At 69.8% G+C, this 54126-nt stretch carries 62 protein-coding genes, 1 tRNA gene and 1 riboswitch (2 of these 64 cut by a window edge); of the genes, 29 read left to right on the top strand and 34 right to left on the bottom strand.

What is annotated here, in order from left to right; genetic code table 11:
* Positions 1-2168: the 3' portion of a LuxR C-terminal-related transcriptional regulator gene (locus HNR40_RS06810; RefSeq protein ID WP_184959050.1), read on the top strand. The gene continues 397 nt to the left of window position 1, outside the view; the window shows 2168 of its 2565 coding nt (coding positions 398-2565); the start codon falls outside the window, past its left edge; the stop codon is at positions 2166-2168.
* On the opposite strand, the gene HNR40_RS06805 is transcribed toward HNR40_RS06810, so the two are convergent.
* Genes HNR40_RS06805 through HNR40_RS06795 form a run of 3 tightly spaced genes read right to left on the bottom strand, consistent with a single transcriptional unit; the run spans position 2122 to position 3741 of the window.
* On the bottom strand, positions 2122-2439 hold the full coding sequence (locus HNR40_RS06805) for a hypothetical protein (protein WP_184959049.1): 318 nt from the start codon (positions 2437-2439) through the stop codon (positions 2122-2124). The two genes, HNR40_RS06810 and HNR40_RS06805, sit on opposite strands and share 47 nt — an antisense overlap.
* Positions 2436-3122 (bottom strand): hypothetical protein, encoded by a 687-nt coding sequence (locus HNR40_RS06800; RefSeq protein WP_184959048.1) that lies wholly within the window; start codon positions 3120-3122, stop codon positions 2436-2438. The genes HNR40_RS06805 and HNR40_RS06800 overlap by 4 nt, the downstream gene beginning before the upstream one ends.
* Positions 3115-3741, bottom strand: a complete 627-nt coding sequence (locus tag HNR40_RS06795) for a TetR/AcrR family transcriptional regulator (protein WP_184959047.1) — start codon at positions 3739-3741, stop codon at positions 3115-3117. The genes HNR40_RS06800 and HNR40_RS06795 overlap by 8 nt, the downstream gene beginning before the upstream one ends.
* Positions 3742-3819: 78 nt before the next feature.
* Between HNR40_RS06795 and HNR40_RS06790 the strand changes: the two genes are divergently transcribed.
* Positions 3820-4971, top strand: coding sequence for a sensor histidine kinase (locus tag HNR40_RS06790; RefSeq protein WP_312896218.1), 1152 nt, complete (start codon positions 3820-3822; stop codon positions 4969-4971).
* Complete coding sequence (locus tag HNR40_RS06785) at positions 4962-5591, top strand: response regulator (RefSeq protein ID WP_184959046.1); 630 nt, start codon at positions 4962-4964, stop codon at positions 5589-5591. The genes HNR40_RS06790 and HNR40_RS06785 overlap by 10 nt, the downstream gene beginning before the upstream one ends.
* Here the strand turns inward: HNR40_RS06785 and HNR40_RS06780 are convergent.
* Positions 5581-6003: a VOC family protein gene (locus HNR40_RS06780; protein WP_184959045.1), complete on the bottom strand. Its 423-nt coding sequence runs from the start codon at positions 6001-6003 to the stop codon at positions 5581-5583. The two genes, HNR40_RS06785 and HNR40_RS06780, sit on opposite strands and share 11 nt — an antisense overlap.
* A 22-nt stretch (positions 6004-6025) precedes the next feature.
* Here HNR40_RS06780 and HNR40_RS06775 point away from each other — a divergent pair, with 22 nt between their 5' ends.
* From HNR40_RS06775 to HNR40_RS06755, 5 genes are all read left to right on the top strand, one after another.
* On the top strand, positions 6026-6457 hold the full coding sequence (locus HNR40_RS06775; protein ID WP_184959044.1) for a GNAT family N-acetyltransferase: 432 nt from the start codon (positions 6026-6028) through the stop codon (positions 6455-6457).
* A complete protein-coding gene (locus HNR40_RS06770) occupies positions 6454-7248 on the top strand; it encodes an MBL fold metallo-hydrolase (RefSeq protein ID WP_184959043.1) in 795 nt (264 codons plus the stop codon). Before HNR40_RS06775 ends, HNR40_RS06770 begins: the two co-directional genes overlap by 4 nt.
* Positions 7249-7310: 62 nt before the next feature.
* Positions 7311-7907, top strand: a complete 597-nt coding sequence (locus tag HNR40_RS06765; RefSeq protein ID WP_184959042.1) for a PadR family transcriptional regulator — start codon at positions 7311-7313, stop codon at positions 7905-7907.
* A gap of 9 nt (positions 7908-7916) precedes the next feature.
* Complete coding sequence (locus HNR40_RS06760; protein WP_184959041.1) at positions 7917-8309, top strand: hypothetical protein; 393 nt, start codon at positions 7917-7919, stop codon at positions 8307-8309.
* Between the two features lie 11 nt (positions 8310-8320).
* Positions 8321-9286: a GNAT family N-acetyltransferase gene (locus HNR40_RS06755; RefSeq protein ID WP_184959040.1), complete on the top strand. Its 966-nt coding sequence runs from the start codon at positions 8321-8323 to the stop codon at positions 9284-9286.
* Here HNR40_RS06755 and HNR40_RS06750 read toward each other — a convergent pair.
* From HNR40_RS06750 to HNR40_RS06740, 3 genes are all read right to left on the bottom strand, one after another.
* The gene (locus HNR40_RS06750; RefSeq protein ID WP_184959039.1) at positions 9273-9779 is read right to left on the bottom strand and encodes a Rieske (2Fe-2S) protein; all 507 of its coding nucleotides are present in this window, start codon (positions 9777-9779) and stop codon (positions 9273-9275) included. The two genes, HNR40_RS06755 and HNR40_RS06750, sit on opposite strands and share 14 nt — an antisense overlap.
* A gap of 11 nt (positions 9780-9790) precedes the next feature.
* Positions 9791-11221 (bottom strand): sensor histidine kinase, encoded by a 1431-nt coding sequence (locus tag HNR40_RS06745; RefSeq protein WP_312896217.1) that lies wholly within the window; start codon positions 11219-11221, stop codon positions 9791-9793.
* A 617-nt stretch (positions 11222-11838) separates the two neighbouring features.
* Positions 11839-12510 (bottom strand): response regulator transcription factor, encoded by a 672-nt coding sequence (locus tag HNR40_RS06740; RefSeq protein WP_184959038.1) that lies wholly within the window; start codon positions 12508-12510, stop codon positions 11839-11841.
* Between the two features lie 122 nt (positions 12511-12632).
* Between HNR40_RS06740 and HNR40_RS06735 the strand changes: the two genes are divergently transcribed.
* Complete coding sequence (locus HNR40_RS06735; RefSeq protein WP_184959037.1) at positions 12633-13085, top strand: hypothetical protein; 453 nt, start codon at positions 12633-12635, stop codon at positions 13083-13085.
* Positions 13086-13677: 592 nt separating this feature from the next.
* Here HNR40_RS06735 and HNR40_RS06730 read toward each other — a convergent pair.
* Together HNR40_RS06730 and HNR40_RS06725 are read right to left on the bottom strand one after the other, a co-directional pair.
* Positions 13678-14751 carry an Rv3169 family protein gene (locus HNR40_RS06730; RefSeq protein WP_184959036.1) on the bottom strand — a complete coding sequence of 358 codons (1074 nt, stop codon included), beginning with the start codon at positions 14749-14751 and terminating at the stop codon, positions 13678-13680.
* 465 nt (positions 14752-15216) lie between these two features.
* Entirely contained in the window at positions 15217-15732 is a 516-nt protein-coding gene (locus tag HNR40_RS06725) for a YtxH domain-containing protein (RefSeq protein WP_184959035.1), read from the bottom strand.
* 159 nt (positions 15733-15891) lie between these two features.
* Here HNR40_RS06725 and HNR40_RS06720 point away from each other — a divergent pair, with 159 nt between their 5' ends.
* Together HNR40_RS06720 and HNR40_RS06715 are read left to right on the top strand one after the other, a co-directional pair.
* Positions 15892-16428: a peptidylprolyl isomerase gene (locus HNR40_RS06720; protein WP_312896216.1), complete on the top strand. Its 537-nt coding sequence runs from the start codon at positions 15892-15894 to the stop codon at positions 16426-16428.
* Between the two features lie 44 nt (positions 16429-16472).
* On the top strand, positions 16473-17327 hold the full coding sequence (locus tag HNR40_RS06715) for a rhomboid family intramembrane serine protease (protein WP_184959034.1): 855 nt from the start codon (positions 16473-16475) through the stop codon (positions 17325-17327).
* 34 nt (positions 17328-17361) lie between these two features.
* Here the strand turns inward: HNR40_RS06715 and HNR40_RS06710 are convergent, their stop codons facing one another.
* The gene (locus HNR40_RS06710) at positions 17362-17637 is read right to left on the bottom strand and encodes a cell division protein CrgA (protein WP_184959033.1); all 276 of its coding nucleotides are present in this window, start codon (positions 17635-17637) and stop codon (positions 17362-17364) included.
* Between the two features lie 116 nt (positions 17638-17753).
* On the opposite strand from HNR40_RS06710, the gene HNR40_RS06705 reads away from it, so the two are divergent.
* The 3 genes from HNR40_RS06705 to HNR40_RS06695 are packed head-to-tail and all read left to right on the top strand — an operon-like array spanning position 17754 to position 19129.
* Positions 17754-18389 (top strand): class E sortase, encoded by a 636-nt coding sequence (locus HNR40_RS06705; protein WP_312896215.1) that lies wholly within the window; start codon positions 17754-17756, stop codon positions 18387-18389.
* 1 nt (position 18390) lies between these two features.
* The gene (locus HNR40_RS06700; protein WP_184959031.1) at positions 18391-18549 is read left to right on the top strand and encodes a hypothetical protein; all 159 of its coding nucleotides are present in this window, start codon (positions 18391-18393) and stop codon (positions 18547-18549) included.
* Between the two features lie 7 nt (positions 18550-18556).
* Positions 18557-19129, top strand: a complete 573-nt coding sequence (locus HNR40_RS06695) for an anthranilate synthase component II (protein ID WP_312896214.1) — start codon at positions 18557-18559, stop codon at positions 19127-19129.
* A 129-nt stretch (positions 19130-19258) separates the two neighbouring features.
* On the opposite strand, the gene pknB is transcribed toward HNR40_RS06695, so the two are convergent.
* The 7 genes from pknB to HNR40_RS06660 form a co-directional block, all read right to left on the bottom strand.
* Positions 19259-21097, bottom strand: coding sequence for a Stk1 family PASTA domain-containing Ser/Thr kinase (pknB, locus tag HNR40_RS06690; protein ID WP_184959030.1), 1839 nt, complete (start codon positions 21095-21097; stop codon positions 19259-19261).
* A 94-nt stretch (positions 21098-21191) separates the two neighbouring features.
* On the bottom strand, positions 21192-22643 hold the full coding sequence (locus HNR40_RS06685; protein WP_312896213.1) for a serine/threonine-protein kinase: 1452 nt from the start codon (positions 22641-22643) through the stop codon (positions 21192-21194).
* Positions 22640-24106 (bottom strand): peptidoglycan D,D-transpeptidase FtsI family protein, encoded by a 1467-nt coding sequence (locus HNR40_RS06680; RefSeq protein ID WP_184959029.1) that lies wholly within the window; start codon positions 24104-24106, stop codon positions 22640-22642. The genes HNR40_RS06685 and HNR40_RS06680 overlap by 4 nt, the downstream gene beginning before the upstream one ends.
* Positions 24103-25467, bottom strand: a complete 1365-nt coding sequence (locus HNR40_RS06675) for an FtsW/RodA/SpoVE family cell cycle protein (protein ID WP_184959477.1) — start codon at positions 25465-25467, stop codon at positions 24103-24105. The genes HNR40_RS06680 and HNR40_RS06675 overlap by 4 nt, the downstream gene beginning before the upstream one ends.
* A 44-nt stretch (positions 25468-25511) precedes the next feature.
* Positions 25512-26786, bottom strand: a complete 1275-nt coding sequence (locus tag HNR40_RS06670) for a Stp1/IreP family PP2C-type Ser/Thr phosphatase (protein WP_184959028.1) — start codon at positions 26784-26786, stop codon at positions 25512-25514.
* Complete coding sequence (locus tag HNR40_RS06665) at positions 26783-27253, bottom strand: FHA domain-containing protein FhaB/FipA (protein ID WP_184959027.1); 471 nt, start codon at positions 27251-27253, stop codon at positions 26783-26785. Before HNR40_RS06665 ends, HNR40_RS06670 begins: the two co-directional genes overlap by 4 nt.
* A 17-nt stretch (positions 27254-27270) precedes the next feature.
* Positions 27271-28011, bottom strand: a complete 741-nt coding sequence (locus tag HNR40_RS06660) for an FHA domain-containing protein (protein ID WP_184959026.1) — start codon at positions 28009-28011, stop codon at positions 27271-27273.
* Between the two features lie 200 nt (positions 28012-28211).
* Between HNR40_RS06660 and HNR40_RS06655 the strand changes: the two genes are divergently transcribed.
* A tRNA-Leu gene (locus HNR40_RS06655) sits at positions 28212-28294 on the top strand.
* A gap of 479 nt (positions 28295-28773) precedes the next feature.
* Here the strand turns inward: HNR40_RS06655 and HNR40_RS06650 are convergent.
* Both HNR40_RS06650 and HNR40_RS06645 read right to left on the bottom strand, forming a co-directional pair.
* Positions 28774-29790: a hemolysin family protein gene (locus HNR40_RS06650; protein ID WP_184959025.1), complete on the bottom strand. Its 1017-nt coding sequence runs from the start codon at positions 29788-29790 to the stop codon at positions 28774-28776.
* Entirely contained in the window at positions 29787-31136 is a 1350-nt protein-coding gene (locus HNR40_RS06645) for a hemolysin family protein (protein ID WP_184959024.1), read from the bottom strand. The genes HNR40_RS06650 and HNR40_RS06645 overlap by 4 nt, the downstream gene beginning before the upstream one ends.
* 247 nt (positions 31137-31383) lie before the next feature.
* Between HNR40_RS06645 and HNR40_RS06640 the strand changes: the two genes are divergently transcribed.
* Complete coding sequence (locus HNR40_RS06640) at positions 31384-32652, top strand: LCP family protein (protein ID WP_312896212.1); 1269 nt, start codon at positions 31384-31386, stop codon at positions 32650-32652.
* 325 nt (positions 32653-32977) lie between these two features.
* Here HNR40_RS06640 and HNR40_RS06635 read toward each other — a convergent pair whose 3' ends face one another.
* Positions 32978-33631 carry a GOLPH3/VPS74 family protein gene (locus tag HNR40_RS06635; protein WP_184959023.1) on the bottom strand — a complete coding sequence of 218 codons (654 nt, stop codon included), beginning with the start codon at positions 33629-33631 and terminating at the stop codon, positions 32978-32980.
* A gap of 53 nt (positions 33632-33684) precedes the next feature.
* Between HNR40_RS06635 and HNR40_RS06630 the strand changes: the two genes are divergently transcribed.
* Positions 33685-34563 (top strand): Fpg/Nei family DNA glycosylase, encoded by an 879-nt coding sequence (locus tag HNR40_RS06630; protein ID WP_184959022.1) that lies wholly within the window; start codon positions 33685-33687, stop codon positions 34561-34563.
* Here the strand turns inward: HNR40_RS06630 and HNR40_RS06625 are convergent.
* Together HNR40_RS06625 and HNR40_RS06620 are read right to left on the bottom strand one after the other, a co-directional pair.
* Positions 34556-35035: a DUF1203 domain-containing protein gene (locus tag HNR40_RS06625; RefSeq protein WP_184959021.1), complete on the bottom strand. Its 480-nt coding sequence runs from the start codon at positions 35033-35035 to the stop codon at positions 34556-34558. The genes HNR40_RS06630 and HNR40_RS06625 overlap by 8 nt on opposite strands.
* Before the next feature lie 59 nt (positions 35036-35094).
* Complete coding sequence (locus HNR40_RS06620) at positions 35095-35418, bottom strand: rhodanese-like domain-containing protein (protein WP_184959020.1); 324 nt, start codon at positions 35416-35418, stop codon at positions 35095-35097.
* A gap of 237 nt (positions 35419-35655) precedes the next feature.
* Positions 35656-35770, top strand: a riboswitch (TPP riboswitch).
* A gap of 80 nt (positions 35771-35850) precedes the next feature.
* Here HNR40_RS06620 and HNR40_RS06615 point away from each other — a divergent pair.
* The gene (locus HNR40_RS06615) at positions 35851-37155 is read left to right on the top strand and encodes a purine-cytosine permease family protein (protein ID WP_312896211.1); all 1305 of its coding nucleotides are present in this window, start codon (positions 35851-35853) and stop codon (positions 37153-37155) included.
* A gap of 1 nt (position 37156) precedes the next feature.
* Here HNR40_RS06615 and HNR40_RS06610 read toward each other — a convergent pair whose 3' ends face one another.
* On the bottom strand, positions 37157-37681 hold the full coding sequence (locus tag HNR40_RS06610; protein ID WP_312896210.1) for a methylated-DNA--[protein]-cysteine S-methyltransferase: 525 nt from the start codon (positions 37679-37681) through the stop codon (positions 37157-37159).
* 135 nt (positions 37682-37816) lie between these two features.
* On the opposite strand from HNR40_RS06610, the gene HNR40_RS06605 reads away from it, so the two are divergent.
* Together HNR40_RS06605 and HNR40_RS06600 are read left to right on the top strand one after the other, a co-directional pair.
* Complete coding sequence (locus HNR40_RS06605) at positions 37817-39676, top strand: PAS domain-containing sensor histidine kinase (RefSeq protein ID WP_184959017.1); 1860 nt, start codon at positions 37817-37819, stop codon at positions 39674-39676.
* Between the two features lie 141 nt (positions 39677-39817).
* The gene (locus HNR40_RS06600) at positions 39818-40249 is read left to right on the top strand and encodes an ATP-binding protein (RefSeq protein WP_312896209.1); all 432 of its coding nucleotides are present in this window, start codon (positions 39818-39820) and stop codon (positions 40247-40249) included.
* Here HNR40_RS06600 and HNR40_RS06595 read toward each other — a convergent pair.
* The 3 genes from HNR40_RS06595 to HNR40_RS06585 are packed head-to-tail and all read right to left on the bottom strand — an operon-like array spanning position 40233 to position 41296.
* Positions 40233-40850 carry a YidC/Oxa1 family membrane protein insertase gene (locus HNR40_RS06595; protein WP_184959015.1) on the bottom strand — a complete coding sequence of 206 codons (618 nt, stop codon included), beginning with the start codon at positions 40848-40850 and terminating at the stop codon, positions 40233-40235. The genes HNR40_RS06600 and HNR40_RS06595 overlap by 17 nt on opposite strands.
* A 33-nt stretch (positions 40851-40883) precedes the next feature.
* Positions 40884-41129, bottom strand: a complete 246-nt coding sequence (locus HNR40_RS06590; RefSeq protein WP_184959014.1) for a DUF6412 domain-containing protein — start codon at positions 41127-41129, stop codon at positions 40884-40886.
* Complete coding sequence (locus tag HNR40_RS06585; RefSeq protein WP_184959013.1) at positions 41126-41296, bottom strand: hypothetical protein; 171 nt, start codon at positions 41294-41296, stop codon at positions 41126-41128. Before HNR40_RS06585 ends, HNR40_RS06590 begins: the two co-directional genes overlap by 4 nt.
* Before the next feature lie 83 nt (positions 41297-41379).
* On the opposite strand from HNR40_RS06585, the gene HNR40_RS06580 reads away from it, so the two are divergent.
* On the top strand, positions 41380-42069 hold the full coding sequence (locus HNR40_RS06580; protein ID WP_184959012.1) for a response regulator transcription factor: 690 nt from the start codon (positions 41380-41382) through the stop codon (positions 42067-42069).
* Positions 42066-43136 carry a sensor histidine kinase gene (locus HNR40_RS06575; protein ID WP_184959011.1) on the top strand — a complete coding sequence of 357 codons (1071 nt, stop codon included), beginning with the start codon at positions 42066-42068 and terminating at the stop codon, positions 43134-43136. The genes HNR40_RS06580 and HNR40_RS06575 overlap by 4 nt, the downstream gene beginning before the upstream one ends.
* A 397-nt stretch (positions 43137-43533) precedes the next feature.
* On the opposite strand, the gene HNR40_RS06570 is transcribed toward HNR40_RS06575, so the two are convergent.
* Together HNR40_RS06570 and HNR40_RS06565 are read right to left on the bottom strand one after the other, a co-directional pair.
* Positions 43534-44175: a DUF6461 domain-containing protein gene (locus HNR40_RS06570; RefSeq protein ID WP_184959010.1), complete on the bottom strand. Its 642-nt coding sequence runs from the start codon at positions 44173-44175 to the stop codon at positions 43534-43536.
* A complete protein-coding gene (locus HNR40_RS06565) occupies positions 44172-45260 on the bottom strand; it encodes an RNA-guided endonuclease InsQ/TnpB family protein (RefSeq protein ID WP_312896208.1) in 1089 nt (362 codons plus the stop codon). The genes HNR40_RS06570 and HNR40_RS06565 overlap by 4 nt, the downstream gene beginning before the upstream one ends.
* A 283-nt stretch (positions 45261-45543) precedes the next feature.
* Between HNR40_RS06565 and HNR40_RS06560 the strand changes: the two genes are divergently transcribed.
* Complete coding sequence (locus HNR40_RS06560) at positions 45544-46200, top strand: maleylpyruvate isomerase N-terminal domain-containing protein (protein WP_184959009.1); 657 nt, start codon at positions 45544-45546, stop codon at positions 46198-46200.
* Between the two features lie 3 nt (positions 46201-46203).
* Here HNR40_RS06560 and HNR40_RS06555 read toward each other — a convergent pair whose 3' ends face one another.
* The 3 genes from HNR40_RS06555 to HNR40_RS06545 are packed head-to-tail and all read right to left on the bottom strand — an operon-like array spanning position 46204 to position 47453.
* Positions 46204-46638, bottom strand: a complete 435-nt coding sequence (locus HNR40_RS06555; protein WP_184959008.1) for an SRPBCC family protein — start codon at positions 46636-46638, stop codon at positions 46204-46206.
* A 12-nt stretch (positions 46639-46650) separates the two neighbouring features.
* Positions 46651-46992, bottom strand: a complete 342-nt coding sequence (locus HNR40_RS06550; RefSeq protein ID WP_184959007.1) for an ArsR/SmtB family transcription factor — start codon at positions 46990-46992, stop codon at positions 46651-46653.
* Complete coding sequence (locus HNR40_RS06545; RefSeq protein ID WP_312896207.1) at positions 46989-47453, bottom strand: SRPBCC domain-containing protein; 465 nt, start codon at positions 47451-47453, stop codon at positions 46989-46991. Before HNR40_RS06545 ends, HNR40_RS06550 begins: the two co-directional genes overlap by 4 nt.
* 425 nt (positions 47454-47878) lie before the next feature.
* On the opposite strand from HNR40_RS06545, the gene HNR40_RS54250 reads away from it, so the two are divergent.
* A complete protein-coding gene (locus tag HNR40_RS54250) occupies positions 47879-48376 on the top strand; it encodes a DNA-processing protein DprA (RefSeq protein WP_512699309.1) in 498 nt (165 codons plus the stop codon).
* Positions 48339-48527 (top strand): hypothetical protein, encoded by a 189-nt coding sequence (locus tag HNR40_RS54245; protein ID WP_246508359.1) that lies wholly within the window; start codon positions 48339-48341, stop codon positions 48525-48527. Before HNR40_RS54250 ends, HNR40_RS54245 begins: the two co-directional genes overlap by 38 nt.
* Positions 48528-48831: 304 nt before the next feature.
* On the opposite strand, the gene HNR40_RS06535 is transcribed toward HNR40_RS54245, so the two are convergent.
* Positions 48832-49224 carry a hypothetical protein gene (locus HNR40_RS06535; RefSeq protein ID WP_184959006.1) on the bottom strand — a complete coding sequence of 131 codons (393 nt, stop codon included), beginning with the start codon at positions 49222-49224 and terminating at the stop codon, positions 48832-48834.
* 208 nt (positions 49225-49432) lie between these two features.
* Between HNR40_RS06535 and HNR40_RS06530 the strand changes: the two genes are divergently transcribed.
* Both HNR40_RS06530 and HNR40_RS06525 read left to right on the top strand, forming a co-directional pair.
* Positions 49433-49780, top strand: coding sequence for an STAS domain-containing protein (locus tag HNR40_RS06530; RefSeq protein WP_184959005.1), 348 nt, complete (start codon positions 49433-49435; stop codon positions 49778-49780).
* Positions 49777-50502: a glycosyltransferase family 2 protein gene (locus HNR40_RS06525; protein WP_184959004.1), complete on the top strand. Its 726-nt coding sequence runs from the start codon at positions 49777-49779 to the stop codon at positions 50500-50502. The genes HNR40_RS06530 and HNR40_RS06525 overlap by 4 nt, the downstream gene beginning before the upstream one ends.
* A gap of 69 nt (positions 50503-50571) precedes the next feature.
* On the opposite strand, the gene HNR40_RS06520 is transcribed toward HNR40_RS06525, so the two are convergent.
* Positions 50572-51432 carry an NAD(P)-dependent oxidoreductase gene (locus HNR40_RS06520; protein ID WP_221339937.1) on the bottom strand — a complete coding sequence of 287 codons (861 nt, stop codon included), beginning with the start codon at positions 51430-51432 and terminating at the stop codon, positions 50572-50574.
* Between the two features lie 54 nt (positions 51433-51486).
* On the opposite strand from HNR40_RS06520, the gene HNR40_RS06515 reads away from it, so the two are divergent.
* Positions 51487-51822, top strand: a complete 336-nt coding sequence (locus HNR40_RS06515; protein ID WP_312896205.1) for a winged helix-turn-helix transcriptional regulator — start codon at positions 51487-51489, stop codon at positions 51820-51822.
* On the opposite strand, the gene HNR40_RS06510 is transcribed toward HNR40_RS06515, so the two are convergent.
* Positions 51823-53220, bottom strand: a complete 1398-nt coding sequence (locus HNR40_RS06510; protein WP_184959002.1) for a serine hydrolase domain-containing protein — start codon at positions 53218-53220, stop codon at positions 51823-51825. It lies immediately after the preceding gene.
* Positions 53221-53332: 112 nt separating this feature from the next.
* Between HNR40_RS06510 and HNR40_RS06505 the strand changes: the two genes are divergently transcribed.
* Positions 53333-54126 carry the 5' portion of an MptA/MptB family glycosyltransferase gene (locus HNR40_RS06505; RefSeq protein WP_246508357.1) on the top strand. It continues 592 nt past the right edge of the window, so 794 of the gene's 1386 nt are visible here — the first part of the coding sequence; it begins with the start codon at positions 53333-53335; its stop codon lies beyond the right edge, outside the window.

Raw genomic sequence — 54126 nt, 5'->3', positions numbered from 1 at the left:
CCGTGCGGACCGGCGAGCCGGTGCCCGAGCCGGTGGCCGCCCTCTGGAAGGAGGAGCTGGTCACCAGGATCGAGCTGGCGCCGCTGACCCGCGACGAGGTCGGCCAGGCGCTGTCCGCTGCGCTGCGCGGCGACGTGGCGGCCGAGACCGTACGCCACCTGGCCAGGGTGAGCGAGGGCAACATGCTCTACCTGCGCGAGCTCGTCCACGCCGGGCGCGACCTCGGCTGCCTGTCCGAGCAGGGCGGCCAGTGGCGCTGGCGCGGCGGGCTGTCGATGACCACCCGGCTGCGCGAGCTGGTCAGCGATCGGATCGGGCACCTCGACCCGGACGAGCGCGAGGTGCTGGAGCTCGTGGCGTTCGGCGAACCGCTCGGCACCGACCTGCTGGTCACGATGGCCTCGGCGGGCGCGGTCGAACGTGTGGAGGACCGTGGTCTCATCGTCGCCGACGGACCCGGCATGCGGCTCGGGCATCCGCTCTATGGCGAGGTGGTGCGCGGGCGCTGCCGTACGCTCAGGGCCCGGCGGCGGCTGCGCACGCTGGCGGAGTCGCTGGAGGCCAGCGGGATGCGCGGGCGCGACGACATGCTGCGCGCGGCCGTGTGGCGGCTCGACAGCGGCTCGCCCGCCGACCCGCGCATGCTCCTGGTCGCCGCGCACCTGGCGTGGGGGCGCCAGGACCCGCACCTGGCCGCCCGGCTCGGCCGGGCCGCGGTCGAGGCGGGCGCGGGCATCGAGGCGGTCGCGCTGCTCGGGCAGGTGCTGACGATCCTCGGCGACACCGGCGGCGCGCAGGAGGTGCTGCGCCGTCAGGGCGGGCCCGGCGCGACCGACGCCGAACGTGCCCAGCACGCGCTCGCGCTCGGCGTCAACATGCTCTGGTCCGGCGACACCCACGAGGCGGGACGTGTCTTCGAAGGCGCCGCCGACACGCTGTCCGACCCGGCCTGGCGTCAGGAACTGCTCGTCCACCGCGGCGTCGTCGACTTCTTCACCGGTCACCTCGACGCCGCCGAGCGCACGCTCATCCGCGCCCGCGACCTCACCCCCGGCACCCCGCCCAGCGGGCACCTGGCCGCGCTGGAGTCCTGGGTGAACGCCCACTCCGGCCGCAGCGCCCGCTGCGTGACCGTCGTGGAACGTGCCATGGCCGACGCGGACGCCTGGCGCGACCGCGCCCCGCACGCGCTGCCGGTCATGCTCGACGCGCGGTGCGCGGCCCACCTGTTCGCCGGGGAACTCGCCGACGCCGCCCGCGTCGCCGTCCAGGGCACCGAACTGGCCGCGCCCGACCTGTCCGTCGGCGGATTCGGCGCCTACCGCGCGCAGGTCTGCCGCCTGCGCGGCGACGTGGCCGCCGCGGTGCGCTGGTGCCGCGAGGATGTCGTACGGCTGCGCGCCCGCTCGCCGTACCTGGGCAGGTGCCTGGCCGAACTGGCCCACTCGGCGGCCCTCCTGGGCGACCTGGAAACCGCCGGAAAGGCCCTGACCGAAGCCGAAGAGCTGGCCGGATGCTGGGACTACACGCTCCAGCCCGTGCTGCTGGCCAAGGCCTGGCTGGCCGCCGCCGACGGCGACCTCGACGGAGCCGTGCGGACGGCGCTGTCGATGGCCGCCGACTGCCCTTACCTCGGCTACCGGATGCTCGCCCTGCACGACGTGGTCAGAATGGGCGCCGCCGACCTGGTGACCACACAGCTGGACGAGCTGGCCGGCCGGGTGGAGGGTCCCTTCGCGCAGATCTGCGCCCGTCACGCCCACGCCGCCGCCCGCGACGACCCGCCCGGCCTGCGCGCGGTGGCGGCCGAGTTCGAGTCGCTCGGCATGGTGTTGTACGCGGCCGAGGCGACGGCACAGGAGGCCGCCGCCTACCGCCGGATGGGCCGCGGCACCGCCGCCAAGGGCGCCCAGACCCGCGCCTGGGCCCTGGCCCGCCGCTGTCCGGGCGTCACGACCCCCGCCCTGGTCGAACTCGCCACCCCGGACCTGACCCCGCGTCAGCGGGAGATCGTCCAGCTCGCCGCGGCCGGGCTGACCAACCGCCAGATCGCCGACCGCCTCACCCTGTCCATGCGCACCGCCGCCAACCACCTGCAGGCGGTCTACGACAAGCTCGGCGTCAACGACCGTACGGAGGTGGCCCGCCTGCTGGGGACGAGCTTCTAGTCCCGCCCACATACCAGAGCACCGCCGCGGCCACCAGGCACAGGAGAGCGGCCGCCGTGATCGGATAGGAGCGTTCGGTGTGCGCGGCGATGATGTTCAGCGCCAGTGCGGCCGACATCAGCAGGTTTCCCCAGCCGCTGATCCGGTTGAAGCGGTGCCTGCGCAGCCAGGGTGTCCAGGGCGGGAAACGGTCGAAGAAGATGACGTACGCGGCCACGATGGTGTTGGCGGCCACCAAACCGAAGGTCACCCAGGTTAAGGCGATCATCACCTGTCCAGTATGACCTGTTTCAGGGTGGTGAGGCGGACGCGAGGGCCGGTGATGGAGGCGTGGGCGAGGTCGGCGGCGGGGATCTCGGTGATGCCCGGCGCCTCGCCCGCGTGGTCGTCGCACCAGGTGACCACCGTCTTGGGGTCGGCCAGTGGCGCGGCGAAGTGGACCAGGCTGATGTACCAGCGCTCCCTGGACCACGACTCGAACGCCCCGCGTGCCCCCAGCGCCTCGGCGTACCTGCGCTGGAGGGTCCAGATCGTGTCGTCCTCCGGGTAACCGAAGGCGAGGACGCCACCGGCGTGCGGGCTGACGCCCTCGATCCGCATCCGCACCGGCGGCAGCCCACGGGCCGCCGAGCGCAGGGCGGCGGCGTAGGTCAGCAGGGCCGGGTCGGCGGCGGGGATCACCCGCCGGTACGGCTCCAGCGAACGCAGGGTGAAGTGCAGGACGCCGCGGTCGTGAGTCCACTGGCCGGGGCCGGCGGCCGCGCCCGCCGCTCTGGCCAGCGACTCCAGGTGGTCCAGCGCGGGCCCGGTCGGGCGCAGAATCGTGGTCATGCCCCAGCGCGGGCCGCCTTCGGTGAAGGGTAGGTCGTGGGTGGCCTCGCCGTCGAGCAGCGCCCGCCGCCCCCGGGCCTGGAACGCGGCGTAGTCGGCGGCGAGCTCGTCCCGGCTACGCATCCGCGGCAACCGCATAGGTCCCCAGGGAGGGCTCCAGCAGGTCGAACGTCATGCGCCCGGCCTCTGCCAGCGCGGCGGCGATCACGTCGTGGTCCTGGCCGTCGAGCACCCGCGCCAGCGTCTCGTCGAACAGCAGCCGGTGCGCCGCCCCGAGCTCGGCCGCCGCGAGCCGGGGCAGGAAGCCGGGCTCGGTCTCGGCCGCGAGCCGGGCTGCCAGGGCGGCCTCGCGCTCGTCGTGGAACTCGCGGAGCCTGGCCACCAGCGCCGGACTGTCGGTGATCATCCGGGCGAACTCCAGAGGCGCGAAGCCGATCACCGGGTCCTTGTGCTCCACCGCGGCCAGGAAGGCGGCACGGAGCGCGGCCAGCGCCGACTGGCCGGCGGGCCGCTCGGCGACCGTGTGCGCCAGCCCGGAGACGAACGCGTCGCCCAGGTCGAGCGCCAGGTCCTCCTTGCGGGGGAAGTAGTTGGTCACCGTCATCTTGGCCACCTGCGCGGCGGTGGCGACGTCGGCGATCGTCACCTTGTCGTAGCCGCGTTCCAGGAAGAGCCTGGTGGCGTGCTGGGAGATGTTCTCCCTGGTCTGTTGCTTCTTCATCGCGCGGAGGCCTGTGGTCATGACGCCATTTTGGCATGACCGACTCAAGTTTGTCATTGACCTAAATTTAGGTTTCCGCCCTCTGGTTACCTTGGCGGGGTGAGCACCTCCGCCCTCGAAGCGCTCGGTTCCCGGCCGCTGCCGTTCCTGCGTTCGTCCTGGCCCTGGCGGGCGCTGGCGTACCTGCTGGCCGGGGCGGTCTTCTGCGTGGTGCCGCTGGTGGTGGCGGCGCTGTCGGAGGTGTTGCCGGGCTGGGGCGCGGTGGGCGCGGGGATCGTCGCGCTGGTGGCGTTCGGGCCGTTCGTGGCGCGCTTCGAGCGGTGGCGGATGCGGCTGGTGGACCTGTCGCCGGTGCCCGGCACCCGGGAGCGGCGGCGGGAGATCGGGCTTGCCGTGCTCACGCTGGTCGCGTTCTGGTGGATCGACCTGGCGATCGTCGGCGTCGCGGTGGGCGGGCCGCTGCTGCTGGTGCTCTCGCCCGTGGTGCAGCCGGAGGCGGCGGGCGCGATCGCGGTGGCCGCCTCGTTCGTGGGAATCGCGCTGGTGCCCGTGGGGGCGTACGTGCTGACGGCCTGGGCGGGGGCGCGCGCGGCGATGGTCAGGGCGGTGCTCGCGCCCGAGCGGGCTGAGCTGGAGGAGGTCAGGCGCTCGCGGGCGCGGCTGGTCGACGCCTTCGAGGTGGAGCGGCGGCGGATCGAGCGCGACCTGCACGACGGTGCTCAGCAGCGGCTGGTCGCGCTGACCATGACGCTCGGGCTGGCCAGGCTGGACGTTCCTGACGAGGCCCCGCTGGCGCGTACCCTCGACCGGGCGCACGGCGAGGCCAAGCAGGTGCTGGCCGAGCTGCGGGAGCTGATCCGCGGCGTGCACTCCCAGGTGCTGACCGACCGCGGCCTCGCCGCCGCCCTCGGCGAACTGGCCGCGCGCTCGGCCGTCCCCGTGACGATCGAGACAGATCTGGACGTACGGCTCCCGCCGCCCGTGGAGATCGCCGCCTTCTACGTGGCCGGCGAAGCCCTCACCAACGCCACCAAGCACAGCAGCGCCACCAACATCACGATAAAAGTGGAAAAATCGCGTGAAAGCTTGTTGATCACCGTCACCGACGACGGCCACGGCGGCGCCGACCCCGCGGCCGGAACGGGCCTCACCGGGCTGGCCGACCGGCTCGACGTGGTCGGCGGCAGACTGACCCTGTCCAGCCCGCCGGGCGGCCCGACCACCATCAGAGCGGAGATCCCGTGCGCGTAGTCATCGCCGAGGACGCGGTCCTCCTGCGCGAGGGCCTGGTGAGCCTGCTCGAACGCTTCGGCCACCAGGTCGCCGCCGCCGTCGGCGACGCGGACGCCCTGCTCGCCGCGGTCCGCGAGCACGCCCCTGACATCGTGGTCACCGACGTGCGCATGCCGCCGGGGTTCGCCGACGAGGGCCTGCGCGCCGCCCTGGAACTGCGGCGCGACGGCCTGCCCGTGCTCGTGCTCAGCCAGTACGTCGAGCAGACCTACGCCGCCGAGCTCCTGGAGACCGGCACCGGCGTCGGCTACCTGCTCAAGGACCGGGTCGGCGACGTGAAGGAGTTCGCCGACGCCCTCGACCGGGTCGCCGCCGGGGCCACCGTCGTGGACCCCGAGGTGGTGCGGCAACTGCTCAGCCGCCGCCGCGACCCGATCTCCCGCCTCACCCCGCGCGAGCGCGAGGTGCTGTCGCTGATCGCCGAGGGCCGGGCCAACGCCGCCATCGCCAGGGAACTCGTGGTCACCGAGGCGGCCGTCGCCAAGCACATCGCGGGCATCTTCGCCAAGCTCGACCTGCCGCCCACGCAGGACGGTCACCGCCGCGTGCTGGCCGTGCTGGCCTACCTCACCGGGTGACGCAGAACTCGTTGCCCTCGGGGTCGGTCATCGTCACCCAGGAGTGCGGTCCCTGCTGCCCCCGGTGCGAGAAGGTCGCGCCCCTGGCGGTCAGCCGTTCGACCTCGGCCTCGACGTTGTCCTGACCGACCTGGACGTCGAAGTGGACCCGGTTCTTGACGGTCTTGGCCTCGGGCACGAGCTGGAAGAGCACCCTCGGATGCCCCTCGCTCCTGATGGCCACGCCCTCCCGCCAGCGCAGCTGCCCGTCGTACACGATGGTCTGGTCCTCGGCGGCGAACCCCTTGGAGACCATGTCGCGGATGAAGTCCGCGTCCTGGGGCTCCACCTCCCAGCCGAGCGCGTCCGCCCACCAGTCGGCCTGCGCGTGCGGATCGGCCGCGTCGATGCTCACTTGGAAGCCAAAGCTCATGTTCGACAACATAGGCCAGACCATGTCTGAAACGATCCGCCGCGCCGAGCCCCGCGACGCCGGGGCGCTCACCGCGCTCATGCACGCCTCCAGCGCCTACCACGGCGAGTACTCCACGATCCTGGAGGGCTACCAGGTCACCGCCGGCTACGTCGCCGCCCACCTGGTCTTCACCACCGACGCCCATCTCGGCTTCTACGCCCTGGTCGAGGACGAGCTGGACCTGCTGTTCGTCGCCGACCACTCCCAGGGCACGGGTCTGGGCCGCCGCCTGATCGAGCACATGCTGGAGCAGGCCCGCGGGGCCGGGCTGACCCGGGTCCGGGTGATCTCCCACCCGCCCGCCGAGGCCTTCTACCTGCGCATGGGCGCACAACGTGTGGGCACGTCGTCGCCGAAGCCGCCGAGGATCACCTGGGAACGGCCGGAGCTGACCTTCGGGACCGGCGCGTGAACGAGCCGTGGCAGGAGGTCGGCGACCGCGTCTTCGTACGCAGGCACGAGTCCGTCGACCTCAACGTGGGCCTGGTCGTCGGCGACGGGCACTGCCTGGTGTTCGACACCCGCATGTCCCACCGGGAGGCCACGGACCTGATCGCCGCCGTCCGCCGGATCACGCCGGACCCGTGGACCGTCGTCAACAGCCACGCCCACTGGGACCACTTCTTCGGCAACGCGATGTTCCTGCCCGCGGAGATCTGGGGGCACGCCGGATGCGCGGAGGAGATCCGGTCGGGCGGCGAGGCGCAGCGGGCGAGCGTGCTGGGCTTCGTGGCCGAGGAGCGCCGGGCGGAGATCGAGGAGATCGACCTGGTCGCGCCCGACCACACCTTCACCGACCGGGCCACGCTCGACATCGGCGGGCGGGCCGTACATCTGCGGTATTTCGGGCGGGGACACACCGACAACGACATCGTGCTGCACGTGCCGGACGCCGGGGTGGTCTTCGCGGGCGACCTGGTCGAGGAGGGCGCGCCGCCGGCCTTCGGCGACTCCTACCCGCTCGACTGGCCGGCCACGATGTCGGCGATGCTGGCCGCCCTGCCGGAGCCCGTGATCGTGCCCGGCCACGGCGCGGTCGTCGACCGCGCCTTCGCGCAGGGCCAGCGGGACGAACTGGCCGAGGTCGCCGCGCTGGCGAGCCGCGCCCACGCCGAGGGCCTGCGCGACCTGATCGGCCGCTTCCCCTACCCGGAGGACGTGGCGCGCCAGGCGATCGAGCGCGCCTTCGAACAACTCGACTAGCCGGTACGCGCTCTCGCGCGGCATCACCCAATAGTGCATAATGCAATATAGAAGGAGGCAACATGGCGCGTCGTCCTGATCTGGTGGGCCTGACCGTGCTGGCCATGCTCTCGGTACGCGCCAGCCACCCGTATGAGCTGCACCGCTTCATCGTCGACACGCACAAGGACTACGTGACCGGGCTCCCGAGGAGCCTCTACCACGCGGTCGAGAAGCTCGCCGGAGACGAGCTGATCGTCGCGGTGGAGACCACCAAGGAGGGCCGCCGCCCCGAGCGGACGGTCTACGAGATCACCGACGAAGGCCGCAAGGAGCTGTCCACCCGGCTCAGGTCGCTCCTGCAGAGCGCCGGCGGCGACCGTCGCGCGTTCACCGCGGCGGTCTCACTGATCGGCTGCCTGCCCGTGCCCGAGGCGCTGAACGCGCTGCGGGCCAGGGCGGCGTCGGTCCGCGGGCAGATCACCGCCATGGACGGGCACGTCGCCGCCGTGCGCGACAGCGGCCTGCCCGAGCTGCTCATGATCGAGGTCGACTACGAGCGGACGCTGAGCCAGGCCGAGCTGTCCTGGATGGACGACCTGATCGCGCGGCTGGAGAAGGGCGAGCTGTCCTGGGAGGGGACGCTCACCCGCGAGCTGATGGAGAAGACCCTCGAATAGGAGGAAAACGTGAAGAAGCTCATCACCGAAATGTCCGGCGTGGTCGAGGCGCCGGACGCCAAGGTCTGGGACGACCTGGCGCGCAGCCTGCTGCCCGACGGCCATCAGGAGGGCCGGTTCACCGTGGAGGACTTCCCCGGCCACACCTCGACCGTCGAGGTCGCCGGGCGGACCATCGCCTTCCAGGGCGGCTGGTGGTACCGGGGCGAATGGAGCGTCGAGCCGCACCCGCAGGGCTCGCTCCTGGTCCACCGCGTCTTCAACGTGGCGACCTGGATGCGCTGGGGCGTACCGCTCGCCAACCGCTTCTTCGTCGGTTTCAAGGAGTCCACCCGGAAGGGCTTTGCCGAGCGGCTTGTCCAGCTAGGAAATCGTTTGGGGTGTTCGACCAGGCTGGCTTAGGCTGCCGCTCCATGAGCATCACGTGGGGGCCGCTGCGCAAGGACGACGCCGAGCGGTGGGCCGAGCTCACCGCCGCGATCCAGGTCGTCGACCAGGACGGCGAGAACTACGGCGCGGAGGACCTCACGGAGAGCCTCACCAGCCCGCTGGTCGACTTGGCCGAGGGCACGCTCGCGGCCAGGGACGGCGACCGGCTCGTGGCCTTCGCCTACCTCCCGATCAGGCAGGCGGCCCCCGAGGTGCACCGGATGGGGCTGTGGGCCGGCGTCCACCCCGAGCACCGCCGTACCGGCCTGGGCACGCGCATCCTCGACTGGGCGATCGAGGCCGCGCCGCTCCTGCACGAGCGCGCGTACCCCGGCAAACCGCTCGAACTCCAGGTCCACTCGCGCGACACACAGGTCTGGGCGGCCAAGCTCTTCGAGAGCAGGGGCTTCGCCCAGGCGCGCTGGTTCTTCCAGATGGAGCGCGACCTGGCCACCGAGATCGAGCCCCGCCCGCCCGTCGCCGGCCTGCGCCTCGTCACCTGGACCCCCTCACGTGACGCCGGCGCCCTGAACGTCCGCAACGAGGCTTTCAGCGGCCACTGGGGCACCACCCCGCACACTCCGGCAAGCTGGAAAGAGAAGATCACCAGCACCCGCGCGTTCGTCCCCGAAGGCTCCTTCCTCGCCCTCGACGGCGACCAGGTCATCGGCATCCTGATCACCCACTACTTCGCCGCCGACACCGCCGTGACCGGCGTGCGCGAGGCATGGATCCAGATCATCGGCACCCTCGCGCCGTGGCGCGGCCGGGGCGTGGCGAGCGCGCTCATCTCCCACGCCCTCACCGAACTCAAGAGTCTTGGGTACGGCAGGGCCGGCCTCAGCGTCGACGCCGACAACGGGACCGGAGCGCTCGGGGTCTACGAGCGCTCCGGGTTCGCCGTGGTGCAGCGCACCACCACCTACACCAGAATGCTCACGCCAGCCTGATCTTGCCGCCGGCTACCTTGATCTTCTTGCGGGGCAGTGCTCGTTTGGCGGGGCCCTGGACGACCGCGCCGGTTGAGATGTTGAACTTGCTGCCGTGGCACGGGCAGTTGATCGTGCCACGGCTGACGCTGGCCAGCGTGCAGCCCTGGTGGGTGCACTTGGCGCTGAAGCACCTGAAGACGTTCTTCCTGGGCTGGGTGATCACGTACTTGCCTTTGATGATCCTTCCGCCGCCGACACGAATGTTCTTCGTGAGGGCGAGGACCGGCTTGGCGGACTCCGCGTCCGTTCCGGCCTGACGTGAACCGGAACCGTCGTCGGCCTGGCCTGCGGCGTCCGCGTCGGCCCGGTCTGTGGCGTCCGCGTCGGCCCGGTCTGTGGCGTCTGCGTCGGCCCGGTCTGTGGCGTTCGCGTCGGCTCGGCTTGGCCAGAGGAACACGATCGCGGCGCCCGTGAGGGCGCTGCGGGTGACTAAGGCACGGCGTGTGAGCATGATTGCCTCCTTCAACCGTCCACACGTACCGCATCGGCGTAGTGGTTCATGGGGAAACGGGCGACAAATCCCCCGGAGACCGCGTGGACGGTGCCGCCGTGGAGCGTCGCGATGTCCCTGGCGATCGGCAGGCCCAGTCCCGCGCCACCGGCGTCACGCGCCCTGGCCTCGTCGAGCCTGGTGAACCGGCCGAACACCGCCTCCCGCTGCCCCTCCGGAATCCCCGGCCCGTCGTCGTCGACCTCCAGCACGGCCGTCGTACCCTCGCTGCGGACCCGGACCACGACGGTCGAGGCGGCATGCCGTACCGCATTGCTCGCCAGATTGGTCACGAGCCGGCCGACGTGCCCGCGTACACCCTCGATCACCACGTCCGGCTGCACGTCCAGCTTCAGCTCCACCTCGGGACGCCGTTCGACCCGCACCGCCTCCTCGGCGGCGATCTGGCCCAGGTCAACGTCGGCCGCCTGGAGCGGTTCGCCCGCGTCCAGCCGGGCCAGCAGGAGGAGGTCACCGGCCAGTGACTGGAGGCGTTCGACGTCGGCGAGGGCCTCGGCGGTCAGCTCGCTCGGCTCGGCCAGCTCCAGCCTCGCCCGCAGGGTCGCGATCGGACTGCGCAACTCGTGCGCGGCGTCGGCGACGAAGCTCTTGTGCCGGTCGACCGCCGTCTCCAGCCGGTCCAGCGTGCCGTTGACCGTGGTGGCCAGGGCCGCGATCTCGTCCCCCGAACTCGGCACCGGAACCCGCTGGTGCAGATCACGTGCGGTGATGTCCGCGACCTTGGCCCGGATCGCCGCCACCGGCCGCAGCGCCCGCCCCACCGACAGCCACGTCATCACCGCCACCACCAGCAGCAGCGCGGGCACCCCGGGCAGCAGCACACTGTTGAGCGTGTTGAGCGCCTGCTCGGTAGGAGCCAGCGACGAACGCGCGAGCACCATCCCGGGCCCCGCCTCCGTAGTCACCGCCATCCCAACCACCCGGAACCCATCCACCTGCTCCCAGGCAGTGGAGAAGCTCTTACCGTCCGCGCTGAGCATCACGTCCGGATCGACGACAGTCTGAAACGGCTGCGTACGGTCGGCAACGCTGACCTTCTCACCCTTCTGCGCATCGAGCTGCGACGCCAGGTCAGCCGTCGGCGCATCAAGCCGCGTCACCGAATCGGCCCTCTGCGTGTACAGCGGCATCACCGGACCGGCCTGCCAGGTGTCGAGCTGTGCCCCCGACTCGTCCTTCTGCGCATCAAGCTGCGCCGCCGACGCCTGCAGAGCGGGCACCGCCCCAACAGCCCGCCGTGCGGCGTCAGCATCGGCGCTGGCCACCAGAGTGCCGCGCATCGACTGCGCCAACACCAGCGCCGTCACCCCCAAAGCCAGCGCAACTACCAGGGTGGCGGCCAGAGTGGCGCGCAGCCGTACCGAAGAAGCCCCCTCCCGCACCCGACCCCCCAACGACCCACCCACCTGACCCCCCAACGACCCACCCACCTGACTCCGCCCCCCGACGTGCCCCCACCCGACCCGCCACCCCCGAACACCCTGACCTCCCCGCCCGGTCTGGTCTCCCCGCCCGGTCTGGTCTCCCCGCCCGGTCTGGTCTCCGCGCCCGGTCTGGTCTCCGCGAGCGGCCGTGCGTGCCCCCGCACTCTTGCGTGGCTGTGCCCCCTCATGCCCCCGCCCGACCCGCCACGCTTGAGCGCCCTGACCTCCCCGCGCGTTCTTGTTCCCGCGCGCGGTCAACGCCCGAACGCTCTTGCGCGCTCGCGCAGCCAGAGCGTCCATGCGCGTCTGCGCGTCCGCAGGCGTGTCCTGGCGCGCCCGCGCGGTGTTGTGCGCCCGCGCGGTGTCGGGCGCCCGCGTGACCCGAAGCTCCTCAGCGACCCGAAGCTCCTCAGCGACCCGATGCTCCTCAGCGGCCTGATGTTCCCCTGCGGCCTGATGCTGCCCAGCGGTGTTGTGGTCCTGCGCGGCCGGCGGAGTGTCCGTGGGCGGCTGAGCGGCAGGGGGAGTGTCCGGGCCGGGCTGTGGGTCGTGGGGGGTCGTGTTGCCGTTGCCGGTCATTCCGCCTCCAGCCGGTAGCCCGCGCCGCGGACCGTCACCAGGGTCGTCCTGCCGAACGGCAGGTCGATCTTGCGGCGCAGCGCGCTGATGTACACCTCGATGATGTTCGCGTCACCGTCGTAGGAGAAGTCCCAGGCGGCGGCCAGCAGGTCGCTCTTGGACACCACCTCGCCCGCCCGCCTGGCCAGCCCGTGCAGCACCGCGAACTCCTTCGGCGTCAACGACACCTCCGTCTCGCCCCGGCGGCAGCGCAGCCCGGCCGGGTCGATCACCAGGTCCCCGACCGTGATGGACACCGGCCGCTCCCGCCCGCCCCTCCGCACCAGCGCACGCAGCCGGGCCAGCAGCACCACGTACGAGAACGGCTTGGCCAGATAGTCGTCGGCCCCGGTGTCGAGTGCCTCGGCCTCGTCGTAGACGCCGTCCTTGGCGGTCAGCATCATGATCGGCGTCCAGTTGCCCGCCTCACGGAGCTTGGCGCAGACGGCGTAGCCGTTCATCCGGGGCAGCATCACGTCGAGAACGATCACGTCGTAGTCGTTCTCGGTGGCCATCCACAGCCCGTCGCGGCCGTCGTAGGCCACGTCCACCGCGAACCCCTCGCCGGTCAGTCCGCCCTTCACCAGGTCGGCCAGCCGCTGCTCGTCCTCAACCAATAGCACTCGCACGCCTCTCAGAGTGCAGCAAGCCACCTAAAGCCAACCTGAAGATCATTTAGGGCGCCTTCAGCCTCTCTTCAGGTACGGCAGAGCAGATTCGTCCTCGTCCGACCCACACGACAGGAGAATTCATGTTCAAGCGACGCGTAATGGTCCTCAGTGCGGTAGGCGTTCTGGGGCTCGCCGCCCTGGGGGGATCGGCGATGGCCGACGAGACACCCGCACCCGGCGCAGGCGGCAAGGTCGTCTGCACCGACGAGAACGGGAAGGTCATCGCCGAGCTCACCAGGGCGCACAAGGCGATCGCCATCGACAAGGACGGCAAGGTCACCACCTCGGACGACGCGGAAAGCCTGCCCACCGAGGCCGCCCCGCTCGCCCCCGACGCCGAGAAGGCCGACGACAAGGTCAAGGGCGAGGTCCTGGAGTTCGCGGAGGCGGTCCCCGCACTTCCGGCCGAAGAGGGCACCGACCAGGCAGGCCGGGCCGAGGCCGGTTCCAAGCCTTCGCTGACCGTGATGGGCACCCCGCCCGCGAACGGCCTGGCCAAGACGGTCTCCATCAAGTGCGAAAAGGTCGACTAGCCACACCGGCGATCACAACCAGCCACGACTGACCCCGATCGATCACGACCTACCACGATCGACCGGGACCGGCCATGGCTCGCGGGGTCGACCACGACTGGCCGTAACCGCTCACAGTCGCCCGCAGCCGACTGTGGCGGATCGCAGCCAACCGTGACAACCACGGCCAGCCAGGACCAGGACCGGCGACAACCGGCCGCGGTTGGTCTTGGTCGACCAAGACCGGTCGTGACCGACCGCAGCCGACTACAGCCGACAACAGCCGACCGACAACAGCTGGCCGACTACGGCCGACCGACAACGGCCGACCGCAGCCGACCGCAGCTGACAACAGCTGGCCGACTACGGCTGACCGCAGCCGACCGCAGCTGACAACAGCTGGCCGACTACGGCTGACCGCAGTCGACTACAGCCGACAGCGGCCGACTACAGCCGACTGCAGTCGACTACGGCCGACTGTGGTCGATCGGTTGGCGGCTGTGCGTCGTGGTCATGTGTCGGGCGGGGGACCTGTGCCGGCCGTACGGACGGGGAGTACGGGCGGTGTGAGCTTCTGGTGTGAGGTTCTGGTGTGAGGTTCCTGGTGTGAGATCTAGGTGAAGGTCGGGTGCGGGCCCAGGGCCCAGTATTCGTACAGGCCGTGCCCGACCTGGCCGTCGTATTCGAACCGGCCGACCGCGTCGACCATGCCCCACATGCGCGCCGCGTCGTCCGGGAGCGTATAGGTCACTCCCTGGACCACCGGGTCCGGACCCTGGTACATCCCGTGCTTCCAGTCGGGCTCCAGGCCGTACCCGGTGCCGACCATGAGGTGGACGGGCAGGATCGGACGGGCGCGTACCTCGAACGGCTTGCCGCCGGGCGGGGAGAAGCCGATCACGGCCTCGACCACGTCACGGGTGCCGGGGGCGTACACGGGCTGGTATTCGGGGCGGCCGAGGTACTCCTCCTCCCGGCCGTCCGACCAGACCCGTGTCGCCTCCTCCAGCACCCTGCGGCCCTTCTCGTCCTCCTGGATGATGCAGAGGATCGCGTGGTCGTCGAACTGCATGGGCGCGTACAGCCAGTAGAACGTGCCCGGGTTCTTCGACTGGATGCCGGGCGGCTCGGGTTCGCCGACGGGTCGTACGCCCCAGGAGCGGTCGCGGGTCCCCTGCCAGCGGTCCGGGGTGACGGCGATCTCCTCCTCGCCAATCCTGATATTTCCGGACCACCGTCCGGTCTGCGCCATCCGTACCGAATCGAACATGACCCGCTCCTGCCAGCGCACGAAATGGCGCGGCTCCAAGGTCGCCGGGATCGTGCCCTCCCAGGTGAGGTCGAAGGACAGGCCATGCTCGTTCGGCTCCAACAGCACCCGGAGCCGCTTGAGCCCTTCGATGACCTCCACCCGGAACGGGCCGATCTCGGTGTTCATCCGGTCCGCGCCCAGCTCCCGCGAGGCGCGGACCACCCGGTGCAGCCGCTGCGTCCTCACGCAGGCGAAGGCGTCGGTGACACCCAGGTTGGGGTACTGGCCCACGCCGATGATGAGCATGAGCTCGTCGGTGGCGGCGTGGCAGTTGAAGTAGTAGCGGTCGTAGAAGTTGCGGTCGGAGGTGGCCACGTGCCGCATGACCTGGGATGTCTGGTGGATCGGGAAGTCGTCCAGGGGTGAGAGCGCCATGCCAGCGTTGTAGCAAGCGCTTGGTACAACGTCAACGCCCCCGCCCTTGCCGTGCTGTCGGGCCGCCGGGCGTGTGATCTCGGTCCGCGGCCTTGAGGGGTGTCCGGGCTCGGGGTGCGCGGCGTCCGCGGTGCGGGGGTGTCGAGGGCGCGGTGCGCGGGGGAAGGGGTGCGCGGGGAAAGGGGTGCGCGGGGGAAGGGGTGCGCGGGGAGACGGGGGATGCCAGGGCGCGGGAGACGGGATGAGCGGGGTGCCGGGGCGTGGGGTCGTGGGCGTGTGAGGTCCAGCGTGGGGCGACGGGTGGTAGGGCAGCGGGCGTGCGAGGGCTGCGGGTGGCGGGGGCTGCGGACGTGCGAGGTCCGGGGCGGGGTGTCGGGTTGGCAGGGACGCGGGAGTGGGGGTGCGTTTGGGGGATGAGTGCGGAAAGCGCGCCACCCAGGGGGTGGCGCGCTTTCTGCGGATAAATCAGGACATCTTGCGAGATGCCTCGTTGGCCGTGGACGAGATGTGGTCCGCGGCCTTGTCCGCCGTGTCGGAGACCCGGTCGGCAGCCTTCTCCGCCCGGTCGTTCACCCACTGTGAGGCGTCCGAGGCGGAGTCCTTCATGTGGTCAGTCCACTGCTGCGCGTTGCGGCGGTAGAACATGTAGCCCATAGCGCCCACCGCGAGTCCGGTCATCAGCAGGATCACCGGCCACCGGCGGGACTTGGGTATGGGTGACGGATCGATCTTGTGCGCGGCTTGGGTCAGCATGGTGCTGACCGCCGGCGCGAGCCGATCCTCCACTTGGTGCGCCGCGTCTTCCAGCCTGGGCGCTGCCCAGTAACGGGCGTCTTCGATGCGCTGGGCGGTGGCCACCTTGGCCTGGTCCGCCATCGGCGCGAGCCGGCGGCCCGCCTGCACGGCCTGGGCCTTGACACGGCCCATCCATGTATCGGGTATTTCGATCACCGCACGGCGTCTTCTGAGTGTCAGGGACACGACAACCTCCCCTGTCATTGGGGCCCCGGAGCGTGACCTTCCCGGTACAAGGCGGCTCAATCATCGGGAGCCGTGGGAGGATGCTGCCAACGGCTCAAGGGCCATAGTCATCAAAACACCACAATTCCAACCCTGCGCCTAGAGGGGGGCAGCTGTCTCGTGGCAGAGAAGCTGATCGCAAACCTGAAGACAAACCACGGCCTGATCCGTATCAAGCTCTTCCCTGAGCTTGCTCCGAACACGGTCGCCAACTTCGTCGAACTCGCCGAGGGGACGCGCGAGTGGACCCACCCGGAGACGGGTGAGAAGTCCAACAAGCCGCTCTACGACGGCACCATCTTCCACCGCATCATCGACGGCTTCATGATCCAGGGCGGCGACCCGCTCGGCCAGGGCATCGGCGGCCCCGGCTACGCCTTCGACGATGAGATCCACGCCCAGAACAACTTCAACCGCCCGTACCTGCTGGCCATGGCCAACGCGGGCATCCGGATGGGCAAGGGCACCAACGGCTCGCAGTTCTTCATCACCGTGAGCGCCCAGCCGCACCTCAACGGGGGTCACACGATCTTCGGCGAGGTCATCGAGGGCAAGAACGTCGTCGACGCCCTCTGCAAGGTGCCCACCGGTCGCAACGACCGGCCGCAGCAGGACGTGGTCATCGAGTCGGTCACGTTCGACCGCCAGCCGGCCTGATTTCGTTTGCGCGTCGGGCGGGCTGCAGGCCGTAGGCTGCGAGCATGACCAGCCAGCCGCCCAGCCCGCCCGAGCATCCCGCCGAGGCGGTGCCGACGTGTTACCGGCATCCCGACCGTGAGACCTGGGTCCGCTGCCAGCGTTGCGACCGGCCCATCTGCCCCGACTGCATGCGTGACGCCGCCGTGGGATTCCAGTGCCCCGAGTGCGTCGCCGAAGGCAACAAAGGGGTACGGCAGGCCAAAGCGGCCTTCGGCGGCATGGTCGTCGCCACGCCCTACGTCACCTGGGCCATCCTGGCGGTCAACATCCTGGTCTTCGGCGCGCAATACCTCACCGGCAACGTCGTCACGGCCCGGCTGGGGATGTGGCCGATGGGCGTCGCCTTCGGCGAGCAGTATTACCGGCTGATCACCGCCGCGTTCGTGCACGGCGGAGTTTTCCACATCCTGTTCAACAGCTGGGCGCTGTACGTCGTCGGCCCCTACCTGGAGCGCGCCTTCGGCCACGTGAAGTTCACGGCCATCTACCTCGTCAGCGCGCTCGGCGGCTCCACGCTCGGCTACTGGCTGGACACGCCCGACACGCTGACGGTCGGCGCGTCCGGCGCCATCTTCGGCCTGTTCGGCGCGATCTTCGTGGTCGGCCGCAAGCTCAACATGGACGTACGCGGCATCGCCGTGCTGATCGTGATCAACCTGGTGATCACCTTCCTGCCCGGGTTCAACATCAGCTGGACCGGCCATGTGGGCGGCCTTATCACCGGATCGGCCCTGGCCGCGGCGCTGGCCTACGCCCCCAAGAACAACCGCGCCCTGGTGCAGACGCTGACCGTGGTGGGGGCGGTGGTCGTCCTCGGCGTGCTCGTGTTGCTCCGGACGTCCGCGATCGTGAGCTGACTTTCCCCAGGTGTGGAAAAGACTGTGGAAAGAACTAACGCCAGCGGGTGGAAAGCACCACACCGAAGATGATGAAAACGAACCCGATCAGCAGGTTCCAGTTCTGTAGGTCGCCGATGAAGGGCGCGTCGGGCGCGATGTAGTAGACGGCGATCCACAGGATGCCGATGATCCACGTGCCCACCATCGTCGGTGCCAGCCAGCGGGGGCTGACCTTGACCTGCTGGGTCTTCTGCGGCGGGGTGTAGACCGCCTTCTTGCGAGCCTTGGGCTTGGACACTGGGTAACTCCTGCTGAGGGCCTGGGGCATCCGGATCGTCCACAGGCTCTGTGGGTAGCGTAGTTGAAGCGTGGCCCAGGATAGTCGCCACGCGCATGACATGGCGATCCCCAGGGAACCGGATCAGTCACGAATACCCTGGCCGGGTGAGGGCCATCCTGCGGAGCGTGGGCGAGCTGAGCATCACGGCGGGCGTGATCATGCTGCTCTTCTGCGCCTACCTTCTCTGGGGCACCAGCGCTTACACCCAGCGCCAGCAACTCCTGCTGCAGCAGCAACTCGCGGAGGAGAGCGCCACGCCCGCGCAGCCGGCCGCCGACGGCAAGATCCCCAAGATCTCGCTGGGCAAGGCGATGGCGCTGCTGCGCATCCCCAAACTGGGCCGCGACTACCGGTACGCGGTGGTCGAGGGTGTGGAAACCGACCACCTGAAGAAGGGCCCCGGCCACTACCCGGGTACGGCGCTGCCCGGCCAGGTGGGCAACTTCGTCGTCTCCGGTCACCGGACCACGTACTCGGCCCCGTTCAACCGGATCGACGAACTCAAACGCGACGACGAGATCGTCGTGGAGGCCCGCGAGGCCCGCTACACCTACCGGGTCACCTCCCAGGACATCGTCGAGCCCAACGAGATCGAGATCATCGCCCCCGTCCCCGGCAAGCCCGACATCAGCCCCATCCGCTCATACATCACGCTCTCTACCTGTCATCCCGAGTACTCGGCCGCCCAACGGCTGATCGTCTACGGCGTGCTCAAGGAGACCGAGGAACGAAAGGTCTGACATGTACGGCTGGCTCTGGCGCAAGCTCCCCGCCCCGCTGGGCAAACGGCTCCTGACGGCCGCGGTCCTGGCCGCGATCGCGGCAGCCGTACTCTGGTATGCGGTCTTTCCGCTGCTCGAACCCGCGGTGACGCTCGACGAGGTCACCGTCAGAAGGTGAGTTCCACGTGACGAGGGTGCTGGTCGTCGACAACTACGACAGCTTCGTCCACACGATCGTCCAGTACCTGCGCGAACTGGGCGCTTCCTGCGACGTGCGCCCGCGCGACGAGGTGCTGCCGACAGACGCCGACTCCTTCGACGCGGTGCTGATCAGCCCGGGGCCCGGCACCCCCGAGGCGTCCGGCATCAGCGTCCCGCTGGTCCGCCACGCGGCCGACCGCGGCCTGCCGCTGCTGGGGGTGTGCCTCGGCCACCAGGCCATCGCCGTCGCCTACGGCGCGACCGTCTCGACCGCCCCCGAGCTCATGCACGGACGCACCAGCCAGGTCGAGCACGACGGCAAGACCGTCTACGAGGGCCTGCCCAGCCCGGTTGAGATGACCCGCTACCACTCGCTGGCCGTGGACCCGGCCACGATCCCCGACGTCCTGGAGGTCGTCTCCCGGACCCCCGACGGCGTCATCATGGGCCTGCGCCACCGCACGGCACCCGTGGAGGGCATCCAGTTCCACCCAGAGTCGATTCTGTCCCACCATGGGCACCGACTCCTGGCGAACTGGCTGAACTCCGCGCTGTAACGCGCTCGGGGCCGCGCACGACTACTCATTAAGCGTCCCCGCCGTTGCCCCCGAGCGGCGGGGGCGCCTTTTCGTGCCACCGGGAACGCCGACGGGCCCCCCGGAAACCGGAGGGCCCGTCGCCTGGCCTCAGAAGTTGCCGTCGTCGCCCGGAGGATCATCCTCCGTCGGCTCCCCGGTCGGCTCTTCCGTGGGGAACGGCGGGTCGGTGGTGGGGGTGTCGGTCGGCTGCACGTCCGGCCCGGTGGACACCACGATCGTGACCGTGGTCTTGGGCGCCACCTTGGTCCCCTCACCCGGGTTCTGCTGGATGACGACACCTTCGGGCTTGTCCGGGCTGGACTGCGGGACCACCTTGACCCGGAACCCTGCCGCGCGCAGCGCCGCGGCGGCGTCGGCCTCGGTGAGGTCGAGCACGCTCGGCACCTCCGACAGCTCCGCCGGCACGAAGAGCGTGACCGTGCTGCCCTCGTTGACCTCGGTGCCCGACTCGGGGTCGGTCTTGTACACCTTGCCCTGCGACTTGCCGGACACCCCGGTCTTGAACACGGGTTTCAACCCGAGGTCGGTCAGCGCCGTCCGGGCGGCGTCCTTGTCGAGCCCGATGAGCCCGTCCGGCACCTTCACCTTCTGCACGCCCTTGGACACGGTGAGCGTGACCTCGCCGCCCTTGGGCACCTCGGCGCCGACCGCCGGGTTGCTGGAGATCACGACGCCCTTCTTGACGTCGCTGCTGAACTCCTCCTCCACCTTGGGCGTGAGCCCCAGGGTGGTGAGTTGTGTCTCGGCTTCCTTCTGGGTCATGCCGGTCAGCAGCGGCACCTTCACCGGCGCCGTCGTGGTGGGCGTGCCGCCGCCGCCTCCGCCGAGGAAGGCATAGGCGACGCCGATGAACGCGCCGATGATCAGCAGCGGGATCACGACCCACAGGGCCGTCTTGACCGCCTTGTTGCCGCCGCCGCCCGCGCGCCGGCGACCGCCCCGGCCGCCGTGCTCGGTGTCGCCGTACTCGTAGGGCGGGACCGCGCCGGTGCGGCCGGTGGCCGGGCCGCCCTGCTGCTGCGTGGCGGCCATGGTGCGGGTGCCCGCGCCGTAGTTGGTCATCGCCATCGTCTGCGCGTCGACCGGCATCCCGGACATCGCGCGCTGTATGTCGGCGCGCATGTCCTGGGCGCTCTGGTAGCGCTGGGCGGGGTCCTTGGCCATCGCCTTGAGCACGATCGCGTCGGCCCACGCGGGGATCTCGGGGTCGATCTGCGACGGCGGGATGGGCTCCTCGCGCACGTGCTGGTAGGCGATCGCGACGGGGGAGTCGCCGGTGAACGGCGGCTGCCCGGTCAGCAGCTCGTAGAGCACGCACCCGGTGGAGTAGATGTCACTGCGGGCGTCGACGCGCTCACCGCGGGCCTGCTCCGGCGACAGGTACTGGGCGGTCCCTATAACCTGCGCGGTCTGCGTCATCGTGGCGGCCGAGTCGGCCATCGCGCGGGCGATGCCGAAGTCCATCACCTTGACGTCGCCGGCCCGGGTGATCATCACGTTGGCCGGCTTGATGTCGCGGTGGACGATGCCGCCGCGGTGGCTGTAGTCGAGCGCGCGCAGGATGCCGTCGACCAGCTCGACCGCGCGCTCCGGCATCAGCCGCCGGTCCTGGCGCAGCAGGTCGCGCAGCGTCCGGCCGTCGACGTACTCCATCACGATGTAGGGCACGGGGGTGCCCTCGGTGCCGTCTTCGCCGGTGTCGTAGACCGCGACGACCGCGGGGTGGTTCAGGGATGCCGCGGACTGCGCCTCGCGCCGGAACCTGGCCTGGAACGTGTGGTCCCTGGCGAGGTCCGCCCGGAGCGTCTTGATGGCGACGATGCGGTCCAGCCGGATGTCTCGGGCGCGATACACCTCGGCCATGCCGCCGCGCCCGACGACACCGTCGAGTTCGTAGCGACCACCGAGTAGCCGAGGCTGAGTCATTTCCTGCACTGTCCCTTACCGTTCATCTTGGGTACCGGCCTGCACCGTGCTGTAACGAGTGGCCGCCGGTGTCCATCATCGGCCCCGAGACGCATCACGTCTCCTCCTTCGGCGGGTTTGTGTCACCCGGGTCAGGTGAGGCCGTCGGTGTCGGTGTCGGCGACATCGTTGGCGTTGGGGTGGGTGTCGGAGTCGGGGTCCGGGTCCGGGTCGTCGTCGGGGTCGGTTTCGGAGTCGGCTTCTGACTTGGAGTTGCCGACGAGCTTACGGTAGCTGACCGCGAGGTTACCGGCCGCGTCGACTTCACCGGAACCACCGACGGACGCGGGGTCGGCGTCTTCGTCTTGCGCGGTTTGATCTCCGCGGGCCGGTTGAGCGACGCCTGGGTGGGTTCGGCCACGTCCGGCGGTGGAGCCTCCTGCCCTCTGGCCACCACGAAAGCACTGAAACCCACCGCCGCCACGGAGGCCGCGGTGGCGAAGAGCACAACGGTCCGGCGCCGGCCCCTGCGGGCCGCCGGGGCCTGCCGCGTGGTGAGGGGCGCGCCGCCGCCGAGGTCGTCGGTGGTGCGATCGGACCCCTCCGGCTGCTGGTACGCCGCGCCGTACCCCTGAGCCATGCCCTCGACCTCACCCGATCGCGGCCCGCTCGCTTCACCGGTGTACGGCTCCCGCACCCGGAACCCGGCCGGGTCGGTGAACATGCTCAGGTCGTTCCGCTGCTGGAGGGCGGCCAGCGAGTCGCGCAGCACGTACGCCCGATCGGCCAGCTCCATCGCCGAGGCGGGGCGGCGCTCGGGGTCCTTGGACAGCAGCGCCATGATCAGCTCGCGCACCGGCCGGGGAACGTCCACGCCGAGCGGCGGCGGCGACTCGTTGAGGTGCATCAGCGCGATGGCGACCTGGGTGTCGGCCTGGAACGGCGGTCGCCCGGCCAGGCACTCGTAGGCCACGACGCCGAGGGAGTAAAGGTCTGTCGACGGGGTGAGGGTGGTGCCCTGGGCCTGTTCGGGGCTGACGTACTGGGCGGTGCCGAGCACGGTGCCCGTCTGGGTGACCGGCGCGGCCTCCAGGGCCCTGGCGATGCCGAAGTCGGTCACCTTGATCTTGCCGTCGGGGGTGACCATCAGGTTGCCGGGCTTGATGTCGCGGTGGATCACGCCGGAGCTGTGGGCGGTGTGCAGCGCCTTGGCGGTCTGGTGGATGACGTCGAGCGCCACGTCGGGCCCGAGCGAGCCGTTGCGCGCGAGGATGGCCGACAGGGGCTCGCCCTGGACCAGCTCCATCACGAGGTAGGCCAGGTCGGCCTCCTCGCCGTAGTCGAAGACCTGCGCGATGCCGGGGTCGGCGAGCCCGGCGGTGATGCGGGCCTCGTTGCGGAAGCGGCCGCGGAAGGAGGGGTCGCCGGAGACGTGGCTGCGCAGCACCTTGACCGCGACTTCACGGGCGAGCAGCTGGTCGCGCGCACGCCACACCTCGCCCATGCCGCCCGCAGCGATGCGGGAGACGAGGAGGTAGCGGTTGGCCAGCTGCGTGCCCGGGGTCACTTGTTGAGCACCGCCTCGGTGATCGCCTTGCCGATCGGGGCGGCGACGCCACCGCCGGTGGCCTCCTCGCCGACTCGGGCGGCGCCGGACTCGACGAAGACGGCCACGGCCACCTGCGGGTCCTGGGCCGGGGCGAAGGAGATGAACCAGGCGTGCGGCGCCTTGCCCTCGCGGGTCTCGGCGGTGCCGGTCTTGCCGCCCACCTCGACGCCGGGGATCTGGGCGGTCTTGGCGGTGCCGTTGGCGACCACGCTGACCATCATGCTCTTGAGCTTGGCGGCGTTCTCGGGGCTCATCGCCTCGGAGAGCTCCTCGGGCTCGCCCTCGTCGACCGCGTCGCCCTTGGCGTCAGTGATCTTGTTGACGAGGTACGGCTTCATGACCGAGCCGTTGTTGGCGATGCCCGCGGCGATCATGGCCATCTGCAGGGGCGTCATCACCGCGCTGCGCTGGCCGATCGAGGTCATCGCGATGGCGGCGGGGTCTTCCTTCTCCTCGTCGCCGATCGTGCTGGCCTCGACGCCCATGGGGATGCTCAGCGGCTCGCCCACGCCGAACTTCCTGGCCTGCTCGGCGATCTTCGCGTAGCCCAGGTCCAGGCCGATCTTGCCGAACGGGGTGTTGCACGAGCGCTCCAGCGCGTACACCATCGGCACCTGGCCGCCGCCGCAGGCAGCGCCGCCGTAGTTGGGCAGCGTGGTGGTGGTGTTCGGCAGGGACAGGCGGGTGGGCGCGTCCACGACCGTCTGGCCGTCGCGGCTGGAGTCGTCCTCCAGCCAGGCGGCGGTGGTGACGACCTTGAACGTCGAGCCCGGCGCGTAGAAGTCCCCGATCGCGCGGTTGATCAGCGGCTTGTCGGGGTTCTTCTCCAGCTTGTTGTACGCCGAGAACGCCTGCGGCTTCTCCGGCACCGAGATCTTGGCCGGGTCGTAGGTCGGCAGCGAGACCAGGGCGAGGATCTTGCCGGTCTTGGGCTCGATCGCGACCGCGGCCCCGCGCTTGCCGCTCTGGCGCAGCGCGTCGTAGGCCGCCTTCTGCGCCTTGGGGTTGATCGTCAGGTCGACGTTGGCGCCCTTGGTGGGCTCGCCGGTGAACAGGTCGATGCTGCGCCGCAGGAGCAGGTCGGAGCTGGAGCCGTCGAGCAGGCTGTTCTCGGAGCGCTCGATGGACGACTCGCTCTCCGGGGAGAAGAAGCCGGTGACGTGCGCGTAGAGCTCGCCCTCCGGGTAGTCCCTGAGGAACTTGAACGGGCCCTTGGTCTCGGTCGACTGCGCGAGGATCGTCTTGCCGCTGGCGGTGATGCGTCCGCGCTGGACGGCGTAGCGCTCGAAGTAGTTGCGGTTGTTCCTGGAGTCCTCGCGGTAGCCGTCGGCCTTGACCGCCTGCAGATAGTTGACGTTGATCATGAGCAGCGCGAACATGGCCAGGCAGGCCACGGCGGCGCGCTTGAGTGTGCTGTTCATCGCTGGAACACCTGCGTCAGTCCTTCGTCCTGGATCGCCTGGGGCGGAGGCCTTCTCGCCGCGTCCGACATGCGTACCAAAAGGGCGATAAGTATCCAGTTAGCCAGCAGGGCGGAACCACCCTGGGACATGAACGGGGTGACCAGGCCGGTCAGCGGGATCAGGTTCGTGACGCCGCCGACGATGATGAAGACCTGCCAGGCCAGCAGGAAGGACAGGCCGCCCGCCAGAAGCTTGGTGAACGGGTCGCGGGCCGCGATGGAGGTGCGCAGGCCGCGCTCCACGATCAGCGCGTAGACCATCAGCAGCGCCATCAGGCCGGTCAGCCCGATCTCCTCGCCGGTCGCGGCGAAGATGAAGTCGGAGAAGGCCAGCGGGATCAGCTCGGGGTGCCCCTGCCCGAGCCCGGTGCCGAGGATGCCGCCCGAGCCCATCGCGAACAGGCCCTGCATGAGCTGCTCGCTGCCGCCGATCTTCACGAAGAGCTCGGGGTCGCCCGGGTTGAGGAAGACCTCGAAGCGCTGCTGAACGTGGTCGAAGACCAGTCCAGCAAGTACGGCCCCGCCCACGAACAGCAGGATGCCGATGATGACCCACGAGATGCGCTGGGTGGCGATGTAGAGCATCGCGATGAACGTGCCGAACAACAGCAGCGAGGACCCGAGGTCCTTCTGCATGACCAGCACGCCCAGGCTGACGCCCCAGGTGATGAGGACCGGGCCGAGGTCACGGGCGCGGGGCAGGTCGATGAAGAGCAGCCGCCGTCCGGCCAGCGCGAGCACGTCCCGCTTGGCGACCAGGTAGCCGGCGAAGAAGATGACCAGCGCCAGCTTGGCGAACTCGGCGGGCTGGATCTGGCCGACGCCCGGGATGCCGATCCAGATGCGGGCGCCGTTGATCTCCTGGCCCAGGCCCGGGATCAGCGGCGACACCAGCAGGAAGAGCCCGGCGGCGCCGGCGGTGTAGGTCAGCCGCTGCAGCGCGCGCTGGTCGCGCAGGAAGATCAGGGTGGCGCTGAACAGCACGATGCCGATCAGCGTCCAGAGAAGCTGTGTGTTGGGCGAGGCCAGCTTGGCCGACGGCAGCGGGGAGTCGGACTCGGACAGCCGGTAGATCATCACCAGGCCGAGGCCGTTGACCAGCGTCACCAGCGGCAGGATCAGCGGATCCGCCCAGGGCGCGAACTTCGCCAGCACCAGGTAGGCGGCCAGCATGAGCCCGCCCAGGCTGAGGCCGTACGTGAGCATGCCGGACGGGATCTTCTCGTCCATGGCCAGGCCGACGTTGGCGTACGCGCCCATCACGACGACCACCGCGAGCGCGAGCATGAGAAGCTGCGCCACACGCCGTTTCGCGGGCATGGGGACGGGGGCTGCTGCCACTTCGTTACTCACCTGTTCGGACCCTACTGCGACTTCTTCGTCGCTGTGGGGGTGGGCGAGGTGGAAGCCGGCGGAGTTGACTTGCTCGTGGAGGGCTTCAAGCCAGTGATCCTCTTGATGCCGTCATCAATGCTTTCGACAGGGATGCCCTGTTGGATGTCGGCTTTGTCGGGGTCTGAAAGGGTGGATACCTGCAGGCCGGTCCCCTTGACTACTTCGAAGAGCTCAAGCGGCCCGACTTGTTGCTGGATGCCGCGATATATGACCACTTCGTCGCCCCTAGCTCCGACGAAGAACTGGTCCTGGGTCCATTGCCAGCCGACATAGCCGCCGACGCCTACGACGACAGCGCCGACGGCGAGCACGGTGACCAGCACAGGCCACACCCGGCGACGCTTCGGCGAACGGCGGGACGTCTGCACGCCCGGCTCGTCGAAGTCGTCGTCGGTGATGGCCGGCTGGGGCGCGGTCACCGCGCTTACTCGCCCCGCCGGATTGCCCGAGGGGTTACCGCGTGAGCGGTTCATGCCCGCCGCGCCGACGACCGCGGCCTCCGCGGGCACGGGTTGCCCGTCGGTCAGCTCGATCACGTCGGCCAGCACGCATGTGATGTTGTCGGGACCGCCGCCCCGGTTGGCCAGGTCGATCAGCTGGCGTACGACCTCTTCCGGGTCGTCGATGTTCGTCAGCGTGGCGTGCAGCGTCTCCGCGCTCACCACACCGGACAACCCGTCGGAGCAGAGCAGGTAGCGGTCGCCGATCTGCGCCTCGCGGAGCGTGAGGTCGGGATCGACCTCGCCGCTGCCGTCGAGCGCCCTGAGCAGGATCGACCGCTGAGGATGCGTCGCCGCCTCCTCGGGGGTGATCCGCCCGTCGTCGACCAGCTGCTGCACCAGCGTGTGATCGTGGGTGATCTGGTAGAGCTCCCCGCGCCTGAGCAGGTAGGCGCGCGAGTCGCCGACGTGCACCAGGGCGACCTGGGTGCCGTTCCAGAGCATGGCGGTCAGGGTGGTGCCCATCCCCTTGAGGCTCGGATCCCTGCCCACCATCTCGTGCAGCTTGCGGTTGGCGTCGCGTACCGCTGCCTCGATGGCGTTGAGCAGGTCACCCCCCTGCTGGGCCTCTTCGAGTGAGGCCATTGCGGCGATGGCGACGGAGCTCGCCACCTCGCCGTGTGCGTGCCCGCCCATACCGTCCGCGACGGCGAGCAGGCGGCCGCTAGCGTACGCCGAGTCCTCGTTTCCTTCGCGGAGGAGGCCGACGTCCGAGCGGGCGGCGTAGCGGAGTGCGATGGTCATTTGCGCAATTCAATGACTGTCTTGCCGACGCGGATCGGAACACCGAGCGGCACCGGGGTCGGACGGGTGACTTTTGAGCGGTCGAGATACGTGCCGTTGGTCGAACCGAGATCTTCCACGATCCACTGACCGTCCTGAGGGAAGAGCCGGGCGTGCCGGCTGGAAGCGTAGTCGTCGCTGACTACCAGCGTGGCGTCGTTAGCCCGGCCGATGGTGATGGGCGTCTCCGTGAGGTTAATGGTGGTGCCTTGCAAGGGGCCACCCGTCACAACCAGTTGGCGTGGCTCGCCCTTCTTGGGCTTTGGCTTTGCCACGGGTTTGGCGGGTTTGGAGCCCTTGCGTGGCCCCGCGGGAGCAGTGCGTGACCCGAACAAGTCAGTCCGGATCACGCCGACTGCGGCAATGACGAAAAACCACAGCACCGCCAGGAAGGCGAGCCGGATCAGCAGCAGCGTGAGCTCGGACATGGACCGTTTGTCTACCCCTAATCGCGCCGGAACACCAGGGTCGTGCGTCCCAACGTCACTCGCGTGCCGTTCTGGAGCTCGATCCTGCGTACCGGCTGGCCATTGACGAAAGTGCCGTTCGTTGATCCCAGGTCGACGAGGGCCACCTGCTGGCCCTCGACGCGCAGCTCCGCGTGGTGACGCGAGACGCCGGGATCGACGAGACGGAGATCGCAGTCGGTGCCCCTGCCCAGCAAGGTCACCGGCGTGGTGAGCTCGTAGGAACGGTCGCCCTGGGGGTCGTCCTGCGTGGAGACGAGCAGACGTGGTCTGCCGTTGAAGGCGTTCGGCCGCGAGGGCGGCAGGTCGCTGGCCGGCTGGCGGATCTCGTCCTGCTCGACCGTGGCGCCGCGAATGACGCCCGACCTGATGCGGAACAGTCCGACCGCGAGGTCGTTGGCCGTCTCGAAACGCACCCGGACCGGTCCCACAAAGGAGTAGCCCTGCTCTTTGGCGTACTCCCTGGCGAGGTTGGCCAGCTCGTGGCTGATGCTGTCGGCGTAGACCTCAAGCCGTTCGCTGTCCGTGGTGGACAGCTCAACCACGAAGTCGTTGGGCACGAGTGTCCGACCCTGGGCGACGATCGCCGCGCGCTCGTCCATCTCACGCTGGACCGCGCTGGCGACCTCGACCGGCTGAAGGTCAGACTTGAACGCCCGCGCAAAGGCCCCCTCAACCAAGCCTTCGAGCCGTCGCTCGAAGCGCTGAAGGACTCCCACCGGGTACCTCCCTTCCTCCGTGCATATGATCGCGGCCGCATAGAAGCTGCTGCTCCTAGGCTTCCGCACGTTCCACGCGACCGTGAGCCAGGCGCTCGTCGGCAGTCGCGCCCAGCTCATCCGCTCCCGTGTCTTATGCGATCGTATCCGGGTTCAGTACCAGCGGCAGTTCCGTGCTACTGTTTCTCCGCACCCAACAAGGGCGGGTGGCGGAACGGCAGACGCGCACGGTTCAGGTCCGTGTGTCCGAAAGGACGTGAGGGTTCAAATCCCTCCTCGCCCACGCGATTCGGCAGAGGCTTGTGGCCGCGACTCCTGGCGGAGTTGCTCCCGCAGGCCTCTTCGCATATCTCCCGGGGAACAACCCCCGGACCCCCAGCCAGGCTTTCGCCCGGGCACATTTGATTGCCCACGCTTTCGCCCGGCGGTCCCGATTCCCCACGCTTTCGCCCGGGTGGTCCTGGTTGCCTGAGCTTTCGCTGTGGTCATCTTGATTCCCGGTTTGTGCTTTCGCCCCCGGTCATCGTGATTGCCAGGTCCTTCCTGTTTCCCGGGGTGTTGTTCCCGGGCTCTGATGCTTTGGCCTTGCTGGTGGCAGACCCACAGTGACGAAACGAGCCCTGGTTCGCAAGAGCCGGGGCTCTTCTTTTTTGCCATGCGCGCAGCGAGCGCCCGCGTCCGGAGAACCTAGACGCGGGCGCTTGCAACTCGCTTTCTAACCGCTATCGCGGGTTTCGCCATGAGCGGACAAGATTTGACCTCTTACGCGGCGATCGCCCGCATGTCGAGGAGTTCGCCCAGAAGGTCGGTCAGGCTTACCAGGCCGATGACGGAGCCGTCCGCGCTGGTCACGAGGCCCAGGTGGGCTCGTGCCTCCTGGAGGGCGGTGACCGCCTCCGGAACCTGGGTGACGCAGGCCAGGCGAGGCAGCGGCCGCGCCAGCGTGGCCGCGGTCGCGTCCGTGCGGAGCAGCGTGTCCCGGGCGTGCAGGACGCCCTGGACGTCGGTGTCCGAGCCCACCAGGAGCCGCAGGTGTCCGGTTCTGGCCGCGACCTCCTTGATCTGGCTCGCCGCCGCCTCCGGTGGCACGCAGACGGCTTCGGCGATGGGGACCATCAGGCGTTCGATGCCCTCGGCCTGAAGACGCAGCGCGCGGGTCAGCAGGTCGTGCTCCTCGCGGTCCAGCAGGCCCATCCTGGCCGACTCGCCCACCAGCATGGCCAGCTGGTGCGGCGTCCTGGTCGTGGCCAGCTCGTCGCGGGCCTCGACGCCGAACAGGCGCAGGATGAGATTCGTCACTCCGTTCAGCGACCACAGCAGCGGCTTCATCAGCGAGGTGAACGCCCTGAACGGCACCGTCAGCAGCAACGCCGCCCGCTCCGGGTGGGTCAGCGCCCAGGACTTCGGCGCCATCTCGCCGATGACCATGTGCAGGAAGGTGACCAGCGCCAGCGCGATCGTCAGCGCGATCGGCATCCGCAGCGACTCCGGTACGCCGATCGTGGCGAAGACCGGCTCCAGGTAGTGCTCGATGGCCGGTTCGGTCACCTGGCCGAGGCCCAGCGTGCACAGCGTGATGCCGAGCTGGGCGCCGGCCAGCATGAGCGACAGCTGCCTGCTGCCGCCCACGGCGGACTTGGCGGCGAACCTGACCATGCGGTTGCCGCCGGTCGCCACCTCTTCGAGGCGGTGGCGCCTGGCCGAGACGAAGGCGAACTCGGCCGCGACGAACAGGGCGTTGAAGGCCAGCAGCGCGAGGCTTATGATGATCATGGTCATCGGGCGGCCTCCGCGTGGTGCGGGACCGGCGCCAGCCGTACCCACTCGGGGACCCTTCGGCTGAGCGACAGGACCGTGAGTTCGGCGAGGTGCTCATCGGGGTCTTCGGAGAACGGGTCGGTCTCCGGCGTGCACTCGACCGTCACCGCGTCGCCCGGCTCGGCCATGCGGCCGAGGCGGGCCAGCACGAGGCCGGCCAGCGTGTCGTAGTCGTCGCTCTCCGGCAGGGCGATGCCCGTCGCGCGCTCGACCTCGTCGAGGCGGAAGGAGGCGGGCACCTCCCAGGTGCCGTCGGGGTGCTCGGTGGCGCCTTCCGGCTCGGGGTCGTTCTCGTCGACGAGCTCGCCGACCAGTTCCTCCGCCATGTCCTCGACCGCGACGACGCCGGCCAGCCCGCCGTACTCGTCGATGACGCAGGCGATGTCGTCCTTGGCCTGGCGCATGCGCTCCAGCACCAGCGGCAGGGGAAGGGAGTCCGGCACCAGGAGCGCGGGACGGGTGATCTCGGAGATCAGGCCGTCCTCCTGGCCGGAGGTCAGCAGCTCGCGTACCCCGGTGACGCCGGCGACGTCACCGTCGGCGCCCAGGACGGGGTAGCGGGAGTGGCCGTGCTCCCGGATCGCGTCGACGAGGTCGGAGAGCGGCCGGTCGGAGCGGAGCACGACGACGCGCGGGCGCGGCACCATGATCTCCTCGGCGTTGCGGTCGCCGAACTCCAGCGCGCGCTCCAGCAGCTCCGACAGGCGCGGGGGCAGCTCGCCCGCCTGGGTGGACTCGGCGATGATCCGCGAGAGCTCCTCGGGGGTGGCGCCGTGCTCCACCTCCTCGACCGGTTCGACGCCCACCTTGCGCAGCAGGCCCGTCGCGGCGGAGTCGAACAGCCGCACGAGGGGGCCGACCACGGCCAGGTAGACCAGCGTGGAACGGGCGAGGAACTTGGCGACGGCCTCGGGCCTGGCGATGCCGAGGTTCTTGGGGGCCAGCTCGCCGAGGACCATCTGCACGACCGTGGCGACGAAGACGCCCACGGTTACGGACAGGCCGGTGATCACGGCGGGCGGCAGGCCCTGGTCGGTCAGCCAGGGCCGCACCAGCGTCGCGATGGCCGGCTCCGCGAGGAAGCCGACGAGCAGCGCGGTGACGGTGATGCCAAGCTGGGCTCCCGACAACATGAAGGAGAGCCGGGAGGTCACCTGGAGTGCCTTCTCGGCGGACTTGTCGCCGGCCGCGGCCTGCTCGCGCAGGATCCCCCGGTCAGCGGCGACGAAAGCGAACTCCTGCGCGACGAAGTAACCGGTCGCGACGGTGAGGAGGAGGAGGGCCAGCAGGCCCAGATAGGCGCTCACCGCAGTGAGCCGCCTTCAGCGGAACCCGTGCTCGTGCACGGGCAGCTACTCCATGGGTCCGAAGCGGACACAATCTTCCCTTCGATAGAGGTCGTCCATAAACCGTAACGACGCTGGTGGCATCAGATGTTTCCGGAGTGACCCAGAGTGTGTTCCGCGTACTTTTCCGTGGGAAATCCTTGGCGGGACGCATCCACTGGTGGGGGGCTCGACGTAGCGTTATGGAAACCGATGGGAGAGGGAAGACGTGGCAGAGGAAGATCGCACCCGCCCGCTGCGCTCGCCGGGCGAGGGCCGCCCGTTGCCGAGCCGGCCAGATGACGGCATGCGGTCGGCCGGAGCTCCGGCGCAGCAGTTCCCGCCATCTCCGGCTCCGGCGGAGCCGCCGCGCTCTGCCGGGCGAGTCTACGGCCGCGAGCGCCCCGGCAACAGCCCGGTGAAGCCGCTGAAGGCACGGGGCGGCGGCGGGGGCGAAGTGCCGCCCACGGCCGTCCACCAGGGCGGCGGCGGGCCGTTCAACCGGCCGCCGGGCAAGCCGCCCCGCACCGGACGGCGCCGGCCCATCGGCAAGATCATCGCGATCAGCATCGCGGGCTTGCTGGTGTTGCTGCTGGTGGCGGCCATCGGCATGTTCTTCTGGGTCAATTCCCGGCTCACCGGCATTCCGGGCGTACTCGACGACTACGAGGGCCGTCCCGCCGACACCCCCGGCACCAACTGGCTGCTGGTCGGCTCCGACAGCCGCAAGGGACTGTCCGCCGCGCAGCGCAAGAAGCTCGCCACCGGTCGCGCCGCCGGGCAGCGCACCGACTCCATGATGCTGCTGCACATCCCCGAGGGCAGCGACAAGGCGACGCTGGTGAGCCTGCCGCGCGACTCCGCCGTCACCATCCCCGGCAAGGGCCGCAACAAGCTCAACGCCGCCTACACGCTCGGCGGGCCGAAGCTGCTCGTCAGGACCCTCGAGAACGTCACCGGGCTGCGCATCGACAACTACATGGAGATCGGTTTCGCCGGGTTCGTGGAGATCGTGGACGCGATCGGCGGGGTCGAGATCAACGTCCGGGCCGACATCAACGACCCCAAGGCCGGGCTCAACCTCAAGAAGGGCAAGCAGGAGCTGACCGGCGGCCAGGCGCTCGGCTACGTCCGCACCCGCAAGGGCGGCGCGCTGCCGGACTTCGAGCGGACCAAGAGGCAGCGGCAGTTCCTGGGCGCGGTGGTGAAGAAGGCCGCCAGCCCGGGGGTGCTGATCAACCCGTTCACCTCGATCCCGCTGGCCGCCAGTGCAACGGACGCGGTCGTGGTGGACGAGTCGACGGGGGCGTTCGACATGCTCTCCCTGGGACTGTCGATGGGCGACAGCCCGGTGACCACGGTGGTGCCGTTCGGCGGCAACGAGATCGCCGGCGGCGGCACGGCCGTCAAGTGGGACACCCAGAAGGCGCTTGCCCTCTTCAACGCCCTCAAAGCCGACAAGCCCGTCCCCAAGGACATCCTCGACGCCAACAACTGACCGCTTTCTTGTTGCGGGCAGCTTTTCCGTTACGGCTCCGCCGCCCCAACCCCCACCCCCCGTAGTCCCTGGCCCTCCGTCCAGGGACACGGCAGGCAGGGCGCGCGGGCGGCCCGCCGCAACGACCGCCCCGTGGGCACGCGGCGGGGCAACCCCGTCCGATGGGCACGCGGCGGGCACACCCGTCAACAGCCCGCTCGGCAAGCACACCCTGGCCCGAATGGGGCTTCCAGAGTTCGGTGGGTGGTTCCCCTGGTCCGTGAGGTCTGGGCGGGTTAGGTCCGGGCGGGTTGGGTCCAGGTGGGTTGGGGCTGGGCGGGTTGGGTTAGGTGGTGGTTGTGGTGGCGGTTACTGCGGCTGTGGTGGCTGTGATGAGGATGACCGAGTTGATGGCGGCGATGGTCTTGGCCACCGCGTCGCCCGCCCACTGTCCCTCGGCGATCTCCTTGATCCGCTTCTTGTCGGCCCCCGGGAAGGCCTTGCGGTCCAGGTTGGCGGCGTGCAGGACCGCGATCAGGATGGCGGTGCGCGCGTCGGGTTCGGCGCCGCCCAGCACGCCGGCCACCCGGGCGCGGATCTCGGCCTCGACCCGCCCGTCCACCTCGGGCCAGCGGGAGGTGGGGAACAGGCCCAGCACCTTGGCCCGCTCCTCGCTCAGGACTTCGGCGGCGGCCAGCCGTTCCAGCAGACGCTTGCGGAGTTTGCCCGAGTACACCTTCTGCACCCACCACACCGGGCGGCGGGCCTTGCCGTCTTCGGCCATGCGGGCGAGGACGGCGTCGAGTTCGGGGTCGCCGAGCGGGGCGGCGTTCTTGACGGACACCTTCTTGTCCGAGAGCTCCAGCCGGTCGTTGATCGCCAGCTCGGCGAGGATGGAGCCGCCCAGCGCGGTGTCCAGCTGCGTACCGGAGATGAGCTGTTTGCCCTCTTCCTCGCTGTGGGCGAGAAGGAGCACTTCTTCGGCGATCGTCACGTTCATACCTTGACCCTAGCGCCGTGTTTTCCACAGCCTGTGGACCATAATCTGGATGCATGCCCGAACTTCCAGAAGTGGCGTCGCTCACCGGGTTCCTGCGTGAGCGGGCCGTGGGCCGGACGATCCTGGCCGTCGACGTGGTCGCCTTCCAGGCGCTGAAGACCTTCGATCCGCCCGTCAGCGCGCTGGGCGGGCTCACCGTGACCGGCGTGGCGCGGCACGGCAAGTTCCTCGACCTCGACTGTGACGGCCTGCACCTGATCATCCATCTGGCGCGCGCCGGGTGGCTGCGCTGGAAGGACGACCTCTCGGGTGCGAAGCCGGTCCGTCCCGGCAAAACCCCGCTGGCGGTGCGGGTACGGCTGGCGCCCGACGACGAGGGCCTGGCCCCGGGGTTCGAGCTGACGGAGGCGGGCACGCAGAAGCGCCTGGCCGTCTATGTCACGAAAAATCCGGATGAAGTGCCGGGTATCGCCTCGCTTGGCCCCGACCCGCTGGCCGACACCTTCACCGTGGAGGTGCTGAAGGGGATCGTGGGTGGCAACCGTACCCAGATCAAAGGTCTTCTGCGCGACCAGAAGGTGATCGCGGGCATCGGCAACGCCTACTCCGACGAGGTGCTGCACGCGGCCAAGATGTCGCCGTTCAAGATCGCGGCGTCGCTGACCGACGCGCAGGTGGCCGATCTGCACGAGGCGATCGTCGCCACGCTGCGCGAGGCGGTCGAGCGGGCGCACGGGGTGGCGGCCAAGGACCTGAAGGCGGAGAAGAAGTCGGGCCTGCGCGTGCACAACCGCGCCGGGCAGCCCTGCGACGTGTGCGGCGACACCATCAGGGAGGTCTCGTTCGCCGACTCCTCGCTGCAGTACTGCCCGACCTGTCAGACCGGCGGCAAGCCGCTCGCCGACCGACGGCTGTCGCGCCTGCTCAAGTAGCCCGATGGGCGGCGAACTGGAAGCACCCGTACTCGACCGCCCGTACGTGCACCAAAGCCACCTCAGGCTCGGAGAACACCTCCTTGAGCGCCACCTCGGGGTCGGCGCCCTCGGGCAGGAGCCGCCCGCCGTGGATGCGCCCGTCGGCGGTGTAGGCACGCAGAACCCGCTGGGCGGTATGGGCGGCGGGCCAGGCAGTCGTGGCAGGCCCGCCACAAGGCTCGGCATGGATGAAAATGGGCCCCAGCTCGTCATAGGGCCCCGGGTCCGCTCCGGTCTCGGCGGCCCAGCGGCGCAGCGGCGCGTACGACACCAGAGCGATCCGCTCGCCCGCCGCCGCCTTGCCCAGGCAGCACCGCAGCGGCGCGCCGCCCTCCTCGTCGATGCTGAAGCGGGGCGCCCGGCCCGCGTCGTCCGCCCGGAGCAGCTCACGCACGATCACCGGGTCGATGGCGCTGATCTCGTATTCCATACCCCGATGCTCCCCCCGCCGCCCTCCCGATGCTGGCGGCGGTCGGACCTGGCATTCGGTCAGGCCACGAACGGCTCCTGGCCGCTCTCACTCACCATCGGCCGCCTGGCAGCCTCCCACGACTGCATGCCGCCACCCACGTTGACCGCCTCACGCCCGACATGGTTGAGCCACGCCGCCGCGTGCGCAGAGCGCCCGCCCACCCGGCACACCACATAAACGGGTTGCCCGGCAGGCACCTCGTCAAGCCGGGCCTGCAGCTCCCCCATGGGGATGTGCACGGCGTCCGGGGCGTGCCCCGCAACCCATTCGCCCTGCTCACGCACGTCCAGCAGGTACGCGCCAGCGGGCACATCCTTGGCCTCGATCTCCGGAACCGTCATACCCCCATCCTCCCAGCCCCCAGACCGTCCGGTGTCCCGCTCGATCACGCCGGTGACGGCCCGTAAAGCGCCCCGATCACGAACACGGACGCCAGGACGCACACCCAAGCACCCGCTGTAAGTACAGGGTGTCCGGTTACGTCCCCCATGATCCGTGCAAGGCACCCCAGAGTGGCTGAACGCGGGCGCATGGGGCATCATGGGGCCCGCGAGCTGGGGTAAGCCCGGCTCTGGGTATCAACGGAACGCGGGAGCTTGGGGCAACCAGGCTGAGAGGGCAGCTACCGCTGCTGCCGACCGCATGAACCTGACCGGGTAATGCCGGCGTAGGGAGCGTTCACGATGACGCGTGTCGTCGATGGATCAAACCACTCAGATGGATCACACCACTCAGATGGATCGCACCACTCGGATGGGTCCCACCATGCGGAGGTGGCCCTGACCCTGGACGGGGCCACGCCGAAAACCCTCGGCGTGCTCGACCAGGGCGCGCTGTGGGCCAATCTCGCGGTCAGCCTGCTGGGCTTCTCCGGTGCGCTGCTGCTGCTCAACCCCCTCGGCGACGCGCCGCTGAGCCTGGCGGCGGCGCTCACCGCCACCGCGGTCGGCAGCCTCATCGGCACCGCCATGGTGGGCCTGTCGGCCATCCCGGGCACCCAGACGGGGAAACCGGCGATGGTGCTGCTGCGCGGGCTGTTCGGCGCCAAGCTGTCCTACATCCCGACCGTGCTCAACATCGTCCAGATGATCGGCTGGGGCGCGTTCGAGCTCTGGGTCATCTCCAACGGCGCGATGGCGATCTTCGGTACGGCGGTGCCGTACGCCGTCTGGGTGCTTGTCGCCGGGGCGGTCACCACGGCGCTGACGATCTGGCCGCTGGGCGCGATCAGGCTGTTGCGCAGGTACGTGACGATCGGGGTGATCATCGCGATGGTGTGGTTCGCGGTGGACTTCCTGGGCAAGGCGCCGCCGCAGACCGGCGGGGACTGGAGCGCGTTCGCGCCGGCCGTCGACTACGTGATCGCACTGTCGATCTCGTGGGTGCCGCTCGCGGCCGACTTCGCGCGGCACTCGCGCTCCAGCAGGGCCGCCTTCACCGGCGTCGTGGGCGGCTACACGCTGGCCCAGATCGCCTGCCTGGGCCTGGGCGTCTACGCGGTCGCGCTGGCCGGGGCCTCGGCGGTAGCGGCGAACTCCACCGCGGTGTTCGCGCCGTTCGTGGCGGCGCCGCTGGGCGCGTTGTTCTTCGCGATCCTGGTGCTGCGCGAGACCGACCAGTCGTTCGCGAACGTGTACTCCACGACCGTCTCCCTGCAGAACCTCATGCCGAGGGTGGACCGGCGGATCTTCTCCACCGCCATCGGCGTGTTGACGGTCGCGATCGCGCTGGCCGTGGACGTCACCTCCTACGGCGCCTTCCTCGGGGTGATCGGCGCGGTGTTCGTGCCGATGTTCGCGGTGCTCGCGGTCGACTACTTCCTGCTGGGCGGCGGCACCCGGTGGAACACCGCGGAGAACGCGCCGGCCCGCTGGTCGATGCTGATCCCGTGGGCGCTGGGCTTCGCCGCCTACTGGGTGACGACGGGCACGCCGACGGTCGAGGCGTGGGACCGGATCTGGCTGCCGTTGCGCGAGGCCGTACGCCAGCCGTGGATGAACGGCGCGCTCGGCGGCGCCATCGTGGCGGCGCTGGTGACGCTGCTGGTCGGACTGGTCGGCCGGGCGCGCGCGAAGTGAGTCAGCGGTTCTCGACGGTCAGGAGGTGCCGCTTTGCGGCGGCGCCTCCGGCGTAGTCGCCGAGCTCGCCGTCGGCCTGCACGATCCGGTGGCAGGGGACGATCACGCAGACGGGGTTCTGGGCGAGCGCGTTCCCGACCGCACGCAGCGCGCGCGGCCGGCCGATGCGCTCGGCGATCTCGCCGTAGGTCGTGGTCGTCCCGTACGGCACCGCCATCATCTTCTGCAGAACCGTCCTGGCGAACGGCGTGGCGAGCGTGAGATCCACCGGCGTGGTGAACGTGCGCAGGCGGCCGGAGAAGTACGCGTCGAGCTCGCGGCACACCGGGTCGAGCCGGGCGGCGTCGGGCCCGATGAAGGAGCCGAACTGCTTGGCGACCCGCTCGAACACCGTGTTCTCTTCGTCGAAGCTGCAGGTCACGACGCCGCGTGCGGTCACGGCGAGGACGAGCCTGCCGACCGCGCCGTCGTAGCGGCCGAAGGCGACGTCGGGCGGGTCCTCGCTGCGGTAGGTGGAAGAGGTCACGCGGAGCAGGGCATCGAGGTCACCGCTCGACATACCCTCACCCACTTCGCCACCTGGGAACCCGTGACCGCAGCGTATCGGACGGATCGCCCGACGGAAGCACCCCGCCACGGGCAGTATGGAGATGTGGGAGACATGCGGGCAGGTAGTGACGACGACCTCGCGGCCGTCGTGCTCGCCAGTTCCCCCAACGCGATCATCGCCCTTGACCGGGATCAGACGGTGCTCCACTGGAATCCCGCGGCCGAGCGGCTGTTCGGCTGGACGGCCGCGGAGATCGTCGGGCGCCGGGCCCCGATCGTGCCCGACGAGCTGACCGCCGAGCACAACGCGGTGCTCGAACGCGTGCGCACCGGCGGCCAGGTCTCGCTGCACACCAAGCGTTTCCGCCGCGACGGGAGCCTGCTGGACGTGCGGATCGACACCAGCGCGCTGCTCCAGGGCAGTTCCGTCGCGGGCTACGTCTGCGTGCACCACCTGACCCAGGAGGACGACGGCGCCCGGGTGCGCGTGGCGCGCCGCGAGCGGCTGGTGCGCCGGCTCAACGACGTCGTCGGCGACATCAACTCCGAGCTGGAGCTGCCCGCCGTGCTCGACCGCATCGCCGCCAGCCTCACCGAGCTGACGGGCGCGGACGCCGGCGGTTTCGTGCTGATCGAGGGGGAACGGCTGCGCCTGGTGAGCGTGCACCAGTTGCCGGACTCGCTGAAGGACACCACGGCCGACATGCGCAACAGCCTGGTCGGCAAGCTCTTACGCACCGGCAAGACCGTTCTGCTGGAGTCGCAGGGGCTGGGCGACCTGGTCTGGGCGCGGCTGCCCGGACTGCACACGATCGCGCTCGGCGTGGCGGCGGTGGGCGGCCGGCCGTACGGGGCGCTCTACGCGTTGTTCGCCGAACGCAAGCCGGGGCACGTCGAGCTGGAGCTGCTGGAACTGCTCGCGGGGCACGCCGGCATCGCGGTCGGCAACGCGATGGCCTACCAGGACGCGGTACGTCAGCGGGCGCACGAGCGAGCGGTGTTCGACGCCAGCGCCGACGGCATCGCGGTGCTCGACGAGGAGGGCCGGGTGCTGCAGTGGAACCCGGCGGCGGCCGAGATGACCGCTTTCAGCGCCGAGGCGGTGCTGGGCGGGCCGCCGCCGTTCCCGCTGCCTCAGCCGGGGGAGAAGCTGACGTTCCAGATGGAGACCGGGCGCTGGCTCGACGTGCTGAGCGCGCGGATCGAGGAGACCGGGGAGATCGTCGTCGACTTCCGCGACGTGACCACGGCCAAGGAGCTCGAGGAGGCCAAGGATCTTTTCCTGGCGACCACGAGCCACGAGCTGCGTACCCCGATCACGATCGTGGGCGGTTTCGCCAGCACGCTCGACGCGCGCTGGGACAAGCTCAGCGACGCCGAGCGGCGCTCGGCGGTGCACACGATCGCCGAGCGGGCCAGGTCGCTCGGGCAGCTCATCGACCATCTGCTGCTCGGCTCGCGGGCGGGGGCGGAGGAGCTGTCGGTGCGGATGGAGACGTTCGACCTGGCCGAGCGGGTGCGGGCGGCGACGCTGGGGCTGCCGGTGCTGTCTGACCGGCACACGGTCGAGGTGGTGGTGCCCGATCGGCTGCCGTCGGTCCGGGGCGACGCGCTGGCCACCGACATCATCCTGGGGCAGTTGCTGGAGAACGCCTTCAAGTACTCGCCCAGGGGCGGTCTCATCTCGGTCGAGGCGTGGCCGGAGGACGATCGGGTGATCGTGGTGGTGGACGACGAGGGCGTCGGCATCGCCGCGCAGGACCGCGAGCGCATCTTCGAGAGGTTCGTGCAGGTCGACAGTGGCGACCGGCGCAGGTTCGGCGGGGTGGGGCTCGGGCTCTACATCGTGCGGAGCCTGGCCAGGGCCCAGGGCGGCGAGGTGAGCGCGCATCCCCGGCCGGGCGGGGGCACCCGCATCAGGCTGGCGCTGGGTCGTGCGCCTGATATCCGATCCGACACACCGATGCGGTAACGAGGTGGTAACGGATGCGCTGATCTATCGTCCAATGTGTACAAGCTGTGATCGAGATGCGGTTTCTGGGACTGGGTAACGGGGCATTTCGGTCGTACCGGGGAGTGTTCCCTCGGGGGAACTGGGAGCGGGGAGGTGCGCGTGTCGAGCGTGGTGCTGTTGCCTTACGCACCGTCCAGCGTCGCCGTCGCCCGCCAGCGTCTGAGCACTGATCTGCAGGCGAGCGGCGTTTTCGAGAACGCCGTCGACGACGCGGTTCTGGTCGTGAGCGAGCTGCTGAGCAACGCTCTGAGGCACGCCCATCCGCTGCCTTCCGGCATGGTCAGGGTGGCCTGGTTGTGGAGCGATGATCACATCGAAGTCGCGGTGAGCGACGGCGGAGCGGCCACCGAGCCGCGCGCGGGCCGCCCCACGCTCTCCTCGCTCGGTGGCCGTGGCCTGGGCATCGTCGAGTACGTCGCGGAAAGCTGGGGCGTTCGGCACGACGGCGACACCACTACGGTGTGGGCGATCCTGCCCGCTCCGAACGGCGTGGCGAACGGGCAGGTGGCCGCGCTCAGAGAGGCCGGGTAGCCAGCACGGCGCGTTCCCCGGCCGTCCAGGCGGTGGAGACGAGCAGGTAAAGCCCGGCCGCCAGCGGCATCACGAGTGCGAACAGCGCGGAGGCGAACGGCAGCGCCTTGATCCACGCCGGACCGTCGATCTTGCGGGCGGTCAGCCATGCCACGAGAGCGATCAGAAAGATCACAGCCGCGAAGACCAAAAATGGCCAACTGATCAGTCCGTAATTCGCGACCAGCGCGGCGACCTGGTGGCCCAGGGGCGCACCGAAAAGGGTGTGCCCGGCCAGCGCGGTCGGGTGCGTGGCGACCTGATACACCACCCACAGGAACGGCGCCTGTGCCAGGCCCGGCCAGATCCCCGCCAGCGGCGAACTGCCCTCCTTGGCGTAGAGCGCGGTCATCTCCTTGTTGAGCCGCTCGGGGTTGCGGGAGTGGCGCTTCTGCAGTTCCTTCAGCTTGGGCGCCAGCCGTTCGCGGAGTTTGGCGGCCTTGGCCTGCTTGACGCCGAGTGGCAACAGCAGCACGCGTACCGCGATGGTGAACAGCACGATGCCGAGCGCGGCGTTGCCGCCCGCCGTGCCGATGACGAAAGTGACCAGAGAGTCGATCATGAGCCCTTCCTCGGGGGAGATGAGGGCTCGCGCTTATACGAGCCCCGCCTGACGTGAAGCGGGGCTCGGTGATGGGGCTCTCGGTCTGGCCCGGCCGGCGGCGTCGGGATCGCGCTGCCGTACGAACGAGATCCGGCGCGCGTAGCGCAGCGGAAAGCTCGGCGCGGCGCCGTCACGCGCGGGCAGCAGCCTGGCGGCCCACGCGGCCAGCAGCAGGATGCCGACGCTCGCCAGCGTGGCCAGCGCCACCAGCCACGCGGGATCGAACAGGAGGGTCACTGCGAGGGCGACCCGCTGATCACCCTGACCGCGATGAACACGACCAGAGAGATGACACCGATGATCAGAGCCACCTTGAACAGCACGGCGACCATCGGGAGGATGAAGTTGAACAACACGAAGACAGCGGCCAGCGTGCCAAGCACCAGCGCGACAATGCGACCCATGTGACCAAGGTACGTCCTTCGGCGTCCTTACGGCTCGGTGACGTCCATATCGTTTGCGTACCGCGGGGCCGTACCGTGAAGAGGTGAACACCCGCATCCTGGTGGTCGACGACGACCCCACGGTGGCCGAGGTCGTCGCCCGATACCTGGAGCGCGACGGTCACCAGGTCGAATGCGTCGGCGACGGGGCCGAGGCGCTGCGCCGCGCCCTCGCCAGGCCGCCCGACCTCATGGTCCTGGACCTGATGCTGCCCAAGGTCGACGGGCTCCAGGTGTGCAGGAAGCTCAGGGAGCGCTGGCCGGTCCCGGTGATCATGCTGACCGCGCTCGGCGAGGAGATCGACCGCGTGGTCGGCCTGGAGACCGGCGCCGACGACTACGTGACCAAACCGTTCAGCCCGCGCGAACTGGCCCTGCGCGTGCGCTCCGTCCTGCGCCGCGCCCGTGGCGCGACCGGCACCGCCGGGACCGGCGTCCTGCGCGACGCCGACCTCGCGGTTGACGTCGGCGCCCATGAGGTACGGCTGGGCGACGCCGAGATCATGCTGACCGCCCGCGAGTTCGACCTGCTCGCCTACCTCATGCGTAACCCTCGACAGGCCTTCAGCCGCGCCCAGCTCCTCGACCAGGTGTGGGGCTGGTCGTTCGGCGACTCCTCCACCGTGACCGTGCACGTACGGCGGCTACGCGAGAAGATCGAACCCGACCCGACGACACCCCAGCGGATCGTCACCGTCTGGGGCGTGGGATACCGGTACGAACCGCTGCCATGACCGCCCTGTCCATCCTCGTCGCCGCCGCGCTCGGCCTGCTGGTGGCCGCGGCCGGCATCGGCGTGCTGCGCTGGCGGCGCGCCCGCTCCATCGGCGCCATGCTGGCGGTCGTCGTGGTCGCGGCCGTGGCGGCGACGCTGGCCGGCGTGGTGGCGATCACCGTCGACATGGTCATCGAGGGCCGGGCCAGGGACGTCGTGCTCGCCGTTGTCGGTGTGGGGGCGCTGGTGGGGCTTGGGGTGGCGTACGTCGTTGCCAGGCGGGTTGTCCGGGAGAGCCGGAGGCTGGTCGAGGCGGTGCGGTCGGCGCCGTTCATCGCGCCGCAGGGCCTGCCGTCCGAGCTGCAGACGATCGCCAACACGCTGGAGGAGGCTTACGCGCGCGAGCAGGCCCTGGAGGGCGCGCGGCGCGAACTCGTCGCCTGGGTCAGCCACGATTTGCGCACCCCGCTGGCCGGGATGCGCGCGATGGCCGAGGCGCTGGAGGACGGCGTCGTCACTGACCGGCGCTATGTCAGCCGGATCCGGCACGAGGTCGAACGGCTGTCGGTGATGGTGGACGACCTGTTCGAGCTGTCCAGGATCCATGCCGGGGCGCTGCGGCTGAGCCGTAGCCGGATCGGGCTGGCCGACCTGGTGGCCGATACGTTGGCCGGGGTTGAGGCCGTCGCGGCGGCCAAAGGGGTACGGCTGGCGGCGGACGCCGCGCCCGCGCCGGTGGAGGCCGATGCGGGGGCGTTGGGGCGGGCGCTGGCCAACCTGGTCGTCAACGCCATCCGCCACACGCCGTCTGACGGGACCGTGACGCTTACCTCCGGCGTGTTGGACGGCAGCGCCTATCTGGCTGTTTCCGACGCGTGTGGTGGGATTCCGGCGGCGGATCTTGCCCGGGTGTTCGATGTTGCCTTCCGTGGCGAGGCCGCCCGGACTCCTTCCCTGGATGGTGGGGCGGGGTTGGGGCTGGCCATCGCCCAGGGCATCGTGGAGGCACACGACGGGATGATCGACGTGGTCAACTCTGGGCCGGGCTGCCGCTTCGAAATCCGCCTGCCTTTGGCGCCCGCCTGACAGGCATGGTCCTCGCGGGATGGCGCGCTTCGCGCTGGGTCGCGCTCGGGCTCCTCTCAGTGGGGGGCCAAGCCCCCACGGCCCCCTGCCGGGGACCGCCCCCGGACCCCGGGCGGCTGGCCGGGCACGGCGCCGGTCCTCAAAACCCGTCAGAAGGACAACAAGCTGCATTTGCTCGGCCCTGGCTACATTTGCCGCTTGCTCAATCCGACGCCCCCTACAGAACGGTGCCGCAGGCGAGGCCGCACGTCCGAGGGGTACTTGGCCGACGTTCACAACGGCAAGGCCGAACGCTCGGGCCACCTGCCGTGGAGGGCCGGTTCCCGGTGGTTGGCCGCCCGCCCCCGGACTCCGATGGTTGACCGGGCACGGCGCCCGGCCGGTGCACGCGACCGGGCTAGCGATCCTGGGGGAAGGGCACGCGGGCCTGGCCGCAGAGGAAGGTGCGGTCGGCCAGGAGGTCGGGGGTGACGCGGATGCCGGTGAGGCGTTCGGCCAGGGCGAAGGAGGCGGCGATCAGCGGGAAGGTGAAGTCGATGTCCTCCACCGAGGCGTCGTCGCGCAGGTCGTAGCCGATCTCCACCATGTCGTCCAGCAGGGCGTCCGGGGTGCTGCCACGTCGATCATGGGCGTAGAGCGGGTCGAAGTCGAGGCGCACGTCGCCGTCCTCGGCCCAGAAGAACCGGTAGCGCCCGTTTCCGCCCTCGTAGTGCGAGACGACCCGGGTGCCGAGCGACACCGGGATCATCGCCTCCGCGGTGATGCCGAGGTGGCCGTTGCTTTCGTAGGCAAGGGTCCAGTTCTCGCCCGGGACGGTCGCGGCGCCGATGAAGAGGGCCTCACCGGTGCTGCGGAGGTCGTAGCTGGTGTCGTGGAAGTTCGCGTCCAGGCGCATGGGCTGGGGGCGGGTCTCCGCGTGCACCCGTGCCATGAACTCCTCGGGCGTCAGCCCGCGTACGAGTGTCAGGCAGTAGGGGTCGTCGAGGGTGCCACTGTCGGCCCAGGCGTAGTCGGTCGTGGTCGGCATGGCTGCGGTCATGTCAGCTTCTCGGCCCTCAAGAGACCAAGCTTGCGGCTCCTCGTCGTCGACGGCCTCGACGGTTCGGGCCGCGTCAAGCAGCGGTGACTCACTGCCCAGCCCGCGACACCGCGTGAGGCGATGTTGCGAGCCGCGTTGACGTCGGCGTGCTCAGCGAAGCCGCACGACGTACACCTGAAGGTGGCCTGGTCAGGCCGGTTGCGCCGGTCCACGTGCCCACAGCGTGAGCACTGCTGCGAGGTGTGGGCGGGATCAACGTGGATCACGGCGACCCCCGACCGGGCCGCCTTGTAGCTTATGAAGCTCCCCAGTTGGTGGAAGCTCCAGGTATGCAGCGTGACCCGCTGGGGCTTGCGGAGCCGTACCCGCTCGCGGATACCGCCCAGGGCTTCCAGGGCGATGCCGCGTCCGGTGCGTTCTGCCTCGGTCACGATCTGCTTGGCGATGGTGTGGTTGACGTTCGCTGCGAACCGTGATTCCTTGCGGCGGCGGCGCAGCTCCCGATGACGACGCCGGGCAGCGTTGAGGTGTTTACCACTGTGCCGGATCCCGGTGCTGGTGGTGGCGATGTTGACGATACCCAGATCGATCCCGAGGAACCCGTCCGGCCTGGTAATCGGGACATCGGCGACCTCGACCGTGGTGTGCAGGAACCACATTCCCTCCCGGTACGCCAGATCCGACTTGCCCCGGCGGTGGCCGGCCAGCAGGGCCAGGTGTGGGGCCGATCCGGTGAACGCCACGCCTTTCAGCCGCCCGCCGGTCGTCCAGATCGACACCGTCCGCTCCTGGTGCTGCCAGGACAGGCACCGGTCGTCGTACGGCTGAGCCAGGTTGGCGTGCAGGGTGCGGTAGGCGTCGCTCACCTTCTTGATGACGTGCTGAGCGGCTTGAGCGGCCAGCCCGAACGCGGTCTTGATCTGGTCGTAGGTGAGCTTGCGCAAGTCGTAGTGGCGAAAACACCGGTGCTCGAAGGCGATCTTCGCAACCAGATTCGCCGCCCGGTTGGAGACGCGCAGGGTGGCCTCCAGCGCCGCCGCCTGCACGGGCGTCGGCAGCAGCTTCACCCGCACCACCAGCCTCACAATTGATCACACTACCGGTCAGTCCATGTCCCCGCGATGGGTCCGAACCCCAATATCCGGCGAGGTCGTAGCGTGGTCTCCAGCCTGCATGCGATACGACTTTCACGTCCACCGGCAAGGTCCCACCCCTGCGAAGACACCGAGATCGACGTCCGTGACAGTGCCGGAGCTCCGCTGGTGAGCACGACCGCTTGGGCCGTACTTTCCTCCAGGCGTGAACGCGCGGAATTTCACTCCACATAGACTGCGCCTCTCTCGGCGCGCTACCCCATAGTGTGCGGGGGTGGATCTCTTCTCACGTTCGTGGACGGCATTGCGTACGGCGGTCGCCGAACTCCCTGACGAGGACTTCGCGAAGCCGTCGGGCTGTTCCGGCTGGCTGGTACGGGACCTGGCCTGCCATCTCGTCATCGACGCCCAGGATGTCCTGATCACCCTCGTCACCCCGGCCGAAACCGAACCGACCCATGACGCGGTGACCTATTGGGAGGTCACGAACACGCCTCCGACCGGCGAGGACCCGCTCGACGCGCTGACCGTTCGGCTGGCGGCCGCCTACGGGGAGCCTTGGATGCTCAAGTTCCACCTCGACGATGTGGGCTCGGCCGCCGGACGCGCCGCCGTACTGGCTGATCATGGGGCTTGGGTCGGCACCAAGGACCTCGTGCTCACGGCGGGTGACTATCTGTCCGCGTACGTCATCGAGTGGACGCTGCACCATCTCGACCTGATCGCGTACCTGCCCGAGGTGGCCGGGCCGCCCGCCGAGGGGCTGGCCCGGTCTCGCGAGATGCTGGAGAAGATCGCCGGGGCCGCCTTCCCGGCGTCGTTCTCCGACAGGGACGCGCTGCTGGTCGGTACCGGGCGGCGTGCCCCCACTGACGCCGAACGGGTGGAGCTGGGCGATCTGGCGGCGAAGCTCCCGTTCGTCCTGGGTTGAGCGTCAGTTCCAGTTGTCGATCTTGACATCGTGCGGGTCCGGTGCGCCGGTCCCGGTTTCGACCAGGGACTTCAGGCTCATCAGGAAGACCGCCCACTTGGTGCTGCAGTGGTGCATGAACTCCACCGGCTCCGCCCAGCCCTCATGCTTGAACAGAATGATGGTCTGGTCGTCGGCCCGGTCGAGGTCCCACACGACGTGCGTGCCGATCCACTCCTTGGGCCCCTCGACGACCTCCCACAGCACGCGCCTGTCCGGCTGGAGTTCGACGACCTTCATGTCGAACCCCCCGGCCCCGAACCGGAACGCGATCACGTCGTCGCCCATGTCCCGTGTGTCGGTCGCCCACCATCCGGCCAGTCCGCCGGTGGTGGTCAGAGCCGCGTACACCTCGGAAGCCGGTGCCTTGATGCCCACTCGGTGAAGGATGTCCACCATGTCGAGCTCCTCTCACTGATCGTCTCTGCTGCGCTGAATCGCCTCGGCGATCCGCTTGATGCGCTGCAACCTGGAGTCCCATGCCGCGCCCACCGCTGACAGCTGGGCGACCGCACGCGCGAGTTGCGCCTCGTCCACCTGGTACCGCCTTTCCCGTCCGTACGGCGCCGCGTGCACCAGACCGACGCGGTCGAGCACGCCGAGATGTTTGGCGATGGCCTGCCGGGTCACGGGCAGCCGCTCGCTGAGGCTGGTGGCGGTGCCGTTGCCGTCCGCCAGAAGCAGGTCGAGGATCCGCCGACGGGTCGGGTCGCCGACCGCGGACCACAGATCGTCGTCGACGGCGGCACTCACGGAGCCGACACCAGCCGCGCGACGTACTCCCCGAGCCGGGGCACGAAGGTGTCCCAGCCGGTGACGTGATCGCTGTACACCTCCTCCAGCTTGGCCGCCTCCCAGCCCATCTCCCGGAACCCGGTCTCGGTGAGCCGGATCCGCGTCCCGTCGCCGGACGGGGTGAGCTCGAACGTGACCAGCAGCGAGCTGACGGAGTCGTCGATCTTGCCGCCCGGATGAGACCACCGGAACGAGAACAGCCGCGGCGGCTCGGCACTGACCACGACGAACGGGACGACTTCCACCCGATCACCCCAGACCAGCTCGCCGATGGCGCCGGGGGTGGACTCGTCGATGGACGCGTCGTCGCTCCACCACTGCGAGATGTGCTCTGGGCGGCTGACGACCTCGTAGACCACCTCGGGTGAGGCCTCGACGTGGATCTCCCGCTCGATGCTGCCGTACTCCAGGCTCTTCACCACTTCGCTATGCGCAACGTTTGGTTGCACATCACGTTACCGGCTTGCCTCCCAACATGCAACCATCGGTTGCACATCTCGACCCTGGCAAGATTATTCGAACAGTTCGATTTATCGTGTCGCCCCGGATACGCTGAGTCGGTGGACTGGCGGGCGGATGTCACCACGGGTATGGCCTCCGCGCTGCGGGAACGCGCCGCCCTCGTGGCGCTGCTGCGGCGTGCGAGTGCGTGCTGGTCCGACGTGGCCTTGGCCGTGCTGGAGGAGGATCTTCACGGTCAGCAGGTGCTGTTCGCGGAGACCGATCCTGTCGAAACCGCGACGCCGAGGCGCTCACGTTTCTGGAGCGATGGACGGCGACGGGAGCCGGGGTTCACGCCTTCTTCGACGCCGACTATCCCAGCCAACTGCGCAGCATCCATCAGATGCCACCGATCCTCTTCACGAAGGGCACGCCGGCCGAGGACACGCGGGCGATCGCCGTCGTGGGCACCCGCCAGGCGAGCGAGCAAGGACTGCGCACCGCCTCGGCCGTGGCCAGGGATCTCGCGCTGGTCGGCGTGACCGTGGTGAGCGGGCTGGCCAAGGGGATCGACGCCGCGGCGCACAGGGCTGCGCTGGAGGCAGGCGGCCGGACGGTCGCCGTCATCGGCACCGGAATCGACCAGTCCTATCCCGCGGAGAATCGTGCCCTGCAGCGCCAGATCAGCCGAGACGGACTGCTGCTCAGCCAGTTCTGGCCGGACGCTCCGCCGAGCCAGCGCAACTTCCCCATGCGCAACGCGGTGATGAGCGGCTACGCGGCCGCCACTGTGGTCGTGGAGGCGCCGTGGAAAAGCCCGCATCCAAGCCCGCCTCGCCCTGGAACATGGACGGCCGGTGGTCATGCCGGAGCAACTCCTGGAGCACGACTGGGCCCGTGAGTACGCGAAGAAGCCCGGAGTCCACGTCGTCACGAGCCTCCGCGCACTCCTTGAGGTCGTGGAGGATCTGATCGCGGATCTCAACGCCGACCCCGACTCTCTTCCGGACGCCCCCGCCCTTGCCTCCATGATCCACGCGGTGTCGGATTGAACGAGCGGCAAAGGTAACTGGCAGGCGGTTGCATTTGCCGCGCCTGTGGGCCGCATCGAGGACAGCTCGGGCGTGGAAGGGCGCTTAAGAGCATCCCGATGCTTGTTGTCCTTCTGACGGGTTTTGAGGACCGGGTCTCCGGTGGCGTGCCCGGCCAGCCACCCGGGGTCCGGGGGCGGGCCCCCGGCTGGGGGCCGTGGGGGGCTTGGCCCCCCACTGAGAGGAGCCCGAGCGCGACCCAGCGCGAAGCGCGCCATCCCGCAAGGACCGTCTCCCGCGAAGCGCGCCATCCCGCGAGGACCATTCAGGCGGGCGAAGGCACCCGAGGCGTACCAAACGATTCGGACATTGCCCGAAATGTGGGGCAGGGCCAGCGCCACATGCAGCTCCGGCACCGCAGGATCGGGTGGGCCGTGTCGCTCGTGATCCCCCCGGCGTCACGAGGCTGGTGCAGGTCGAGCAGGCGCAGGCCGAGCTCGGCGAAGGTCAGCAGGGTGTCTCTGGCGTCGCCGAGGAAGTCGAGGTCCTCGCCGGCCAGCTTGGTGCGGACGGGGACGTACCCGTCGTTGTTGAGCAGCCCCCGCAGGCGCCCTGCTTCGTCGTGCCACGAGGTGGCCTTCTCGGTGCGGATGTGGATGGCCTCCAGCTGTTCGCGCAGGCGCTGGCGCTGGGGATCTTCGGAATGCTCTGTGGTCATGTGTACGCTCGGGCCCCTGGCTTCCGTGATGCGGTGGTATTGACCAGGAGGGCCCGTGCAACCCCCCTTTCCGGCACTTGCCGGTGTCACAGTGTCAAGCTTCGCGTACTCTCCGTTTTCATGGAGCCCAAACGCGGGACAAAAACCTGGCGTTCCACTATCGGCGTGAGAACGTGACCAGACGCCTCCACCCCGCTAGCCTGCCCATGTGGAGCTCAAGGTCTCGACTCGATCACATGCCGGCCATGCACTAGTTGCGATCGCCGGTGAAATCGACCTCTATACGGCGCCCCGCCTCCAGCAGGAGTTCACTCGCCTGCTGCAGGACGGGCCCAATCGCGTGGTCATCGACATGTCCCTGGTGGAGTTCTGCGACTCCACGGGGATGAACGTGCTGCTGTCAGCACTCAAACGCATGAAGGAGCAGGGGGGCGAGCTCGACGTGGCCGCCCCGCGCCCCGCCGTGCGCAAGATCCTTCAGGTCACGGGACTCGACTCGGTGTTCACCGTGCACGATGAGGTGCCCGAGGAGTTTTTGATCTCCGAGGGGTCATGACGCCGGACACCGCGGTCGTCATCCCGGCCAAGAACGAGGCCGACCGCATCGGCGCGACCGTACGGGCCGCGCTGGAGCTGCCCGGGGTCGATCTCGTCGTGGTCGTCGACGACGGCTCGCTCGACCAGACCGGCCGGGTGGCGCGGGCCGCGGGCGCCAGGGTGGTGCGTCACAGCCGCAACCGCGGCAAGGCCGCCGCCATGGAGACGGGCTCGGAAGCGGTCCGTCTGCTCGACGGCGACACGCCGCGGCACCTGCTGTTCCTGGACGCCGATCTGGGCGAGTCCGCGCGTACGGCGGCCGCCCTGATCGAGCCGGTACGCGCGGGCAAGGCGGACATGTCGATCGCGGTCTTCGCCACCCGTGTACGCCTGGGCGGCCACGGCATGGTCGTCCGCCTGTCTCGTGACGGCATCCGCCGGGCCACCGGCGGGTTCGAGGCGACGCAGCCGCTCAACGGCCAGCGCTGCCTGACCAGGGCGGCGTTCGAGGCGGCCAGGCCACTGGCCCACGGCTTCGGCGTGGAGACGGGGCTGACGATCGACCTGGTGCGCAAGGGCTATCGGGTGGCCGAGGTCGAGGTCGAGATGGCTCACCGGGCCACGGGCAACGACTGGCGTGCCCAGGTGCACCGCGCGAAGCAGTTGCGGGACGTGGCGCTGGCCCTGGCGGTCCGGGAGCCGGCGGTCCGCAGTGCGCTCGGCAAGCGGCCCGCCCGTTAACGCGGTTGCGGCCCTCAATTGAGGGCGTTGCGGACGCGCCTCGGCGGTTTCGGCCGTCGGCGCGGGCCGTTACGGCCGCTTGCGGAGGAGCTCGACCAGGGAGGCGATGCTCTGGTCGGCGCGTCCTTCGGCGACCGCCCGCCTGAGCAGGTCGTGCATGGGCTCGTGCCAGGCGACGTCCAGGTTGCCCTCACGGCCGATCTCGTGGTCGTACGGGATGCCCTCGTGGAAGAGGCCGAGCGCCGACTCGGGATTGGCGTAGTCGCCCTTGTCCACCGCCTCGGCCAGGGACGGCAGCAGCTGGATGATCATTTCCAGCCACTTCGTCTCGTAGCGCACCAGTGAGGACGCCTCCAGCCCGCGCGAGGTGACCAGCGCCGCGCCCTGCAGGAAGGCGACGATGGTCGGCAGCAGCGTGCCGCCCACGGCCAGCTCGTACAACCCGGCCAGATCCGGGTCTTCACCCAGATGCACGGTGTCGCCGCCCATGACCCGCAATGTCGGCGCATGGCGGTCGAAGGTCGCCCGGTCGCCGCTGTAGTACAGCAGGGTGTCCGGCAGCCCGACCGCCGAGGGCACGTTCTTGATCGCGCCCGCCAGGAAGTGCACGCCGTGCCGCGCCGCCCACCCGGCGGTCTCGCGCGCGCCCGCCGGGGTTCCGCTGTTCAGGGTGACCAAGGTACGCCCGGACAGCTTGCCCGCCGCCGGTTCCAGCGCCTCCCGGGCGGCCTCGAAGGTGGTCAGGATCGCGATGACCAGATCGCCGGCCGCCACGGCCTCCTCGACGCTCGCCGCTCGCACCGCGCCCTGCGGCGTCGGCCTTCCGGCTGAGCGGTTCCACACGGTCGTCGGGTGCCCGGCGGCGACATATGCCTCGGCCAGGGCGGTGCCGACGGAGCCCAGGCCGATGATCGTTACTGGTGTTCTCATGCTCGGTATGCTCCGGGCTGGCGAACATTTCATCAAGTACCTACTATTTTGTTCGTGAAGAAGTCGCGCTACACCTGCGGTCTCGACGCCGCCATGGACATCATGGGCGGCAAGTGGAAGGTGCTGATCCTGTGGGGCCTCTGCGACGGCCCGCGCAGGTTCGGCGAGGTCCGCCGGGAGGTGCCCGGCATCAGCGAGCGCATCCTCACCCTGCAGTTGCGGGAGATGGAGAAGGCGGGCCTGGTGCTCCGTGAGGACTATCACCAGATCCCGCCCAAAGTCGTGTACTCGCTGACCGAGTTCGGCTCCTCCCTCCTGGCCGCGCTCATCCCGCTCGGGGACTGGGGGGCGGAGCACATGGCCCGCATCGAGGCCATCCCCCGCGACTAGTTACCGCATCGTGTGGAAGATCCGGGCGCCGACCACGGCCAGGGCGGCCAGCGCGGCCGTTGCCGTCCAGATGAACAGGGCGGGCCAGACGTAGGAGATCTGGGCGAGGGTGCCGGAGCGGTTCATCAGCAGGTCGAAGAGCTCGGCCAGCCCGGCGAACAACGCCACCGGCAGCGCGTACGGCGCCAGCCGTACCACCAGACGCCAGGTCGCGCGCCCGGAACGGCGGCGAGCCCAGGTGCGGGCGCGGTAGACGCCCAGGGCGCCCAGGGCCAGCGTGAGCAGGGTCATTCCGGCCAGGATCGGGTCGGCGGTGCTGGTGAAGGGGGTGAGCTGCTGGTCGGGGCGGCCTTCGGCGAGGTCGATCAGGCCGTCGGCGATGATCGAGGCGTCGTCGCCGGACATCATGCCGGTGTTGGTGACGACGGCGATGCCGTACCCGCTGCCGGGCAGGAGGATTTGTGCGGAGTTGTGGGTGAGCAGCCAGCCGGTGTGCTTGAGCATGGGCGCGCCGCCGGGGGTGCGGCCGGTGTACCAGCCCATGGCGTACGTGCTCTCGCCGACGCCGGAGCCCTGGTGGGTGGCCTTGATCGCGGGCCGGTCGCCGTTCTGGGCGATGAGCCACCTGGCCATGTCGCCGGCGGTGGAGACCACGCCGTAGCCGCCGTTGACGAACCACTCGGGGTGCGAGCGCGGCACGACCTGGCCGTAGGCGCGGACGTAGCCCTTGGCGGCGCCGGGCAGCTCGCGGCTGGTGTTCACCGTTTTGGTGGCGTTCATGCCGAGGGGGCGGAAGACGTCGGCGGCCATGTGCTCGGCGAAGGGCCGCCGCGTGACGACCTCGACCAGGCGGCCCAGGAGCGAGTAGTTGGGGTTGTGGTAGTACATCCGGGTGCCCGGCTCCGCGCTCAGCCCGGCGGTGCGCAGCATGGCCACCGAGTCCTTCAGCGTCGCGGGGGCGTCGAGCGTGAGCTCGGGGAAGCTGCGGTCGGACATGCCGGAGGTCTGGTTGAGCAGCTGCCTCACGGTGATCTTCGCCGCGCGCGGGTCGGCCATGGTGAACTCCGGCAGATACTCCCTGACCGGGGCGTCCAGTTTCACCTTGCCCTGCTCGGCCAGCTGGGTGACCGCCAGCGCGGTGAACGACTTGGAGACCGAGGCCAGCGGCATCGGGGTGTCCTTCGTGATCGCCTGGCCGTCGGCGGTGTGGCCGTAACCGGCGGTGAGGACGACCTTGTCGCCCTTGGTGACGGCGACCATGGCCCCGGGCAGGCCGGTCCGCTCGACGTAGTCACGGACGTAGGAGTCGATGCCGAGGTTGTCGTCGGCGGTCGCCGTACCCATGGCGGAAAGGAGGAAAGCGCCGGTCAGGGCGGTGATCAGCATCGGGGTTCGCATGAGGAAACCATAGAAATCACACCACTCCCGGCGGATTGCCCGATCGGCAGCGGTGTCCCCCGACTTTCGTCAGGTGTGCTGGAATTTGCGGGTGACCTCCGAGAGCAGGGCCTTGAGCGCGTCCTTGTGCACCGCGGCGAGCGTCCTGCTCACGATCGTCATCGGGCTGCTCGGGCCGTCGGCGGTCGTCCCGGACCTGGGCGGGCCCTCGCTCGGCCTGGCCCCCGGTCCCCACCTCGTGATCGGGCTGGCCGCCGCGGCGATCGTGCTGGGCGGGCTCGGCCTGCTCGGAGGGCTCGCGTACGGCTCGCGCCTGCCCCCCAGGCTCCTGGTCGTCCTCGGATGTACGGCTGCCGCCGTGCTGGCCTTTCTCCCGCCCTCCGGCTCGGCCGACCACCTCAACTACGCCGCCTACGGCCGCATGGTGGCGCTCGGCGTCGACCCCTACACCCACGGCGCCGCCGACCTGCCGGGCGACCCGATCGCCGGGGCCGTCGAGGAGCCGTGGCGCGAGGAGGCCAGCGTCTACGGGCCGGTCGCGACCGCCGTCCAGGCGCTGGCCGGCTGGGTGGGGGGCGGCTCGCTGTGGCTGACCGTGCTGGTGCTCGCGCTGGTCAACGCCGCCGCGTTCATCGCCACCGGGCTGCTGCTCGACCGCTTCACCCGCGACGACCCCGCGCGCCGGCTGCGCGCAGCGCTGCTCTGGACGGCCAACCCGCTGCTGCTCTACCAGCTCGTCGCCGGCATGCACGTGGACACGCTGGCCATCGCCTGCATGGTCGCCGCCCTGCTGGCCAGGTCGAGGCCGGCCGGGTCGGGGCTGCTCCTGGGGCTCGGGGTCGCGGTCAAGCTCAACGCCGGGATCGTGGCGCTCGGCCCCGCCTGGGAGCTGCGGCGGCGGCCCGG

It is taken from the genome of Nonomuraea endophytica (assembly GCF_014203235.1).
Lineage (GTDB): Bacteria > Actinomycetota > Actinomycetes > Streptosporangiales > Streptosporangiaceae > Nonomuraea > Nonomuraea endophytica.
The sequence above is the reverse complement of the archived record's forward strand: the minus strand, read 5'-3'. Positions and strand labels throughout refer to the sequence as shown.

Excerpts from the sequence above, each read along its gene's own strand:
- HNR40_RS06535 (WP_184959006.1), bottom strand. The coding sequence starts at position 49,224 with ATGACCACAGAGCATTCCGAAGATCCCCAGCGCCAGCGCCTGCGCGAA.
- HNR40_RS06675 (WP_184959477.1), bottom strand. The coding sequence starts at position 25,467 with ATGCCCGCGAAACGGCGTGTGGCGCAGCTTCTCATGCTCGCGCTCGCG.
- HNR40_RS06735 (WP_184959037.1), top strand. The coding sequence starts at position 12,633 with ATGTTCAAGCGACGCGTAATGGTCCTCAGTGCGGTAGGCGTTCTGGGG.
- HNR40_RS06765 (WP_184959042.1), top strand. The coding sequence starts at position 7,311 with ATGGCGCGTCGTCCTGATCTGGTGGGCCTGACCGTGCTGGCCATGCTC.
- pknB (WP_184959030.1), bottom strand. The coding sequence starts at position 21,097 with ATGACTCAGCCTCGGCTACTCGGTGGTCGCTACGAACTCGACGGTGTC.
- HNR40_RS06635 (WP_184959023.1), bottom strand. The coding sequence starts at position 33,631 with ATGAACGTGACGATCGCCGAAGAAGTGCTCCTTCTCGCCCACAGCGAG.
- HNR40_RS06575 (WP_184959011.1), top strand. The coding sequence starts at position 42,066 with ATGACCGCCCTGTCCATCCTCGTCGCCGCCGCGCTCGGCCTGCTGGTG.
- HNR40_RS06625 (WP_184959021.1), bottom strand. The coding sequence starts at position 35,035 with ATGGAATACGAGATCAGCGCCATCGACCCGGTGATCGTGCGTGAGCTG.
- HNR40_RS06525 (WP_184959004.1), top strand. The coding sequence starts at position 49,777 with ATGACGCCGGACACCGCGGTCGTCATCCCGGCCAAGAACGAGGCCGAC.
- HNR40_RS06585 (WP_184959013.1), bottom strand. The coding sequence starts at position 41,296 with ATGGGTCGCATTGTCGCGCTGGTGCTTGGCACGCTGGCCGCTGTCTTC.
- HNR40_RS06650 (WP_184959025.1), bottom strand. The coding sequence starts at position 29,790 with ATGACCATGATCATCATAAGCCTCGCGCTGCTGGCCTTCAACGCCCTG.
- HNR40_RS06755 (WP_184959040.1), top strand. The coding sequence starts at position 8,321 with ATGAGCATCACGTGGGGGCCGCTGCGCAAGGACGACGCCGAGCGGTGG.
- HNR40_RS06680 (WP_184959029.1), bottom strand. The coding sequence starts at position 24,106 with ATGAACAGCACACTCAAGCGCGCCGCCGTGGCCTGCCTGGCCATGTTC.
- HNR40_RS06710 (WP_184959033.1), bottom strand. The coding sequence starts at position 17,637 with ATGCCCCAGGCCCTCAGCAGGAGTTACCCAGTGTCCAAGCCCAAGGCT.
- HNR40_RS54245 (WP_246508359.1), top strand. The coding sequence starts at position 48,339 with ATGCCGGAGCAACTCCTGGAGCACGACTGGGCCCGTGAGTACGCGAAG.
- HNR40_RS06715 (WP_184959034.1), top strand. The coding sequence starts at position 16,473 with ATGACCAGCCAGCCGCCCAGCCCGCCCGAGCATCCCGCCGAGGCGGTG.
- HNR40_RS06795 (WP_184959047.1), bottom strand. The coding sequence starts at position 3,741 with ATGACCACAGGCCTCCGCGCGATGAAGAAGCAACAGACCAGGGAGAAC.
- HNR40_RS06570 (WP_184959010.1), bottom strand. The coding sequence starts at position 44,175 with ATGACCGCAGCCATGCCGACCACGACCGACTACGCCTGGGCCGACAGT.
- HNR40_RS06520 (WP_221339937.1), bottom strand. The coding sequence starts at position 51,432 with ATGAGAACACCAGTAACGATCATCGGCCTGGGCTCCGTCGGCACCGCC.
- HNR40_RS06555 (WP_184959008.1), bottom strand. The coding sequence starts at position 46,638 with ATGGTGGACATCCTTCACCGAGTGGGCATCAAGGCACCGGCTTCCGAG.
- HNR40_RS06665 (WP_184959027.1), bottom strand. The coding sequence starts at position 27,253 with ATGTCCGAGCTCACGCTGCTGCTGATCCGGCTCGCCTTCCTGGCGGTG.
- HNR40_RS06630 (WP_184959022.1), top strand. The coding sequence starts at position 33,685 with ATGCCCGAACTTCCAGAAGTGGCGTCGCTCACCGGGTTCCTGCGTGAG.
- HNR40_RS06620 (WP_184959020.1), bottom strand. The coding sequence starts at position 35,418 with ATGACGGTTCCGGAGATCGAGGCCAAGGATGTGCCCGCTGGCGCGTAC.
- HNR40_RS06700 (WP_184959031.1), top strand. The coding sequence starts at position 18,391 with ATGTACGGCTGGCTCTGGCGCAAGCTCCCCGCCCCGCTGGGCAAACGG.
- HNR40_RS06775 (WP_184959044.1), top strand. The coding sequence starts at position 6,026 with ATGTCTGAAACGATCCGCCGCGCCGAGCCCCGCGACGCCGGGGCGCTC.
- HNR40_RS06595 (WP_184959015.1), bottom strand. The coding sequence starts at position 40,850 with ATGATCGACTCTCTGGTCACTTTCGTCATCGGCACGGCGGGCGGCAAC.
- HNR40_RS54250 (WP_512699309.1), top strand. The coding sequence starts at position 47,879 with ATGCCACCGATCCTCTTCACGAAGGGCACGCCGGCCGAGGACACGCGG.
- HNR40_RS06750 (WP_184959039.1), bottom strand. The coding sequence starts at position 9,779 with ATGCTCACACGCCGTGCCTTAGTCACCCGCAGCGCCCTCACGGGCGCC.
- HNR40_RS06780 (WP_184959045.1), bottom strand. The coding sequence starts at position 6,003 with ATGAGCTTTGGCTTCCAAGTGAGCATCGACGCGGCCGATCCGCACGCG.
- HNR40_RS06800 (WP_184959048.1), bottom strand. The coding sequence starts at position 3,122 with ATGCGTAGCCGGGACGAGCTCGCCGCCGACTACGCCGCGTTCCAGGCC.
- HNR40_RS06605 (WP_184959017.1), top strand. The coding sequence starts at position 37,817 with ATGCGGGCAGGTAGTGACGACGACCTCGCGGCCGTCGTGCTCGCCAGT.
- HNR40_RS06510 (WP_184959002.1), bottom strand. The coding sequence starts at position 53,220 with ATGCGAACCCCGATGCTGATCACCGCCCTGACCGGCGCTTTCCTCCTT.
- HNR40_RS06730 (WP_184959036.1), bottom strand. The coding sequence starts at position 14,751 with ATGGCGCTCTCACCCCTGGACGACTTCCCGATCCACCAGACATCCCAG.
- HNR40_RS06670 (WP_184959028.1), bottom strand. The coding sequence starts at position 26,786 with ATGACCATCGCACTCCGCTACGCCGCCCGCTCGGACGTCGGCCTCCTC.